Source organism: Spongiivirga sp. MCCC 1A20706 (assembly GCF_046524175.1).
Lineage (GTDB): Bacteria > Bacteroidota > Bacteroidia > Flavobacteriales > Flavobacteriaceae > Spongiivirga.
The window spans coordinates 403,701-461,371 of the sequence record NZ_JBEFZF010000001.1 but is presented as its reverse complement, the minus strand read 5'-3'; the positions used below and the strand labels follow the sequence as shown (position 1 = coordinate 461,371).

The 57,671-nt window shown below is 36.5% G+C and carries 54 protein-coding genes and 1 tRNA gene (2 of these 55 cut by a window edge); 34 read left to right on the top strand and 21 right to left on the bottom strand.

The genetic code is table 11. The features are described from left to right. Window positions 1-925, bottom strand: partial view of a M14 metallopeptidase family protein gene (locus ABN763_RS02100; RefSeq protein WP_410483753.1) — the 5' portion only. It extends 224 nt beyond the left edge of the window; 925 of the gene's 1,149 nt are visible here — the first part of the coding sequence; it begins with the start codon at window positions 923-925; the stop codon falls past the left edge of the window. Between the two features lie 304 nt (window positions 926-1,229). On the opposite strand from ABN763_RS02100, the gene ABN763_RS02095 reads away from it, so the two are divergent. The 4 genes from ABN763_RS02095 (at window position 1,230) to ABN763_RS02080 (ending at window position 4,213) form a co-directional block, all read left to right on the top strand. Continuing rightward, a complete protein-coding gene (locus ABN763_RS02095; RefSeq protein WP_410483752.1) occupies window positions 1,230-1,634 on the top strand; it encodes a helix-turn-helix domain-containing protein in 405 nt (134 codons plus the stop codon). A 38-nt stretch (window positions 1,635-1,672) separates the two neighbouring features. Beyond that, window positions 1,673-2,047, top strand: a complete 375-nt coding sequence (locus ABN763_RS02090; protein WP_410483751.1) for a DNA topoisomerase IV — start codon at window positions 1,673-1,675, stop codon at window positions 2,045-2,047. 2 nt (window positions 2,048-2,049) lie between these two features. Beyond that, window positions 2,050-2,862: a TerC family protein gene (locus tag ABN763_RS02085; protein WP_410483750.1), complete on the top strand. Its 813-nt coding sequence runs from the start codon at window positions 2,050-2,052 to the stop codon at window positions 2,860-2,862. A gap of 76 nt (window positions 2,863-2,938) precedes the next feature. After that, window positions 2,939-4,213, top strand: coding sequence for a hypothetical protein (locus ABN763_RS02080; protein WP_410483749.1), 1,275 nt, complete (start codon window positions 2,939-2,941; stop codon window positions 4,211-4,213). 37 nt (window positions 4,214-4,250) lie between these two features. Here the strand turns inward: ABN763_RS02080 and ABN763_RS02075 are convergent, their stop codons facing one another. From ABN763_RS02075 to ychF, 8 genes are all read right to left on the bottom strand, one after another. Continuing rightward, window positions 4,251-4,877, bottom strand: a complete 627-nt coding sequence (locus ABN763_RS02075; protein ID WP_410483748.1) for a L,D-transpeptidase family protein — start codon at window positions 4,875-4,877, stop codon at window positions 4,251-4,253. 92 nt (window positions 4,878-4,969) lie between these two features. Beyond that, a complete protein-coding gene (locus tag ABN763_RS02070; protein ID WP_410483747.1) occupies window positions 4,970-5,341 on the bottom strand; it encodes a hypothetical protein in 372 nt (123 codons plus the stop codon). Window positions 5,342-5,355: 14 nt separating this feature from the next. After that, window positions 5,356-5,691, bottom strand: a complete 336-nt coding sequence (locus tag ABN763_RS02065; RefSeq protein ID WP_410483746.1) for a hypothetical protein — start codon at window positions 5,689-5,691, stop codon at window positions 5,356-5,358. Between the two features lie 86 nt (window positions 5,692-5,777). Continuing rightward, window positions 5,778-8,426: a DNA gyrase/topoisomerase IV subunit A gene (locus tag ABN763_RS02060; RefSeq protein WP_410483745.1), complete on the bottom strand. Its 2,649-nt coding sequence runs from the start codon at window positions 8,424-8,426 to the stop codon at window positions 5,778-5,780. A gap of 40 nt (window positions 8,427-8,466) precedes the next feature. Beyond that, a complete protein-coding gene (locus tag ABN763_RS02055; RefSeq protein ID WP_410483744.1) occupies window positions 8,467-9,342 on the bottom strand; it encodes a M48 family metallopeptidase in 876 nt (291 codons plus the stop codon). A 177-nt stretch (window positions 9,343-9,519) separates the two neighbouring features. After that, complete coding sequence (locus ABN763_RS02050; protein WP_410483743.1) at window positions 9,520-11,379, bottom strand: DNA topoisomerase IV subunit B; 1,860 nt, start codon at window positions 11,377-11,379, stop codon at window positions 9,520-9,522. 117 nt (window positions 11,380-11,496) lie between these two features. Further along, on the bottom strand, window positions 11,497-12,393 hold the full coding sequence (locus tag ABN763_RS02045) for a DMT family transporter (RefSeq protein ID WP_410483742.1): 897 nt from the start codon (window positions 12,391-12,393) through the stop codon (window positions 11,497-11,499). 30 nt (window positions 12,394-12,423) lie between these two features. Next, window positions 12,424-13,518: a redox-regulated ATPase YchF gene (gene ychF / locus ABN763_RS02040; RefSeq protein ID WP_410483741.1), complete on the bottom strand. Its 1,095-nt coding sequence runs from the start codon at window positions 13,516-13,518 to the stop codon at window positions 12,424-12,426. Between the two features lie 149 nt (window positions 13,519-13,667). Here ychF and speB point away from each other — a divergent pair, with 149 nt between their 5' ends. Continuing rightward, on the top strand, window positions 13,668-14,447 hold the full coding sequence (gene speB, locus ABN763_RS02035; protein ID WP_410483740.1) for an agmatinase: 780 nt from the start codon (window positions 13,668-13,670) through the stop codon (window positions 14,445-14,447). 53 nt (window positions 14,448-14,500) lie between these two features. On the opposite strand, the gene ABN763_RS02030 is transcribed toward speB, so the two are convergent. Continuing rightward, window positions 14,501-14,851 (bottom strand): 4Fe-4S dicluster domain-containing protein, encoded by a 351-nt coding sequence (locus ABN763_RS02030; RefSeq protein ID WP_410483739.1) that lies wholly within the window; start codon window positions 14,849-14,851, stop codon window positions 14,501-14,503. Between the two features lie 68 nt (window positions 14,852-14,919). Between ABN763_RS02030 and ABN763_RS02025 the strand changes: the two genes are divergently transcribed. The 6 genes from ABN763_RS02025 to ABN763_RS02000 all read left to right on the top strand — a co-directional run bounded on the left by ABN763_RS02025 (window position 14,920) and on the right by ABN763_RS02000 (window position 19,755). Beyond that, window positions 14,920-15,984, top strand: coding sequence for an acyl-CoA reductase (locus tag ABN763_RS02025; protein ID WP_410483738.1), 1,065 nt, complete (start codon window positions 14,920-14,922; stop codon window positions 15,982-15,984). Window positions 15,985-16,068: 84 nt separating this feature from the next. Next, window positions 16,069-17,133: a 3-phosphoserine/phosphohydroxythreonine transaminase gene (gene serC, locus ABN763_RS02020; RefSeq protein ID WP_410483737.1), complete on the top strand. Its 1,065-nt coding sequence runs from the start codon at window positions 16,069-16,071 to the stop codon at window positions 17,131-17,133. An 80-nt stretch (window positions 17,134-17,213) separates the two neighbouring features. Then, window positions 17,214-18,167: a D-2-hydroxyacid dehydrogenase gene (locus tag ABN763_RS02015; RefSeq protein ID WP_410483736.1), complete on the top strand. Its 954-nt coding sequence runs from the start codon at window positions 17,214-17,216 to the stop codon at window positions 18,165-18,167. 97 nt (window positions 18,168-18,264) lie between these two features. Then, window positions 18,265-18,897 (top strand): DUF937 domain-containing protein, encoded by a 633-nt coding sequence (locus ABN763_RS02010; RefSeq protein ID WP_410483735.1) that lies wholly within the window; start codon window positions 18,265-18,267, stop codon window positions 18,895-18,897. A gap of 82 nt (window positions 18,898-18,979) precedes the next feature. After that, window positions 18,980-19,420: a DUF6146 family protein gene (locus ABN763_RS02005; RefSeq protein ID WP_410483734.1), complete on the top strand. Its 441-nt coding sequence runs from the start codon at window positions 18,980-18,982 to the stop codon at window positions 19,418-19,420. A gap of 29 nt (window positions 19,421-19,449) precedes the next feature. Next, window positions 19,450-19,755: a DUF6787 family protein gene (locus ABN763_RS02000; protein WP_410483733.1), complete on the top strand. Its 306-nt coding sequence runs from the start codon at window positions 19,450-19,452 to the stop codon at window positions 19,753-19,755. Window positions 19,756-19,866: 111 nt separating this feature from the next. On the opposite strand, the gene ABN763_RS01995 is transcribed toward ABN763_RS02000, so the two are convergent. Continuing rightward, a complete protein-coding gene (locus tag ABN763_RS01995; RefSeq protein ID WP_410483732.1) occupies window positions 19,867-20,751 on the bottom strand; it encodes a LysR family transcriptional regulator in 885 nt (294 codons plus the stop codon). A gap of 86 nt (window positions 20,752-20,837) precedes the next feature. Between ABN763_RS01995 and hutH the strand changes: the two genes are divergently transcribed. From hutH to hutG, 4 genes are read left to right on the top strand one after another with little or no spacing between them, the layout of a single operon-like run. Then, window positions 20,838-22,328 (top strand): histidine ammonia-lyase, encoded by a 1,491-nt coding sequence (hutH, locus tag ABN763_RS01990; protein ID WP_410483731.1) that lies wholly within the window; start codon window positions 20,838-20,840, stop codon window positions 22,326-22,328. Window positions 22,329-22,333: 5 nt separating this feature from the next. Beyond that, a complete protein-coding gene (locus ABN763_RS01985) occupies window positions 22,334-24,337 on the top strand; it encodes a urocanate hydratase (protein WP_410483730.1) in 2,004 nt (667 codons plus the stop codon). Between the two features lie 42 nt (window positions 24,338-24,379). Then, entirely contained in the window at window positions 24,380-25,612 is a 1,233-nt protein-coding gene (hutI, locus tag ABN763_RS01980) for an imidazolonepropionase (protein WP_410483729.1), read from the top strand. Next, the gene (gene hutG / locus ABN763_RS01975; protein WP_410483728.1) at window positions 25,612-26,601 is read left to right on the top strand and encodes a formimidoylglutamase; all 990 of its coding nucleotides are present in this window, start codon (window positions 25,612-25,614) and stop codon (window positions 26,599-26,601) included. Before hutI ends, hutG begins: the two co-directional genes overlap by 1 nt. Before the next feature lie 114 nt (window positions 26,602-26,715). On the opposite strand, the gene glmM is transcribed toward hutG, so the two are convergent. After that, on the bottom strand, window positions 26,716-28,104 hold the full coding sequence (gene glmM / locus ABN763_RS01970; protein WP_410483727.1) for a phosphoglucosamine mutase: 1,389 nt from the start codon (window positions 28,102-28,104) through the stop codon (window positions 26,716-26,718). Window positions 28,105-28,318: 214 nt separating this feature from the next. On the opposite strand from glmM, the gene ABN763_RS01965 reads away from it, so the two are divergent. Next, window positions 28,319-28,912: an ACP phosphodiesterase gene (locus tag ABN763_RS01965; protein ID WP_410484167.1), complete on the top strand. Its 594-nt coding sequence runs from the start codon at window positions 28,319-28,321 to the stop codon at window positions 28,910-28,912. Here the strand turns inward: ABN763_RS01965 and ABN763_RS01960 are convergent. Further along, window positions 28,909-30,408 carry an aminotransferase class V-fold PLP-dependent enzyme gene (locus ABN763_RS01960; RefSeq protein WP_410483726.1) on the bottom strand — a complete coding sequence of 500 codons (1,500 nt, stop codon included), beginning with the start codon at window positions 30,406-30,408 and terminating at the stop codon, window positions 28,909-28,911. The genes ABN763_RS01965 and ABN763_RS01960 overlap by 4 nt on opposite strands. A gap of 267 nt (window positions 30,409-30,675) precedes the next feature. Between ABN763_RS01960 and ggt the strand changes: the two genes are divergently transcribed. Further along, a complete protein-coding gene (gene ggt, locus ABN763_RS01955; protein ID WP_410483725.1) occupies window positions 30,676-32,367 on the top strand; it encodes a gamma-glutamyltransferase in 1,692 nt (563 codons plus the stop codon). Between the two features lie 19 nt (window positions 32,368-32,386). Next, window positions 32,387-33,097 carry a hypothetical protein gene (locus tag ABN763_RS01950; RefSeq protein WP_410483724.1) on the top strand — a complete coding sequence of 237 codons (711 nt, stop codon included), beginning with the start codon at window positions 32,387-32,389 and terminating at the stop codon, window positions 33,095-33,097. A gap of 48 nt (window positions 33,098-33,145) precedes the next feature. Here the strand turns inward: ABN763_RS01950 and ABN763_RS01945 are convergent, their stop codons facing one another. Then, a complete protein-coding gene (locus ABN763_RS01945) occupies window positions 33,146-35,458 on the bottom strand; it encodes an ATP-dependent helicase (RefSeq protein ID WP_410483723.1) in 2,313 nt (770 codons plus the stop codon). Between the two features lie 137 nt (window positions 35,459-35,595). Between ABN763_RS01945 and ABN763_RS01940 the strand changes: the two genes are divergently transcribed. From ABN763_RS01940 to ABN763_RS01930, 3 genes are read left to right on the top strand one after another with little or no spacing between them, the layout of a single operon-like run. Beyond that, a complete protein-coding gene (locus tag ABN763_RS01940; RefSeq protein WP_410483722.1) occupies window positions 35,596-36,126 on the top strand; it encodes a DsrE family protein in 531 nt (176 codons plus the stop codon). Between the two features lie 3 nt (window positions 36,127-36,129). After that, the gene (locus ABN763_RS01935; protein ID WP_410483721.1) at window positions 36,130-37,410 is read left to right on the top strand and encodes an amidohydrolase; all 1,281 of its coding nucleotides are present in this window, start codon (window positions 36,130-36,132) and stop codon (window positions 37,408-37,410) included. 37 nt (window positions 37,411-37,447) lie between these two features. Then, the gene (locus ABN763_RS01930; protein WP_410483720.1) at window positions 37,448-39,031 is read left to right on the top strand and encodes an FMN-binding glutamate synthase family protein; all 1,584 of its coding nucleotides are present in this window, start codon (window positions 37,448-37,450) and stop codon (window positions 39,029-39,031) included. Here ABN763_RS01930 and ABN763_RS01925 read toward each other — a convergent pair whose 3' ends face one another. Further along, a complete protein-coding gene (locus ABN763_RS01925; RefSeq protein WP_410483719.1) occupies window positions 39,032-39,262 on the bottom strand; it encodes a hypothetical protein in 231 nt (76 codons plus the stop codon). A gap of 303 nt (window positions 39,263-39,565) precedes the next feature. Here ABN763_RS01925 and tpx point away from each other — a divergent pair, with 303 nt between their 5' ends. From tpx to ribB, 6 genes are all read left to right on the top strand, one after another. Next, the gene (gene tpx, locus ABN763_RS01920) at window positions 39,566-40,072 is read left to right on the top strand and encodes a thiol peroxidase (protein WP_410483718.1); all 507 of its coding nucleotides are present in this window, start codon (window positions 39,566-39,568) and stop codon (window positions 40,070-40,072) included. Next, window positions 40,065-40,436: a diacylglycerol kinase family protein gene (locus tag ABN763_RS01915; RefSeq protein ID WP_410483717.1), complete on the top strand. Its 372-nt coding sequence runs from the start codon at window positions 40,065-40,067 to the stop codon at window positions 40,434-40,436. Before tpx ends, ABN763_RS01915 begins: the two co-directional genes overlap by 8 nt. Before the next feature lie 66 nt (window positions 40,437-40,502). Then, on the top strand, window positions 40,503-42,911 hold the full coding sequence (locus ABN763_RS01910; RefSeq protein WP_410483716.1) for a DNA translocase FtsK 4TM domain-containing protein: 2,409 nt from the start codon (window positions 40,503-40,505) through the stop codon (window positions 42,909-42,911). A gap of 11 nt (window positions 42,912-42,922) precedes the next feature. Then, window positions 42,923-43,561: a LolA family protein gene (locus ABN763_RS01905; protein WP_410483715.1), complete on the top strand. Its 639-nt coding sequence runs from the start codon at window positions 42,923-42,925 to the stop codon at window positions 43,559-43,561. A gap of 8 nt (window positions 43,562-43,569) precedes the next feature. Then, window positions 43,570-45,066 (top strand): LptF/LptG family permease, encoded by a 1,497-nt coding sequence (locus tag ABN763_RS01900; RefSeq protein WP_410483714.1) that lies wholly within the window; start codon window positions 43,570-43,572, stop codon window positions 45,064-45,066. Between the two features lie 38 nt (window positions 45,067-45,104). Further along, window positions 45,105-46,253 carry a 3,4-dihydroxy-2-butanone-4-phosphate synthase gene (gene ribB, locus ABN763_RS01895; protein ID WP_410483713.1) on the top strand — a complete coding sequence of 383 codons (1,149 nt, stop codon included), beginning with the start codon at window positions 45,105-45,107 and terminating at the stop codon, window positions 46,251-46,253. A gap of 174 nt (window positions 46,254-46,427) precedes the next feature. On the opposite strand, the gene ABN763_RS01890 is transcribed toward ribB, so the two are convergent. The 4 genes from ABN763_RS01890 to ABN763_RS01875 form a co-directional block, all read right to left on the bottom strand. Then, window positions 46,428-47,621 (bottom strand): DegT/DnrJ/EryC1/StrS family aminotransferase, encoded by a 1,194-nt coding sequence (locus tag ABN763_RS01890; protein ID WP_410483712.1) that lies wholly within the window; start codon window positions 47,619-47,621, stop codon window positions 46,428-46,430. 73 nt (window positions 47,622-47,694) lie between these two features. Continuing rightward, window positions 47,695-48,132 carry a thioredoxin family protein gene (locus ABN763_RS01885; RefSeq protein ID WP_410483711.1) on the bottom strand — a complete coding sequence of 146 codons (438 nt, stop codon included), beginning with the start codon at window positions 48,130-48,132 and terminating at the stop codon, window positions 47,695-47,697. Window positions 48,133-48,193: 61 nt separating this feature from the next. Continuing rightward, complete coding sequence (locus ABN763_RS01880) at window positions 48,194-48,826, bottom strand: NAD(P)H-dependent oxidoreductase (RefSeq protein WP_410483710.1); 633 nt, start codon at window positions 48,824-48,826, stop codon at window positions 48,194-48,196. 77 nt (window positions 48,827-48,903) lie between these two features. Further along, complete coding sequence (locus tag ABN763_RS01875) at window positions 48,904-49,656, bottom strand: sulfite exporter TauE/SafE family protein (protein WP_410483709.1); 753 nt, start codon at window positions 49,654-49,656, stop codon at window positions 48,904-48,906. Between the two features lie 161 nt (window positions 49,657-49,817). Between ABN763_RS01875 and ABN763_RS01870 the strand changes: the two genes are divergently transcribed. After that, a tRNA-Ser gene (locus ABN763_RS01870) sits at window positions 49,818-49,902 on the top strand. Window positions 49,903-50,225: 323 nt separating this feature from the next. Here ABN763_RS01870 and ABN763_RS01865 read toward each other — a convergent pair. Further along, complete coding sequence (locus tag ABN763_RS01865; protein WP_410483708.1) at window positions 50,226-50,900, bottom strand: FMN-binding protein; 675 nt, start codon at window positions 50,898-50,900, stop codon at window positions 50,226-50,228. A gap of 434 nt (window positions 50,901-51,334) precedes the next feature. Then, window positions 51,335-52,459 carry a DUF2911 domain-containing protein gene (locus ABN763_RS01860; protein ID WP_410483707.1) on the bottom strand — a complete coding sequence of 375 codons (1,125 nt, stop codon included), beginning with the start codon at window positions 52,457-52,459 and terminating at the stop codon, window positions 51,335-51,337. A 244-nt stretch (window positions 52,460-52,703) separates the two neighbouring features. Between ABN763_RS01860 and ABN763_RS01855 the strand changes: the two genes are divergently transcribed. The 6 genes from ABN763_RS01855 to ABN763_RS01830 all read left to right on the top strand — a co-directional run. Further along, window positions 52,704-53,081 (top strand): VOC family protein, encoded by a 378-nt coding sequence (locus tag ABN763_RS01855; protein ID WP_410483706.1) that lies wholly within the window; start codon window positions 52,704-52,706, stop codon window positions 53,079-53,081. 46 nt (window positions 53,082-53,127) lie between these two features. After that, window positions 53,128-53,823 carry a helix-turn-helix transcriptional regulator gene (locus tag ABN763_RS01850; RefSeq protein WP_410483705.1) on the top strand — a complete coding sequence of 232 codons (696 nt, stop codon included), beginning with the start codon at window positions 53,128-53,130 and terminating at the stop codon, window positions 53,821-53,823. A 155-nt stretch (window positions 53,824-53,978) separates the two neighbouring features. Then, window positions 53,979-54,647 (top strand): TetR/AcrR family transcriptional regulator, encoded by a 669-nt coding sequence (locus ABN763_RS01845; RefSeq protein ID WP_410483704.1) that lies wholly within the window; start codon window positions 53,979-53,981, stop codon window positions 54,645-54,647. A gap of 41 nt (window positions 54,648-54,688) precedes the next feature. Next, window positions 54,689-54,982, top strand: coding sequence for a hypothetical protein (locus tag ABN763_RS01840; protein ID WP_410483703.1), 294 nt, complete (start codon window positions 54,689-54,691; stop codon window positions 54,980-54,982). 78 nt (window positions 54,983-55,060) lie between these two features. Continuing rightward, window positions 55,061-56,719 (top strand): peptidase domain-containing ABC transporter, encoded by a 1,659-nt coding sequence (locus tag ABN763_RS01835; RefSeq protein ID WP_410483702.1) that lies wholly within the window; start codon window positions 55,061-55,063, stop codon window positions 56,717-56,719. Between the two features lies 1 nt (window position 56,720). Further along, window positions 56,721-57,671 carry the 5' portion of an HlyD family secretion protein gene (locus ABN763_RS01830; RefSeq protein ID WP_410483701.1) on the top strand. The gene runs 405 nt beyond the window's last position, so 951 of the gene's 1,356 nt are visible here — the first part of the coding sequence; the start codon lies at window positions 56,721-56,723; the stop codon falls past the right edge of the window.

The following is a 57,671-nucleotide window of genomic DNA, read 5'->3' as shown; positions in this document are numbered from 1 at the left end:
CAGCAGACTGTGTAATACCGTTTTTAATCACAACCACGTTTCGTAAGATGATATCATAAAACAGTTTTTCATTGTTAGGAATACTAAAGTACTCCTCTACTTTTTCAGTTTGATACAAGTTAGTCGCAATTAAATGCGAACATTTAAAAATAGCGTACGCAACTAATGTTCTTACTGTTTCTCGATCATAATCATTATCAATATGTCCAGCTTCAAAAAGTATAGTGGAAGCTCCTGATTGCTGAAAAGAATCACCTACACAATTTATATTAAAACCGTCATCATAGCGCCCAATTTGATTTGGTAATACAGTTTGTAAATCCGTATTCAAACAACTGATAATACGCATAGCCGCCTCCCGAGTGGCATTGACATCCCTGTTTTTATTATAAGCGGGCGCTAAAAATGATAAACTAGCCGATTTTGAATTATTTCCAGCGCTAAAAATGGTGCGCTGCCCGTGAAGATTAAAACAAAAATGTGGTTCAAACTCTTCAAAAACATTTCGTAACACTTTACTTTCGGGCTGTGAAAGGTCTTGGGCATCACGATTAAGGTCAATTTCGTTGGCATTTACTCGTGTGTAAACATTTGCACCATCAGGATTAAGCATTGGGATTATAACTAGTGTGCATCGCCTTAAAATTTCTTTTCCTAATGGATCATCAGAACTTAAAAAATTTAAAAAATCAAAAAGAGCTTTTGTAGTAGTACTTTCATTACCATGCATTTGAGACCACATTAATATTTTAGTCACTCCATTCCCGATTTGGATTTTATGAATAGGATTCTGCAGGACTGATTCTCCAACGACGATTGCGTTGTATTTAGTTATTAAAGGAGCGATATGTTTTGTAGAGATATATCGACCCATAAGAGATTCTTCTTTAATTCGTGGGTAGCTACTTATAAAATTTTGAATCATCAAGTATGAAATTGAGTTACAAATGTAAACAGCTTATTATTTACAAATGTAAACATCCACTTTTAAAGATTCGATTACACCTGTATACAATTTGAAAGCTGTTTTTAACAAATAGCCACTTGGGCTTTGAGGTAATTTAACATATAAATTAGTATTATATGTAAATTACATCTAATCATTGTTTTAAACTAATTTACTTAAAGTTTAAATTCAATATATTTTTATCGATTTATATATTATTTACTTATGTGAATTAGATATTGTTTATATTTGTGAACTACGTTTTCATATAAGTTAGTTTACAATGGTAAACAGTCAAGAATTTGGTCAAAGAATAAAAAAAATACAGGAATACTATCAACTTTCTGCTTCTGGTTTAGCAGATACATTGGGAATTCAACGCTCTACTATTTCACATATTCTGTCGGGAAGAAATAAGCCAAGTCTTGATTTTGTTTTAAAAATTATTGATACCTATCCTGAAGTCGAATTGTATTGGTTATTAAATGGCAAAGGAAATTTTCCAGTAGATACTACCCTATCTCCCGACCAACAAAGAGCAGCCATTTCTAAACCCGCCGTTCAGAAAACTATTTCATTTAAAGAAGCATCCTCTAAAACTCCCTTGCCGGAAAATTCTTCAGAAAAAAAAATCGAACGCATTGTTATCTTTTACACCGACGGTAGTTTTAAAAGTTTTTCAAACTAAGTCTTCGTTAGCATTAATATTCATTTTAACTTTATAAAATGAAACGACTGTTTGTAATTACCGCTGTTTTGCTGCTTCATGCTTGTTATGAAGCGCCTGAGCGCAAATGCGAAGATTTTAGGATCGGTACTTTTGAATTTGAGACTAAAATAGCTGGCGAAATTCAAAAAACCCGATTTGTGCGAAACGATAGTATTGAAATTGACTATTACAATAACAAGATTGACACTGCTTCAATACAATGGATTAACAATTGCGAATACATAGTCAAAAAGTTACACCCTAAAAGTATTGCGGAACAAAAAGCAGTACATATCAAGATTTTAACCACTAAAAAAAATAGCTATACATTTGAATATTCGCTTGTTGGTGATACGAACAAGCAAAAAGGGGAAGCCTTTAAAACTAATTAAGCATGCTAGAATTTTTATTATCATCTGATGCAATTTTCGCATTGATCACCCTTACGTTTCTCGAAATTATATTGGGTATTGACAATATTGTTTTTATTTCAATTGTTGCCAACAAACTACCAGAAAACAAGCGAAAAAGTGCAACCAACATTGGCCTCGTGTTGGCTATGGTACAACGGATCATATTGTTATTTCTAGTATCATTCTTAGTAAGTTTAAAAACACCCTTTTATACAATAGATAATAATTGGCTTAGTGTTTCTTTAAGTTGGCAAGCTTTAATTTTATTCGCTGGTGGCCTATTCCTTATATATAAAAGTACCTCAGAAATACGAGAAAAGATCGATGAACCTGAACACGATGTGGAGGGGGTAAAACAGAAAAAAGTAAGTTCATTTTCACAAGCAGTCGTTCAAATTGTAGTAATTGATTTTATTTTTTCAATCGATTCTATACTAACAGCCGTAGGAATGACCAATAACCTATCTCCGAATCCTGATCATGCGCTAATATTAATGATTATTGCTGTCGTTATTTCTATCATAATCATGATGGCATTCGCTAACGGAATAAGAAAGTTTATTGAAAACCACCCTTCAATTCAAATGTTAGGCCTTGCATTTTTAATTCTTATTGGTTTTATGCTAATCACCGAAAGTGCGCATTTGGCGCATACCAAGGTATTCAATAATGAAGTAGGTGCAATTCCAAAAGGCTATTTATACTTTGCAATTTCTTTCTCTTTACTAGTGGAGTTTTTAAATATGAAATTGGGTAGAAAGCAAGCTGCAAAAAAGGAGTTTCCTAAACAATAAATGTTTTTAGGATTTTTCCGATCACTATGTAACATATCAACACTAACTTCATTCAGTTCATTTACAGGAACATTTCATGACAAACATTACCCATACACAACAAAAAACTTTGTCGAAATATCTACTTCGTTTCGTTTTTCTCTATATAGTACTTTATATCTATCCTTACGGATTCGAGTACATTCAGGAGCTCACTACTAGTGACATCTCCTTTTGGCAGCCTATTACCATCTGGTTTGGTGAAACGTTTCTGGGCTGGGAGTTTAATGACAAGCGTTTACTTAATGGCTTCGATTCGAAGTACGACTTTAGTCGGTTCCTTTTAATTGCTTGTTTATCTGTAATTGGGGCATTTATTTGGATGTTAATTGACACGAAATTGAAAACTGATTACAGTAAAAAATTAAAAATTCTGCTTAAAACCATTTTACGCTATCACGTTGGCCTAACACTTATTATTTACGGCTTATCAAAAGTTTTTATGTTGCAATTTGGTACAATGGATCTCGATCGTCTCGAAAATACAGCTGGTAACCATACGGGAATGCGATTTTTATGGGATTTTATGAGCTATTCTGAGTTCTACACCCGCACCAGTGGATGGATTGAACTTATTGGCGGTATTTTATTGTTATTCAGAAAAACAACCTTTATTGGAGCCTTCATTTCTTTTATTGCAATGGCCAATGTTGTTTTGGTCGATATCGGTTATGACGTGCGGGTTAAAATGTTTGCGATACATCTTTTTTTGATGACCATTCTTATCCTTACTGAAGATATTGGACGAATGATTGATTTTTTCATCAGAAATAAACCAACGGTTCCAAAAACAAACGAGTCATTACTCACTGGAAAAACCTCGAAAAAAATTGGCTATGTTTTAAAGGGCGCTATACTTAGCTACTTTATTATTTCATGTTTTACAATTTATCCCGAAAGAATTTCGAGACAAAAAAATAATCGATTCGCATTTATGACGCAGTATCATACTGTGGATCTTTTTATTAAGAATGGTGATACACTTGATAATTCGGAAGGTACTAGGTGGAAAAATATATCGATCAATGGCATGTCATACTGGCCGGAAACCTTTAATCTTATTACCATAGATAAAAGCCAGCAGCGTTTTAATTTTGAGGTTGATACTATAAGTAAGGAGTTTAGGTTCAAACCCACCCGTGGTGAAGCTAAGGATGAATTTCTTTTTAAATTTCAAAACGGAAAAAACAAGACTACTACATTCAAAGGTATTTATTTAGGTGATACGCTAGAGGTCGAAACACACTACAAAACATTTGAAGATTATCCGCTTACTAAGAGTCGTTTTAAATGGATAACGGATTTAGAGTGAATTACACTTCATTTTGTAACTAAACTCCGAAGATTGGTTAAAGTGAAAACTCCCTTAGTTCGCTAGTAATTATTGCATAAAGCTCGTTTTCCCAACTTACACTATTTATCTCGGGGATATCGGATCTTTTGCGAAAATCGATCGGACTAATTATAACTTTTATACCCTTATTCATCGCTTTTGAAGCTAAAACAAATACCTCTTCAATAGCCTTATCTCCAATCGGAATACAACCAATGGTCACTGCTTTGCCATGAATAAAAATATCTCCGCCTAGTTTCGTTCGGTTTTCTTCAGCAGCCTTTTGTTTGTCGAAGGCGTTTGGATAATTTACTTTTAGCGACAAATGATAAGCGCTGTTAGGATTCAAGTACTCAATTTTATAAACACCCTCAGGAATTTGCTTGTCTCCTTCTTTAAGTTTAGGTCCTAACTTTCCACTAAAGGCAGTAAAAGGGTATTTTTTGATCAGTTTCCAGTTTGCGTCCGCTTCTCCCCATAGCTCAAGAATTCGTTCTTCTTTTAAGGCGATAAATAACATCTGCTCAGGGAGTTCTTCAAATCCGGCAGCTTTAAGTTCAGGCTTCAACCTCTTTAAAGCAGTGTCTTCATATTTTTCCTTAATGGAGACAACCGTTTCCTTCCCTTTTATTTTTGTGATCATAGGTTTCCATATAGATCTACCATAGGTCAAAAAAAGAAAAACCAGGACAACTAAAACAAGAGATGAAATAAGGTACTTGCGCATATATATAATCAATCAAAGTTGTTGCTTAGCAAGAGTTCAACAGAGGCATACTTTCCTTTAATATCTCTAATTGTATCTAAGGAATCATTGATTTGCTTCGTTTCGGCAGCAAGAAGGCCCAGAGAGCCAAATATGAAGTACAATATAACATAGAAGAAACCTTTTTTAGTTTCAGATTCAGAAATTTCCAGCTCAGGAATTTCTTTTATATAATTAAATATGAAATCATCCTTAATGGTTTTTATTAAAAACGATTTAAGCTCTTTGTTGTAGTCCGAAAACTGTTCAATTTCAGTTAGACCTGCAGAAGTATTTATCAAATGATCAGCACGTGCTTGAATATCTCGGACTTGACGAACTATATTTCTATTAGTATTCAATTATTGATTTATTGCTAATCCTGACGATAATCTCCTATTTTGTCAATTTCAACTTCAGCCTTATATCCCTCTTTTTTCCACAAATGTTGAAGTATATAATATAAACCGGCACACACGGCAAGACCAAAAGGAATAACAGCAAAGCCCAATGCCAGATTATTCGCTGGGTTTAAAACAAATTCCCACATAAAAATTGCTCCTAAAATACCTACTAGTAATCCGCCAACAAAAGTACCTACATAATAAGAGACTACACCTAATATGGCAAACCCCCACTTATGTTTGCTAAACTCGTCTGCTAAAGTGTAAAAACGTTTTCCAATAAAATAAATGAGCAATAATCCTAACATAGTTTATTTATTTATTTATTTATTTGCAACTAACATAGGAATTACTTTATTAAAGCCATATGTACATCCATCATAATCGTTGTCAACTAAAGTTCTAAGGTGATCTGTCCTTCCTCATCTCCCTTTTCTTTGTCATCAGTGTTAGGCGTAGGGTGGCCTTCACCCCCACCTTCCGACAACATTTCTTCGCCTACTACTTCTATTTCCTCCGGCGGGGTTTCCTCAGGTTCTTCATATGGCAACGGGTCCAAAAGATTAATTTGTTTTACCTTTTCTGTAGTTAATTGATTACCTAAAGCATTAATTCCCTTAATCGCTATAAATTGCTCAATATCAATTTTTTGATTTGGTTTTTGATCTTTACCTCGCAACTTATTAAATACAATTTCTGCAACCGGTCTATAATCTGTTGAAACAACTTCTAAATATGATTTTGAATGATCCGAAATGAAATTTTCTTCTTTATTTTCATTCTCGATCAGAAAACGTTTTACATAATAACGTTCTTTATCGCCGTCCCAGTAAATAGCAGAAATCGGTTTTTTAGGTTTCCATTTTTCCAAAATGATCATATCGTCATTAAAATGGGTCGTAACCTCCGGTATTATCGTCTTAGCATTTCCTTTCTGATCAACAATCAGTAATCGGTCCTCACCTCTAAATTCACCAATTAACTCGCCACGCCCGTCAACATTAATACGCTGAACCGTATCATCAAACCAAATTTTTCGCGGTTTGAGGGTAGAAACTCCCTTTTCTTTAAGTTCAATACGTTTTATACTATACTTAGTAACAATATTTCCTTTCACCCCTCGGCCTTTAATAGCCAAATCTGCAAAATCAACATCGAATTTTAATTTTTTGATACTACCGACTTGACGTAAGAATACGGATACCACCTCAGCCTCTCCATTAGGGTTCGCTGAAAAATACCACATTACAGAACCTTTTTTGCCCTGTGTCAAATCATATTCTTTATCTCTTGTAACTCCTGTGACTGCAAATCGTTTTATATAGGAAGCACCGCCTTTACCATCGCGATAGATCATATTGTAAATAGTGCGTTTGTCTTTCTTTTTAAAGATCGCCACATGCACGATATCTTTACCAACAAAGGTTTTCGAATCAACTTTAGTGACCATCATTTTTCCCTCTTTAGTAAAAACGATAATATCATCAATATCAGAGCAATCTGCGACATATTCATCTCTACGCAATGAGGTACCGACAAAACCTTCTTCTCTATTTACATATAACTTTGTATTACGTATAACCACTTTGGTGGCGTCCACATCACCAAAAACTCTAATCTCCGTCTGGCGTTCTTTATCCTTTCCGTATATCTTTTTTAGATTGGTGAAGTAATCAATGGCAAATTCAATAAGGTTTTCCAGGTGATGCTTAACCTCAGCAATATCAGCTTCCAATGCGTCAATGCGCTGTTGTGCCTTATCAATATCAAATTTGGAAATTCGCTTAATCCGTATTTCTGTTAGGCGTACAATATCTTCTTCTACAACGGGACGTTTTAGATGCTTAACGTGCGGCTGCAGGCCTTTATCGATAGCTGCAATAACGCCCTCCCAAGTTTCTTCTTCTTCAATATCACGATAAATACGGTTTTCAATAAAAATACGCTCGAGCGAAGCGAAATGCCACTGTTCTTCTAATTCATAAAGCTTTACTTCAAGCTCTTGCTTTAAAAGCGCCACCGTATTATCGGTTGAGCGCTTTAGCACTTCCGTTACCCCAATAAAGATCGGCTTGTTATCCTCAATGATACAGGATAAAGGTGAAATAGACATTTCGCAATTTGTAAATGCATATAAGGCATCAATTGTTTTATCAGGAGAAATTCCAGAAGGCAGATGAATCAATATCTCGACTTCGGCGGCCGTATTATCCTCAATCTTTTTTATCTTGATTTTACCTTTATCGTTCGCTTTTAAAATAGAATCAATTAATGATGATGTATTCGTCCCAAATGGGATTTCTGTAATGACTAACGAATTTTTATCTCGTTGATTAATACGTGCCCTGATTCTAATTTTTCCGCCTCGTAACCCATCATTGTAATTGGTGGCATCCATAATTCCGCCAGTAGGAAAGTCAGGCACGATGCTAAATCTTTTTCCTTTAAGACACTTAATAGAAGCATCAATGAGCTCATTAAAGTTATGTGGTAACAGTTTGGTTGAGAGTCCTACTGCGATACCTTCTGCCCCTTGCGCTAGTAGTAATGGGAATTTTACCGGAAGATTTACAGGTTCCTTTTTACGACCATCATACGAAAGTTGCCACTCCGTCACCTTTGGGCTAAAAACAACATCTAACGCAAATTTAGATAGTCGCGCTTCTATATACCGTGATGCTGCAGCGCTATCACCAGTAAGAATATTACCCCAGTTACCTTGGGTATCGATTAATAAATTCTTCTGACCTATTTGTACCATGGCATCTGCAATACTAGCATCTCCATGAGGGTGATACTGCATGGTATGACCTACAATATTCGCTACCTTGTTGTAGCGTCCATCATCCAATTCCTTTAATGCGTGCATAATGCGACGTTGCACGGGTTTGAATCCATCCTCCATCGCAGGTACTGCGCGCTCCAGAATTACATAAGAAGCATAGTCTAAAAACCAATCAGCATACATTCCAGTTACCTTGGTAATCGTATCTGTTTGTTCTTGAGGTTGTTCGTTGTATAGCTCTTCTTCGTTTTCCTCCATATTAATAATCAATTCAGAATCTAAAATTTAGAATTCAGAATTATTTAGGTAAATACTTATTGTGATCATCCGACTGGTAATCATCAGGCTTCGCAGCTTTTTTGATGTCGTCAATTGATTCTTTAGTTGAACTTATTGTTTTAGGTTTTTCTTTTTCTTCAAAATAGGTGTTCTTTCCAGATGCCGTCGCTATAAAATCAGCTTTGAGCATTTCAGGAGTAATCCTTTTTGATAAATGCGGATGTGTTGATAGTTTTTCTGAAATCCAAGTCCAAAATCCGGCTTCTCCTTGCTGCGTCTGTTCCGCATACGCTTTTACATTTAGTTTTCTGGCAAGTTTTTTTCCAGCTGCAAGCATTTTAATTCCAGCAACCGCACCAGTCGGACTCAACTTCGTACCAATACGATCGCAGGTGTATTCACATGCTCTTGAATATGCTTGTGGCAAAAAGGGAACGAATAGCGAAGGATATACTAGCAACTTCTTTGTAATGTGGTTGCGTTTAATATGCCCCAGCTCATGGGCAACTACAAAGTCAACAACATCTTTCTCTACATCTTCACTTAGAATTAATTCCGCTAATTCAGAAAACAGTATCATATAGTTAGATCCAGCAAAGCGGGTTGCAAATGCGTTTAGAATTGCAGACTCAATAATATACGTTTTGGGTATATTTTTAATACCAAGTGCCTGGCATTGCTTTATAATTACTTTATGCAAATCAGGAAATTGCTTTTCTGATACTCGCACTCCTGCTCCTTTAATCAACCCTATTAATAGGCCCTGAGACACAAGAATAATAAGACCTATCAGCAAAATTATCCCTGCAATGGGAAGAATAATCGTAAGGAATAACGGTTCAATAACTGGCAGTACAATCAACGGGCTAATGATCAACAGGGTAATGATGACCATAAGGGTATAATATAACTTCTCTTTGGGGTGTACTTTGTAGTTAATCAATTTTTGTTTGTTATTTAAATGAGGATAATATTTGGTTTTTATACCTCCCTAAATCCCTCCTCAAGGAGGGAAGACTATTTTATTTTCACATTTAATACTCTAAACTCATAACTCTAAACTCTGAACTAGTTAGACATCTTCTTCAACTACATCCAACTCCACTTTCAAGTTGTTAATAATAAACTCTTGTCTATTGGGTGTGTTTTTACCCATATAGAAGCTTAACAACTCTTCTATGGATGTTGCCTTATCTAACATTACAGGGTCTAAACGAATATCATCTCCTATAAAATGCTTGAATTCATCAGGAGAAATTTCACCCAACCCTTTAAATCGAGTTATTTCCGGCTTGCCTCTTAGTTTATCAATAGCGTTTCTTCGTTCCTCGTCACTGTAACAATAAATGGTTTCTTTTTTATCCCGAACCCGGAATAAGGGTGTTTGCAAGATGTACAAATGCCCTTCTTTTATAAGCTCTGGGAAAAATTGTAAAAAGAACGTAATGAGCAACAACCGAATATGCATACCATCAACATCAGCATCAGTTGCGATAACAATATTGTTATATCGCAAATCTTCGAGACTTTCCTCAATATTTAATGCAGCCTGTAGTAAATTAAACTCTTCATTTTCATAAACAATCTTTTTAGACATACCATACGAATTCAACGGCTTTCCTTTTAGACTGAATACAGCTTGAGTATTGACATCTCGACTCTTAGTAATCGATCCACTAGCAGAGTCTCCTTCCGTTATAAACAAGGTGGTTTCTAAACGACGATCATTTTTTAAATCGCCTAAGTGCACTCTACAATCTCGTAGTTTTTTATTGTGAAGGTTTGCTTTTTTAGCACGCTCTTTAGCCAGCTTTCGAATACCTGACAACTCCTTGCGCTCACGTTCTGCCTGCAAAATCTTGCGTTGGATAGCTTCAGCAACATCCGCATTTTTATGAAGAAAGTTGTCCAAGTATTTTCCAAGAAAATCATTCACATATGTGCGAACCGTAGGTAAATCTCCACCCATATCTGTAGAACCTAGTTTTGTTTTTGTTTGTGATTCAAAAACAGGCTCCATTACCTTAATAGAAATTGCGGCTATAATCGACTTTCGTATATCAGCAGCATCATAACTCTTTCCGTAGAAATCCCGGATTGTTTTTACAATACCTTCTCTAAATGCGGAAAGATGTGTCCCCCCTTGAGTTGTATTTTGCCCGTTTACGAACGAATGATATTCCTCGCTATACTGCGTTTTACTGTGTGTTATAGCCACCTCAATATCATTACCGCGCAAATGAATGATTGGATATAGCATGTCATCCGTATTCGTGCTATCTTCAAGTAGGTCTTTCAACCCATTTTCTGAAAAATATTTTTCGCCATTAAAAATCATTGTCAATCCCGGGTTGAGATAAACATAATTTTTAATCATTTTTACAATGTACTCATGACGAAACTTATATTTTTTGAAGATACTATCATCGGGAATAAAAGTCACCTTGGTCCCTCGTCTTCTTGAGGTCTCTTCTAGCAACTCTTCGTTAACCAGATTTCCTATTTCAAATTCAGCTGATTTTGATTTTCCATCTCTTGTTGACTCCACTCTAAAAAAAGTAGAAAGGGCATTCACCGCTTTTGTACCCACCCCATTTAATCCTACTGATTTTTTAAATGCTCTAGTATCATACTTACCACCAGTATTCATTTTAGATACCACATCGACCACTTTTCCCAACGGAATACCGCGCCCGTAATCACGAACAATAACGCGATTATCCTGAACAGAAACTTCAATTGTTTTGCCAGCGCCCATCACGAATTCGTCAATACAATTATCGAGCACTTCCTTGATAAGAATGTATATTCCATCATCAGCACTAGAACCATCCCCTAACTTACCAATGTACATACCGGGACGCATACGAATATGCTCTTTCCAATCGAGTGAACGTATATTATCTTCAGTATATGCGGACTGTTGTGCCATAGATCGATAAAACAAAGTGAATGTTTGCTAATATAAAGGTTCATTACAAAAAAAGAAATGCTGCACCAGTAAAGTAATTAACAAACGAAACAGCAGGATTGTTAAGAAAAAAAAGACTTACTTTTTTCGCACCTTAATCAACAATATGCCTGCGATAACAACAAACGAACCTAAAAATTGAATAGCTGTTAGGGTTTCTTTTAAGAAGAAATACGCCATTATAATGGTAGATATTGGACCAATGCCAGCCACAATTGAAAAATTAGAACTAGTGATCAATTTTATGGATGCCGAAACCAAAAATGAAGGAATTACTGTGGCGATTAATGCTATTGCCCCACCAAGTACATACACTTGCCATTGAAAACTAAAAAGGCTTGTTGTATTTGTAAAAAGATAATGTACAAATACACAAATACATGAAACGATCATAACATAAGCCGTAAAACTCATCACCCCAAACTTCGGAATCAACCAACCGCTACCAGCAATATAAGATGCATAGGTTAATGCACTTAATAAAATAAGGAAACTACCGAGATAGACGTTTTCTCCTTCTAGATTCACCTCTTCCCAAAAAACAAAAATGACACCTAAATAAGTCAAAAAAATGGCCAATGCCTGTAGTTTTGTAATCGGTATTTTTAGAAATAACTTATTTAAGATCAATACAATCGTGGGGTATAAAAACAAAATAATGCGTTCAAGACCTGCTTTTATGTATTGTAAGCCCTCAAAATCAAAGAAACTTGCTAGATAATAGCCTAAAATACCACAAGCAATTAACCACAGATAATGTTTGTTATGTAATGTTCCTTCTCTTTTTTCTTTAGAATATATAATAGCAATAATCACATAAAAAGGAAATGAAAACAACATACGAAGCAGTAATAGGCTAACAGAATCTACCTCATAGTTATAAGCGAGTTTCACCATAACCGCTTTAGAAGAGAACATAACAACGCCAACAATTCCTAGTAGGATCCCTAAACTGAAGTTTTTAGAAGTGTTCATTAGGGAATTGTATTTGTATTGATCTGGTAACTAAACGTTAAATCTAAAATGCATTACATCCCCATCTTTCACAACATACTCCTTACCCTCAACACGCATTTTTCCAGCCTCTTTCACTTTGGTTTCACTACCATATTGTGCATAATCATTATATGCAATTACTTCAGCACGAATAAACCCTTTTTCAAAATCAGTGTGAATTACTCCTGCTGCTTGTGGTGCAGTTGAACCTACTTTTACGGTCCAGGCGCGCACTTCTTTTTCGCCTGCAGTGAAATAGGTTTGAAGATCTAACAAGGCATAAGCCGATCTGATTAACTTCGAAACACCAGGCTCATCAAGTCCGATATCCTCTAAGAACATTTGGCGTTCTTCATAACTTTCAAGTTCTGTAATATCAGCTTCGGTACCTACCGCTAGAACCAAAACTTGGGCATTTTCGTTCTTTACAGCCTCTTTTACTTTTTCAACGTAATCGTTGCCACTAACCGCACTGCCTTCGTCAACATTACACACATATAAAACCGGTTTATCAGTAATAAACTGCAAAGGTTTAACAAATTCTGTACGATCATCATCGGAAAAGTCAATAGCTCTGACCGAAGCTCCAGCTTCTAAACCTTCTTTTATCCGGATTAAAACTCCTTGCTCCTTTAACGCTTCTTTATTTCCAGTTCGTGAAGCTCGCGTAACTTTTTCTAACTTTTTCTCAACGGTTTCTAGATCTTTTAACTGCAGTTCCATATCGATGGTCTCCTTATCTCTTATGGGATCTACAGAGCCATCAACATGTACTATATTATCATTATCAAAACAACGCAAAACATGTAAAATTGCATCTGTTTCACGAATGTTTCCTAAAAATTGATTTCCTAAACCCTCACCTTTACTAGCACCTTTAACCAAACCAGCGATATCAACAATCTCAACAGTAGCAGGTATTACTTTTTCAGGGTTTACAAGCTCCTCTAGTTTCTCTAATCGAGTATCTGGTACATTCACAACACCAATGTTAGGTTCGATGGTGCAAAAAGGAAAATTCGCGCTTTGCGCTTTTGCATTTGACAGGCAATTAAACAAGGTAGATTTACCAACATTTGGGAGTCCGACAATACCGGCTTTCATAGTATGAATTTTAAGAGCGCAAAGATAGTATTATCAAGGAAGAAATAACATTTTAATGACTGTCTTTTTATAAGTGATATGTCATTTAGAATAATAAGATGATTCAATCGATCTTTTCTTATTTTAGTAACTACTATCGATTTCATTTAATGAAAAACAAAATTGCATTACAGGGTATTTTATATGACGAGAAATCTTCATTCGCAAAAGGGGTGGCTTTAGCACCACCTTTAATAAGAGAGGCATACAATTCCGATTCAGCAAACTACTTCGCTGAAGAAGATATTGAAATAAAGCCTTCTATTTTTGATGATAAAGGTGATTTTCGGATTGAAAGTTATTTTGATATAGAAGGGATCACTGCCAATAATTTGCATAAAAACAATTCCTTAATCACCTTGGGAGGAGATCACTCGATCACCTATCCAATTATTAAAGCTTTTTATGAAGAGTATGGTCAATTAAATATCCTACATATTGATGCACATGGAGACCTATATCATGAATTCGAGGGCGATCAATACTCCCATGCATGTCCGTTTGCCCGAATTATGGAAGATGGATTAGCAAAACAACTGGTTCAGGTTGGAATTAGGACCTTTAATACACATCAGAGAGAACAAGTGAAGAAGTACGGAGTGGCTTCAATAGAAATGAAAGATTTTGCGTTAGACCGAATTCCTCAACTTCAAGACCCTCTATATATATCGGTAGATATTGATGCGCTCGACCCTGCATTTGCACCAGGTATTTCGCATTATGAACCGGGAGGTCTTACTACACGGGAGTTACTAAGTATTATTCAGCAAGTAGAAGGTCCAATAATTGGTGCCGATATTGTTGAGTACAATCCGACAAGAGATTACAATAAGATGACTGCCATGGTTTGTGCTAAAATTTTAAAAGAACTTGCTGTAAAATGTAGATAAACAAAAAATCCTGAGTTTTCACTCAGGATTTTAGAAATTATCGTACATCTTACTTATTCAGGATGCATAAAACGCTGCTTACCTAAAAGGACCTCTTCTGTCTCAACGTTATCTTCATCAGGTACGCAACAGTCTACAGGACACACTGCCGCACATTGTGGTTCTTCATGAAAACCTTTACATTCTGTACACTTGTCTGGAACTATATAGTAAATCTCATCAGAAACAGGTTCTTGAGCTTCATCAGCATTCACAGATTTACCATCTGGTAATACCACATCTCCAACAAGACTTGTTCCATCAGAATAGCGCCAATCATCTGCCCCTTCATAAATTGCGGTATTAGGACATTCAGTCTCACAGGCACCACAATTTATACATTCATCTGTTATGATTATAGCCATTTTCTTTTTCTTATTTGCTTAATTTTGCTGCAAAAATAAAGCCTGTACGGTTTATATACAACCTTTGTATGGATTTAACATCTAGAATTGAAGCCTTTGCAAAATTGGGTAAGTTTTTATCTCAATTCAACAGATCATCAATTTCAAAAAAAGATTCAATTCCCTTTAACGAGTTGTTCTTTGATGGGTTTTTGCACCAAATAAAATTAGCTGAAGAGGATAATGCATGGTTTACCAAAGACAACATTTTATATGCTCTTGAAGGTTGGAGCCAACAACTTACATCACAAAAATTAACGAATTGGTTAGAAAAATATACTATTCAAAATGTTTCTACTCCTAGCAAAATAGGAATTGTAATGGCAGGGAATATTCCCCTAGTAGGATTTCATGATTTCTTGTGTGTCTTAATTAGCGGGCATAAGGTGATAGTGAAGCAGTCATCAAACGATAAGCACCTACTGCCCTTTCTTTCAAAGTACCTAGAATATATTGACTCTTCATTTAAAGGTAAAATCGAATTTACAGAAGGAAAACTGGAAGATTTTGATGCAGTTATCGCCACTGGGAGCAATAATACTGCCCGATATTTTGAATATTATTTTAAAGATGTACCTGCGATCATTAGAAAGAATCGCAATTCGGTGGCGGTGCTAACGGGAACCGAAACCGAAGAAGAGATGCGAAATTTGAGCGAAGATATTTTCAGATATTACGGTCTTGGATGCCGCAGTGTTTCGAAAGTCTTTGTCCCAAAAGGATATGATTTTGACAACATATTTAAAGGAGTTTACCATCAATCTGCGATTATTGAAACCGCAAAATATGCCAACAACTACGACTACAATAAAGCCGTTTATATTATGAGCCAATTCGATATGTTAGAAAACGGTTTTTTAATGATTAAAGAAGATAAAAGTTATAGTTCTCCAATCGCTACGTTATTTTATGAAACTTATGAAGATAAAAGTGAGCTAAAACAACGCCTTAAAAAAGATGAAGACCAAATTCAATGTATTGTATCTAAAGGTTTTATAGACAACGAAATAAGTTTTGGTCAAACACAATGCCCAGCCCTACATGATTATGCAGATGGCGAAGACACCGTTGCATTTTTGTTAAAAACATCTTGAATAAAATGCGATTTTGATATCTGCTTTTCGTCATTAAATTAGCACCTTTGCAACGTTTTATATCAATAATAATAATTATCGAAAATGAAGAAACATAATTTTAGTGCAGGACCGTGTGTATTGCCTAAGGAAGTAATGCAAAAAGCCGCTGAAGCCGTTGTGGAATTAAATGGCTCCGGACTTTCACTTATAGAGATTTCTCATAGAAGTAAAGATTTTGTTGATATCATGGAAAAAGCGCGAAGTCTGGCGCTTGAACTTTTAAACCTTCAAGGCAAAGGCTATAAAGCACTGTTTTTACAAGGTGGGGCTAGCATGGAATTTCTGATGGTAGCGTATAACCTATTGAGTAAAAAGGCAGGTTATGTGAATACAGGTACGTGGAGTTCTAAAGCTATTAAAGAAGCAAAATTGTTTGGAGACATCGTCGAAGTGGCTTCATCAAAAGACAAAAACTTTAATTACATCCCTAAGAATTTTAGTGTGCCTGAAGATTTAGACTATTTACATCTTACTAGTAATAATACCATATTTGGCACACAGATAAAAGAATTTCCTACTACCAACGTACCATTGGTATGTGATATGAGTAGTGATATTTTTTCTAGACAATTAGACTTTACCAAATTTGATTTGATCTATGCTGGTGCTCAGAAGAATATGGGACCTGCCGGAACAACTTTGGTAATTATCAAAGAAGATATTTTGGGCAAGGTAGAGCGCCAAATACCTTCTATGTTAGATTATCAAGTACAACTAAGTAAGGGCAGTATGTTTAATACCCCGCCTGTTTTTGCCGTTTACACTTCGATGCTAACCATGGAATGGCTTAAAACCAATGGCGGTGTCGCTGCTATTGAAGAGATTAACGAGAAAAAAGCAAACCTGATTTATTCCGAAATAGAGTTAAATCCACTGTTCGATGGCTTCGCAGCGAAAGAAGATCGTTCGAATATGAATGCGACTTTTAGCCTCACCCGCGATGACCTTACTGAAACTTTTAATGCTATGTGGAAGGAAGCCGGAGTAAACGGTTTAAACGGACATCGATCGGTTGGCGGATACAGAGCATCAATGTACAACGCCTTATCATTAGAAAGTGTTGGCGTATTGGTAGATGTTATGAGTGAATTAGAGCGTAAAGCCTAAATTCAAGTAAATGTAAAATCAATTACGGGGTTTAAAAAAAGATAAACACTCTTTAAACTTTAGACTTTAAACTTATAAAAATGAAAGTATTAGCAAACGATGGTGTTTCACAAAGCGGAATTGAAGCTTTAGAAGCCGCAGGGTTTGAAGTAAATACCACAACGGTAGCGCAAGAACAGTTAATTAATTATATCAACGAAGAAAAAATTGATGTGCTTTTGGTGCGCTCTGCAACAAAAGTGAGAAAAGATATCATTGACGCTTGCCCTAGCTTAAAGATTATTGGTCGTGGTGGTGTTGGTATGGATAATATTGATGTAGCTTATGCTCGTGAAAAAGGCCTTAAGGTTATAAACACGCCAGCAGCTTCATCAAGCTCGGTGGCAGAATTAGTTTTTGCCCATCTGTATGGCGGCGTTCGTTTTTTATATGACGCCAATAGAAATATGCCTTTAGATGGTGATTCTAAGTTCAAAGATCTAAAAAAAGCATATGCCAAAGGTGTTGAATTAAGAGGGAAAACTATTGGTATTATAGGTTTCGGGCGTATCGGTCAAGAAGTAGCTAAAATTGCTTTAGGTATTGGTATGCGTGTGTTGGCTGCAGATAAATTTATCGATAAGGCCGATATTACATTAGATTTCTTCGATGGCCAAAGTACCACATTTCAGATCGAAACACAGCCAATGGAGGCTGTACTAAATCAATCAGATTTCATAACGTTACATGTTCCTGCGCAAAAAGAATATGTAATTGGCAAAAAAGAATTTAATCAAATGAAGTCTGGGGCCTGCATTATCAATGCAGCGAGAGGTGGTGTAATTGATGAAGTTGCACTTTTAGACGCATTAAATGAAAATAAACTATCCTTTGCAGGATTGGATACGTTTGAAGAAGAACCAAAACCGGCTATACAGGTATTAATGCACCCAAAAGTTTCGCTAACTCCACATATTGGAGCTGCTACCGGTGAAGCTCAAGACCGCATTGGCACCGAGTTAGCAACACAGATTATCGATATTTTTGCCGGTTAAACGATTGTGTAAAAAACCATCGAAGAAAGTCCGGCTATTTCAGCGGGACTTTTTTGTATCTTACCGATGATATTAATTTACTAAAATACAGAATACAATGTCAGGAATATTAGATCTTTTAAATAGCGATATGGGTCGCCAAATGATTAGTGGTGTAAGTAATCAAACAGGTACCTCCGCATCAGACACATCCAATGTGCTGAGTATGGCTTTACCCGTTTTAATGGGCGCCATGAAAAAAAACGTGCAAACTGAGCAAGGTGCTGCCGGATTAATGAATGCGCTTTCTGGAAAGCACAATGGTAGTATTCTTGACAATTTAGGCGGTTTGTTTGACGGTGGTGTTGATGATTCAGTTATGAACGATGGCGCCGGTATTCTAGGCCATGTACTTGGAGGTAATCAAGCAAATGTTCAAAATGCTTTAAGCAGCCAGTCTGGTGTTGATGCTGGATCAATAGGGCAAATATTGCAGGTCGCGGCACCTTTATTGATGGGCTTTCTGGGAAAACAAAAACAACAATCGAATGTAAATGACGCCAGTGGAATGAACGCATTATTAGGAGGCATGCTTGGTGGCCAACCAAAACAAAATCAAAGCTTAATTGCCTCGTTGATTGACGCCGATGGGGACGGAAGCGTTCTTGATGATGTTGCTGGAATGGTTCTTGGCGGAAGCAAGAAAAAAGGAGGCCTTGGAGGCTTGCTTGGAGGTTTATTCGGCAAATAACTAGGTTAACTCTTTTATAAAATATTTACAAAAGCAATGTATTATTTGTACATTGCTTTTGTTGTTTTAAAGGACTAGTATTATGAAGCAGTTATTGATTATTTGTGGGATTCTGTGTTTTATTGTAGCATGTTCATCAACTAGTAATATCAATACCTCTCCTACTAATAAAAACGAATTTACCAACAAGGGAAATGATACTGTTACAATATCCAGCGATAAAACCGAATATGAAATTATCATTATCGAACCTGGATTTAATTATTGGCTTCAAAGTATAGCCCGACCTGCGGGATACTATTCGCAGCAATTTTTAGAAAGTAGAAATCAAATTTACGTAACCGAATGGAATTTACGAGTGCTACAACCACAACGATTTAATCCTAATTTGTATGAGCTGCGCATTAACTACGACCCTAATATTGATTACGGCTACGAGGTGAACTATAAACTCTACAATTATTTCATCTTCTTCCAAAGGCGTTATAACCAAAGACTATCTGGCTTCTTACCTAGAGTATAAATAATTATATTTGCAGCGTTTTTAGCGCTATGGAAAAATTAAAACAACGTTGGGGTATTAACTCTAACTGGCAAATAGTCATCATATTTATTGTTTTTGCGATAACTGGTTCTACTGCAGCGAAACTTGCTGAGCCTCTTACATCGTTCATAGGTTTAGAAAGGGAAACTACCAACGGCTTTTTGTATTGGACTGTAAGAATTTTACTAATATTCCCAATATATCAAGTATTATTGGTTTTCTTCGGATGGCTATTTGGACAATTCCAGTTTTTTTGGGGCTTTGAAAAAAAAATGCTAAAACGTCTAGGTTTGGGATTTCTTTTTGGAGACTAGCTTTATTGTTTAATAACTAAGTTTTGGTACTAAATTCTAAGTTTTCTAGTTAAAATCTTTTTTTATCTATCTGTATAGTTTCTAATTTTCATGCCTCCTTCCAAATAAATGTCATACTAGTCCAATAGTAGTATTGAGCACAGGGTTATTATTTTTTTTGTTCCAAACCATCTGTAAAGTTGTTCGATGCTTGATGTTGGTCAATGGGATAAATTTAATATCCATTTTATATCCTTTTTGAAGGGCGCTGGGTACAATAGATAGTCCAAACTTGCGCTCTACCAGGCGATATATGGTTGTGGCATGAACAGTATTATGCGCTATTTTGGGGTTAAACCCACTATCCTCAAAAATTTTCATCACCTTTTGATAATAGGATCCGCTGTAGGAAGCATCAAATAAAACAAATGGTTCATTTATAAGTTGGGTTAAACTTTTAAAATTATCCTTATTAATACGATGACCTTTTGGTAAAACAAGCGAAAATGTATCTTCAAAAACGGGTTTCATATGCAGTCCCACTGGGACTTTATCCAACCTAACAAAACCAATATCTATATCCTGACTTAGTAACCGATCTATTTGTTGCTTATTATCCATTTCCTTTAGGTCATACTGAACATTTGGATATTCATTTCTAACGTTAGTTAAAAAATCAGGAATTACATTTTGCATTGCTGAGCCTATAAAGCCAAGACGCAAATGACCTTCTATGCCTTTTTCTAATAACTGAGCATGGTGTACCGCAGCTTCGATATCTTTAAAAATACTTTCGAATTCCCCCTTTAAATACTGTCCAGTTGTTGTAAGTACCACTTTTCTATTATGCCGCTCAAATAAATGAATACCTAAGGTTTCTTCTAATTGCCTTATTTGCCTGCTTAACCCTGGCTGAGAAATATATAGTTTTTCTGCGGCATTTCTGAAATGCAGTTCTTCCGCAACACTAAGAAAATAACGAATATGTCGAAGTTCTAATTGATTACTTAAACGCATCAAAAATAATATTAATTGATATTATTACGCATCAAAAGTAATTGTAACTTTATACATATCAAACTTATTCAAGCCAGTTCATTCTTATGTTTAAGTACGGAATAGATAAACTAACCTTAGAAAAGGTAATTCAGCTAGCCAATGGTGAGCTTCAGGGTCAATTAACTTCTGATGCTGTTTCTAAAATAAATAAGTGCCGTGCGCTGGTTGAAGATATGGCGAATGGCGACAAGGCAGTTTATGGCATCAATACAGGTTTCGGACCACTATGCGACACGCAGATTTCACCTGAGGATACTAATCAACTTCAACAAAATCTCCTAATAAGTCATGCTGTTGGTGTGGGGCAACCCATCGATCCTTTTATTTCTAAATTAATGATGATCTGCAAAGTCCACGCATTAAGTATTGGGCATTCGGGTGTTAGAAAAGAAGTGATTGATCGCATTTTATTTTTTATTGAAAAAGATTGGATTCCGGTCGTCCCTGAACAGGGGTCTGTTGGTGCATCCGGTGACCTTGCCCCTCTTTCCCATTTATTTTTGCCCCTAATAGGTGAAGGTAATTTCTGGATAGGTCAAGAAATAAAATCGGTGAGTGATGTTCTCAAAGAAAATGAAATTAGTCCGTTAGCACTCAAAGCAAAAGAAGGCTTAGGCTTAATTAACGGTACCCAGTTTATATTAGCTCATGCCATTGTTGGTCTTCATAAGATGAGCTACTTGCTTGATTTAGCTGATATCTCGGGAACAATGAGTCTAGAGGGCTATCAAGGCAGCAGCTCTCCCTTTAAAGCTGAATTACATAAACTAAGACCATATGATGGTTCCATATTAGTGGCAAGTCGAATTAGAAGTCTTCTGGACGGATCAGAAAATTTGGAATCACATGCAAACTGTGGTCGTGTACAAGACCCATATTCTTTACGCTGTATGCCACAGGTTCATGGTGCATCAAGAAATGCATATATGCACTTAAAAGAATTGGCAGAAATAGAGATGAACTCAGTGACCGACAATCCGATTGTTATCAGCAAAAATGAAGCTATTTCCGGCGGTAATTTTCATGGTCAACCATTAGCTATGGCGCTTGACTATGCAACTATTGCAGCCGCAGAATTAGGCAATATATCCGATCGAAGGTGCTATTTACTCTTAGAAGGGCATCATGGCTTACCAAGGTTACTAGTTACAAGTGGTGGATTGAATTCCGGTTTAATGATCCCGCAATATACTACAGCCGCTTTGGTAACTGAAAACAAATCACTTTGCTTCCCTCCATCAGCGGATAGTGTGCCTACTTCTATGGGTCAGGAAGATCATGTATCGATGGGAAGCATATCTGGAAGAAAATTTAATCAAGTGCTAAACAATCTTGAAAAAATATTGGCTATTGAGTTGTTATACGCAGCGCAAGCAATGGAATTTAGACGTCCTCTTAAGTTTTCAACCCTATTAGAGAAAAATTTTGATTTAATACGCGAGCATGTTGCCAAACTTGAAGATGATCGATATCTTAATCCAGATATTCAAGTGTTAATACAACTGGTTCGGGATAAAAAAATATTCGTAGCGTAGAAAATATGACTTTCAGAGAACATATATTACAGGGTATTCCACAAGAATTACCTTCAAAAAAACCACTTAACCCTAACAGCAATCATGCTCCTAAAAGGAAAGATATTCTTTCTAAACAAGAAAAAGAGCTAGCCATTAGAAATGCCTTGCGATATTTCCCAAAATCTTGGCATCATGATCTGGCAAAAGAATTTGCTGAAGAATTAAGTGTTTATGGTCGTATTTACATGTATCGGTTTCAACCGGAATATAAAATGTATGCTAGACCCATTGAAGAATATCCGGCCAAATCAGAACAAGCTGCGGCGATCATGTTAATGATTCAAAATAATCTAAATCCTACGGTAGCGCAACATCCTGATGAATTGATAACGTATGGGGGTAACGGCGCCGTTTTTCAAAACTGGGCGCAATATCTGTTGTCGATGCAGTATTTAGCAACAATGACCAATGATCAAACATTGCATATATATTCAGGGCATCCAATGGGTTTATTTCCTTCCTCTAAAGACGCACCAAGGGTTGTCGTTACTAACGGAATGATGATTCCCAACTATTCCACTCCAGATGATTGGGAACGGTATAATGCATTAGGTGTAACACAATACGGCCAAATGACCGCGGGATCCTATATGTATATCGGTCCGCAAGGCATTGTACACGGTACTACCATTACTGTAATGAATGCATTTAGAAATATTTTAGATAAAAACGAATCCCCGGCTGGTAAAATATTCTTAACCGCCGGACTAGGCGGCATGAGCGGTGCACAACCTAAAGCGGGCAATATTGTAGGCTGTGTTACCGTCTGTGCCGAAATTAACCCGGATGCTGCTAATAAACGATTTGATCAAGGCTGGGTTGATGTGTTAATAAAAGATATTGATCAACTGGTTAAAGAGGTGCGCCAAGCGCAACGTGAACAGAAAACCATATCGATAGCCTTTATTGGTAACATTGTTGATGTCTGGGAGCGATTTGATACTGAAGACCTTTTTGTTCATGTAGGTTCTGATCAGACATCGCTTCACAACCCTTGGTCAGGAGGCTATTACCCGGTTGACATGAGCTATGAAGAAGGGAATTCATTACTACGATCAAATCCTGAACTTTTCAAGCAAAAGGTTCAGCAAACCATTAGAAGACATGCTGCTTCCATTAATAAGCATACTGAAAAAGGAACATATTTTTTTGATTACGGAAACGCATTTTTGTTGGAAAGTGCCCGTGCAGGAGCTGATATAATAGCAGAGAACGGAATTGATTTTAAATATCCCTCATATGTTCAAGATATATTAGGACCTATGTGTTTTGATTATGGTTTTGGTCCCTTTAGATGGGTTTGCACTTCTGGAAAAAGTGAAGACCTCGATAAAACTGATAGCATTGCAGCAAGCGTACTTTCTGAAATTATGCAGGAAAGTCCTGATGAGATTAAACTCCAAATGAGGGACAATATTAAATGGATCAAGGAAGCAAAAGAGAATAAACTGGTAGTGGGTTCACAAGCTAGAATTTTATATGCCGATGCAGAAGGAAGAGCTAAAATCGCAAAGGCATTTAATGATGCCGTTGCAAGCAAAGAGATCGGTCCGATAGTTTTGGGAAGAGATCACCATGATGTAAGTGGTACTGATTCTCCTTATAGAGAAACCTCTAACATTTATGACGGAAGCAAATTTACTGCTGATATGGCCATTCATAATGTGATAGGTGATAGTTTTAGAGGTGCTACCTGGGTTTCCATACATAATGGAGGTGGCGTTGGCTGGGGCGAAGTCATGAATGGCGGCTTTGGAATGTTACTTGATGGCACCAAAGAAGCGGAGTCAAGGTTAAAAAGTATGCTCTTTTATGACGTAAATAACGGTATTGCGCGCCGCAGTTGGGCCAGAAATGAAGAAGCCTTATTCGCTATCAAACGAGAAATGAAACGGACTAAAAATCTAAAAGTAACCTTGCCAAATTTAGTTGATGATGAATTATTGGAAGGGCTTTTCGAAGCATAATCACGTAATTCCTAAAAAAATGAAAACGCACTCAGATAAACAATGAAGAAGCTCTTCAAAAACATAAAAGAACTGATTCAAACTCGAGAAACAAGTATCCCCTATGTTTCCGGTAGTGAGATGAACATACTTCCTACTCTTAAAAATGCGTTTCTAGTAGTGGAAGATGGGCTAATCTCAGATTTTGGTTCGATGGAAAACGTACCCAATGATCTGGCCGGAGAAGTTGTTGATTGTGAAGGAAAAATGATTTTACCTAGTTGGTGTGATTCACATACACATCTCGTATATGCGGGAAACCGTGAGGGCGAATTTGTTGATCGCATTAATGGACTATCTTATGAAGAAATAGCAAACAAAGGCGGTGGCATTTTAAATTCTGCAAGCAAATTACAGCAAACGTCTGAAGAAGATTTATATAACCAGAGTTGTAAAAGGCTTGAAGAAATTATCAAGCTTGGCACAGGTGCCATTGAAATTAAATCAGGATATGGTTTAAGTAAAGAAGCTGAAATTAAAATGCTTCGGGTGATCAAAAAGCTAAGAGACAACTACCCGGTTCCAGTTAAAGCTACTTTTTTAGGAGCTCATGCCTTACCAAAAACCCATAAAAATGCCAGTACCTATATTGATTATTTGATTAATGACGTATTACCAGAAATTTCGAAAAATGGATTAGCTGATTATATTGATATTTTCTGCGAGAAAGGGTATTTTGATATTGTAGATACCGAAAAATTGCTAAAAGCAGGAAAACAGTACGGATTAATTCCAAAAATACACGTAAATCAATTTAATGCGATCGGAGGTGTTGAAGTTGGAGTGAATAATAATGCGCTTTCTGTTGATCATCTTGAGGTACTTACTGAAGAAGATGTTATGTGGCTTAAAGGCAGCGGCACCATGCCAGTCGCATTACCCGGCTGCTCGTTTTTTTTAAGCATTCCGTACACCCCAGCTAGAAAACTAATAGATTCAGGTCTCCCGCTTGCATTGGCTACAGACTTTAACCCTGGATCAGCCCCATCGGGAAATATGAATTTTGTGATATCTGCTGCCTGTATAAAAATGAATATGACTCCTGAAGAAGCCATAAATGCAGCTACCATTAACGGTGCATACGCGATGGGATTAGAAAATGATGTTGGAAGCATTACCAAAGGAAAAAAGGCAAATTTGATCGTAACGAAACCCATCAGTTCATACGACTATATACCCTATTCCTTTGGCTCTAATTTGATTGATAAAGTGTTTTTAAACGGAATTGAACAATAATGTCTCCATTAGATTTACATATTCAATATCAATCAGGTGAAAACGAAAACTGGTCCGGGAGGAATACGGACCCGAAAAGTGGAGTTCAATATTGGTATCAAGCAATCAGCCCAGCTTCACTTACCAATACATTATCAAATGCAGACATAGGACTTATTGGATATGCCTGTGATGAAGGTGTACAACGAAATTTAGGCCGAATTGGCGCGGTCAATGGACCAACTGTTATCAAAGAGCGATTAGCAAAATTAGCATATCACCATTTTGATAAAACAATAACCAATTTTGGCGATGTAGCGTGTATAGACCATAATCTGGAAGCTTGCCAAGATGCATTTGCAATGATCATTAGCAAACTGCTTTCGAATAAGATTTTTCCCATAGGTATTGGTGGCGGTCATGACATTGCTTATGCTCATTTCAAAGGAATTCATGAATTTGTAAAAAATCAACCTAAAAATAGGATAGGGATTATCAACTTTGATGCTCATTTTGATCTTCGGCCAGTAAGGAAAAATGGGAATTCAGGTACCCCTTTTAATCAAATTCTAAATGAATTTGATAAGGTATCCTATTTTGCATTGGGAATTCAGAAAGCATCGAATACAAAAGAATTATTTGACATTGCCAATACATACAACGTACAATATGCAGTGAGCAGTGAATGTACCGTTGAAAATATTACACAAATTAAGCAGCGACTTGAAAACTTTTTATCAACTATTGATTACCTATATATCACCATCGATCTCGATGGCTTTTCATCTGCTTATGCTCCTGGTGTTAGCGCTCCTTCTCCATTAGGTTTTGATCCAAACTTTGTAAATTCAATATTAAAGTATTTATTTAAATCAAAAAAGGTAATTAGTTGTGATTTAGCTGAAATGAATGCAGAGTATGATTTAGATAGTTCAACTGCAAATTTAGCAGCAAGGTTAATTGATGGTATTGTAGGATTTGTTAATAAAGTTCGATTTCATCAACACTGAATATATCAAAATCATCAACTTAAATTTATCTCATTCTTGTTATTGAATAACAAACTAAAAACTTAATGCGATTCTAAAGTAGATTAAGAGTGTTGCAGATTTTCAATAAATAATTTACAGCCCAGCTACATCAGCAATTTCACCCATTATTTTTTGCGCAAGGTCATCTGCTTTTTCCTGAGTCGAAGCTTCTGTATAAATTCTGATAATAGGTTCAGTATTTGATTTACGCAAGTGTACCCAATTTTCAGGAAAATCAATCTTCACACCATCAATCGTAGAAATGTCCTGGTCCTTGTACTTGGCTGCTATCGATGCTAAAATACCATCAACGTCAAGTTCTGGAGTAAGCTGAATCTTATTTTTACTCATAAAATAAGGAGGATAAGAAGCTCTTATTTCACTTACTTTCTGTTTCTTTTCTGCAAGCAACATTAAGAATAAGGCAGTACCTACAAGCGAATCACGACCATAATGAGATTCTGGATAAATGATCCCGCCATTACCTTCTCCCCCTATAACCGCGTTGTTCTTCTTCATTAAGGTGACTACATTGACCTCTCCAACCGCGCTAGCTTCATAACTACCGCCATGCTGGTTACTAATATCTCGTAAGGCTCTTGATGATGACAGATTCGATACGGTATTACCGGGTGTTTTACTTAATACATAGTCGGCACAGGCAACCAAAGTGTATTCTTCACCAAACATTTCACCATTATCACTAATGAAAGCTAGACGGTCTACATCGGGATCAACAACGATACCAAAATCTGCTTTTTCCCTCACCACAAGTTCACAAATATCTTGTAAATGTTCTTTTAGAGGTTCGGGATTATGAGGGAAATGCCCATTAGGTTCGCAGTACAGCTCTATCACCTCAACTCCCAAACGTCTTAGTAGCTTAGGAATAGCTATACCCCCGGTAGAATTCACGCCGTCAACAACTACTTTTAGCTTGTTTTCCTTTATTACATTTTCATCAACCAGCGATAGTTTTAGCACCTCATCAATATGAATATCAATATATTGATCATTTACAGTAACACTACCTAAATCATCTACATCAGCAAAATCAAATGCTTCGTTAGCAGCTATGTCCAATACCTTGGCTCCTTCAGCACCATCGATAAACTCTCCTTTTTCATTAAGAAGTTTTAGTGCATTCCATTGCTTCGGATTGTGACTAGCTGTTAGAATGATACCTCCGTCGGCATGCTCCATAGGCACAGCAATTTCTACTGTTGGTGTGGTAGAAAGTCCTAGATCAACAACATCAATTCCGAGCCCTATTAGTGTATTTACAACTAAACTTTGAATCATTTCTCCCGAAATTCGCGCATCACGACCGATTACAACTTTCGGATTGTCTTTTTTACAATAATCTTTTAACCATGTACCATAGGCAGCTGCAAATTTCACAGTATCAACCGGGGTTAAATTATCATTTACCTTTCCTCCAATAGTACCTCGTATTCCCGAGATCGATTTGATTAGTGTCATATTGTAATTTTATAAAAAACGTGTCAAAGATAATGCTTTGAATACTAACGAAAAGGCATTTTATCGTGTTGTTCAGCTTTCTGCCGAAGGTTAAAAAGTTATGATCAAATCATTAAAACAATTTAAGCTGATCCCTTGGTACTTTAATTAGTAAAAATCTTCATTTCGCATGAAACCACGCCATAATTTCAACTTAAAGCGGTACTTTAGAGCAATGAATTTTCTTGCTCATATCTATCTTTCCGGAAATGATGATCACATAAAAATTGGGAATTTCATTGCTGATAGTATTCGAGGAAAGAAATACAAGGAATTTCCTAAATCCATTCAAAACGGAATCTTACTGCATAGGCAAATTGATACTTATACCGATAAGCATCCAATTGTACGGCAAAGCACTAAACGATTACATAAAAATTACGGTCACTACAGCGGTGTTATCGTAGATATTTTATACGATCATTTTCTAGCTAAAAATTGGAAAAAATACTGCGATATAGCATTAGAAGATTATGTAAATGATTTTTATGACTTGCTGGAAAATAATTTTGATATGCTACCAGAGCGAATTCAGCACATGATGCCTTATATGATCGCTGATAATTGGTTAAAAAGCTATGCCACGGTAAAAGGGATTGGCAAGATTCTACATCAAATGAATCGGCGCACTAAAAACAAATCCAAAATGAATTTTGCAGTAATTGAATTGGAAGAGTTTTACACAGAATTCGAAACTGAATTCACTAATTTTTTTGAAGAATTGATAGTGTTTGCAAAAAAAACGTTGGCCGCATTACAAGCAAGTTAATCTAAATTAAACCAGCTATTTACTTTTTCTAACGTTCCACTTTTAAAGTCTATGTGTTCAAATTCGTTATTACTTGGATTATACTTATAATCTTTTGCCCATTCTTCATGATTTTCTGCGAGAGTTTTGATGCTTTTGCATACATACTTTATCTCTTCGCAAGTCATGGTTGGATGAATAGACATACGGATCCATCCCGGTTTTTTTATAAGGTCACCTATCAAAATTTGATCTACGATAGATTGTGAAGTTTCCTGATCTACATGCAATAAATAATGTCCGTAAGTACCTGCGCAACTACAACCTCCCCTAGTTTGAATACCAAAACGGTCATTTAGAATTTTAACTCCCAAATTATAGTGAAGTTCATCTATATAAAATGAAAAAACCCCCAGACGATCTTTCTGGTTAGGTGCCAATATTTGTAGATTCGGTATTTCGCCTAAAATATCAAATAAACGATCCAATATCTCGTGTTCTCGTTCTATAATATTGTGTATTCCCATTTGCTCCTTCAACTTAATGGCTAAAGCGGTTTTTATTGTCTGAAGGAACCCCGGTGTACCACCATCTTCTCGGTCTTCTATACTATCTATATATTTATGTTCTCCCCAAGGGTTGGTCCAACTAACGGTTCCACCACCAGGGCAGTCAGGAACCATATTTTTATACAACTTTTTATTAAAGATTAAAACTCCTGAAGAACCCGGCCCTCCCAGAAATTTATGTGGTGAAAAGAAAATTGCATCTAAATAGGCGTCTTGATCATCAGGATGCATATTCATTTCTACGTATGGTGCGGAACACGCAAAATCAGCAAAACAAACACCCCCGTGCTGATGCATTAACTTAGCAACTTCATGGTACGGTGTTTGAATACCAGTAACATTGCTACAAGCAGTAATTGATGCTATTTTCAAAGGTCGATCTTTGTATTCCTCGAGTAATTCTTGAAGGTTTTCAAGTGAAAACAACCCATTTTCATCACCAGGAATTACCACTACCCGAGCAATTGTTTCTAACCAGGAAGTTTGATTAGAATGATGCTCCATATGACTTACAAAAACGATTGGTCTTATTTCATCTGGAACGCTGGTAAACTTGCGCATATTTTCGGGTAGCTTTAATCCTAATATGCGCTGAAACTTGTTGATTACTCCTGTCATACCGTTGCCTGCAACAATTAAAACGTCATCTTCATTGGCATTTACATGTTGTTTAATAAACCTGCGTGCTTCCTTATAAGCAAGTGTCATTGCCGTACCAGATACGGTAGTTTCAGTATGCGTGTTCGCTACAAAAGGTCCAAATTTGTTAAGCATCTTCTCTTCTATAGTCTTATACAAACGACCAGAAGCGGTCCAATCGGTATATACTATCTTTTGAGTACCATAGGGCGATTCAAATTCCTGATTGACCCCTATAATATTTTTACGAAATTTCTCGAAATATTTTTCAAGTTTTGAAGCAGATTCTTTTGTTTGTGCCGGTACCATAAAACAAGATTTAAACCAAAACTAACGTTATTTGAAATAGACATATGTAACAAATGTTACCCTTACAAAAATAGGTAGTTATCGCTTTACATTCACAACAAAATTAAGGCTTTATATTAAATTAATTAACATAGTTAACTAATTTAATGTATAGAAATAATCTATAGAATAAGTAGATCTTTGTTACTGATAACTAAGGCTATTTTGCCTTGAGAATCTTTATATTTGAATCTGACAATTACAAACTATCACTTTTAACCAAGCAGCATGAGAAAAAATTTGATTCTTTATCTACTATTATTTGTTGTAGCCTTCACAACGAGTTGTAAGCGAAAAGTTCAACGCGGTTTAATTACCGAAAAAGCCATGGTGGTATCAGCAAGGGAAGAAGCCTCTAAAATCGGACAAGCTATCTTAGAAAATGGCGGAAATGCTTTTGATGCTATGCTAGGTGTTGATCTGGCATTAAATGTAGCATACCCGTTCGCAGGTAGTATAGGAGGTGGTGGTTTTATGGTTTACAGAATGAATGATGGTAGTTACGGAAGCCTTGATTATCGAGAAAAAGCACCATTGGCGGCCTCTAGAGATATGTATCTGGATTCATTAGGTAATGTAATACCTGATAAAAGTACATTAGGAGCCATGGCTGTTGGTGTTCCCGGAGGAATTGCAGGTATTTTTGAGGCTCACAAAAAATTTGGTAAACTACCAATTGCTGATATCATTCAACCCGTAATCGATCTTGCCAATAAGGGAGTATTCGTAACAGAAAATCAGGCCAAGCGTTTAAAAGCACAGCAAGAAAAGTTCTTAATTGTCAACGACTCGAATTTCTTCTTAGCAAAGGACTTTAAAAAGGGAGATGTAATAAAATACCCAAAACTAGCGCAAACATTGACTTTACTAAAAGATAAGGGACCTCAGGAGTTTTACACAGGGGAAACCGGGAAAAAACTGGCAGCCTTTATGCAGCAAGCGGGAGGCATAATTACAGAAGAGGATCTAGTGAACTATAAGCCTGAATGGCGAGAACCGGTTGTTTTTGATTATGATGACATGAAAGTAATCTCAATGAGTCCGCCTTCAAGTGGTGGTGTTTGTATTGCGCAAATCATGAAAATGATCGAGCCTTATGACTTAGACGATTACGGCCATAATTCTGCTAAATCGATTCAAGTAATTACAGAAGCTGAAAGAAGAGCTTATGCCGATAGATCATTCTTTTTAGGCGATCCAGATTTTAGCGATATCCCTATCGAAGCATTGATTTCTAAAAGCTATCTAACAGAACGAATGGATTCTTTTTCATTTGATACAGCTACTACCTCAGAATCTGTCAGTCATGGTACGATCAATATGACAGCAGAAAGCATGGAAACCACCCACTACTCTATTGTTGATCAATACGGAAATGCGATTTCTGTAACAACTACCTTAAACGGAGCCTATGGGTCAAAACTATACTGTGAAGAATTAGGTTTCTTTTTAAACAATGAAATGGATGATTTTAGCTCGAAACCGGGTGTGCCTAATATGTTTGGGCTTATTGGAGCTGAAGCAAATAGTATTGCTCCCGGAAAACGCATGTTAAGCTCCATGACTCCCACTATTGTTGAAAAAGATGGGAAGTTATGGATGGTAGTTGGTACTCCAGGGGGATCAACCATTATTACATCGGTAGTACAAACTATTTTAAATGTTCACGAATTTGATATGGGAATGCAAGAGGCCGTAAACGCTCCTCGCTTTCACCATCAATGGTTACCCGATGTTATCACTTTTGAACCAGATGCGTTCTCAACGGAATTACTTAGTGAATTAAAAGATAAAAAGTATCTAATCAACGAAAACCGTACCCCTATAATAGGGAAAGTAGATGCTATTTTAATACTGGAAGATGGTAAACTAGAAGGTGGTGCTGATCCTCGAGGTGATGATGCTGCAGCCGGGTTTTAAAAAACAGGTATCACAATAAATGAAAAAAATACTGAAAGTTTTCTTGAAGATATTGGGCGTTTTTGTAGGGCTATTAATCCTTGCATCTTTAATTATCTATTTCATCTACCATGAACCGTTACCGGAAGGAAAACAAGGTGCAGAAGCAGATGCACTTGCGGAAAAAATGCTTAAAGCTGTCGATCAAACATCTTATAGAAGTACACGCTATCTAGAATGGACCTTCAAAGGGTTACACACGTATAAATGGGACAAAGACCTTGGACTTGTTGATGTTTCTTGGAATGATATTGAAGCAAAAGTGAATTTAAACCACCCAAAAAAAAGTGTTGTTTACAAAAGTGGAACCAAGTTAATTGCTGAAGAAGCTGAACAAAAAATCCAAAAAGCAATTGACTATTTTAATAACGATTCCTTTTGGTTAGTGGCTCCGTTTAAGGTCTTCGATTCTGGTACAACCAGAAGTATTGTACACAACGAAGACGGATCTAAGGGGTTATTAGTAACCTATGCCACCGGCGGTACAACACCAGGGGATTCTTACTTATGGAAATTAAATGACAATGGTTTTCCTGAATCGTATAAAATGTGGGTCAAAATTATTCCTATTGGAGGTATCGAAGCCAGTTGGGATGATTGGAAGATTGTTCAATCAGGTGCACGTTTGCCCGCCTCACATCAATTATTATTTTTAGAACTAGATATGGGGAATTTGAAAGGGTATAACTAGTTGGCAGTTGGCAGTTGGCAGTTGGCAGTTGGCAGTTGGCAAAAAAAATTACAAAACTTCTAACTTTGCAAAACGAAGCAACAACTTCTTAATCCCGCCACTTTCGAATTGAATCTCAGCTTTTTTATCTTGACCGGCACCTTCTAATTTGATAACCTCTCCCCGACCAAAACGGGTATGATTTACCTTGGTACCGGGAACTAAGTCGCTATCAAATAAGTTTCCTGTAGGGGCACCATCAGAAACTGGTTTAAGTTTTCTTAATTTTCGCAGCTGCTCTTCAGTAGGCCCTTTTGGGGCTCTCCCAGCAATTGGTTTTTTAAGCCGCAGTTTACTTTTGTCAACTTCCCCAAAAATATCAGCATCAATCATTGGTTGATACCTTCTATCGTCTAACTTAATCATATATTCAAGATACTGATCATCTATTTCTTCAATAAAACGACTTGGTTCAGCATCAATCAATTTTCCCCAACGATAGCGCGATAAAGTATAGGTTAAATAGGCTTGCTTTTCTGCTCTTGTCAATGCCACGTAGAACAACCTGCGCTCCTCTTCTAATTCACTTCGGGTATTCATACTCATTGCCGAAGGAAAAAGGTCTTCTTCCATACCTACGATATAGACATACGGAAATTCTAACCCCTTAGCTAAATGAATAGTCATTAAAGCAACGCGATCATCATCACCGGTATCTTGATCTAAGTCTGTCGCTAAGGCAACATCTTCTAAAAACTCAGTCAAGACTCCCGTAGCATCAGCTATTTCTTGTTGGCCTTCTACAAAGTCTTTTATACCATTTAATAGCTCTTCGATATTTTCCATTCTGGCAATACCTTCTGGCGTACCATCTTTTTTAAACTCTTGTATAAGCCCTGTTTTCTTAGATACATGCTCAGCTACCTGAAACGCATCGGCATTTGCATTCATTACCTGAAAACTTTGTATCATGGTCACGAAATCCTGAAGTTTTTGCTTTGTTCCTGCGTTGATTTTCAATTCAACTTTGTCCAAGTGCATCATCACCTCGAAGATCGAACGGTTGTAATGATTAGCTGCAACTACCAAACGTTCCACAGTGGTCTGCCCTATACCACGTGCTGGGTAATTAATGACTCGTTTTAGTGCTTCTTCATCTGCGGGATTCACTATTAACCTCAAATAAGCCAATACATCTTTAATCTCCTTGCGCTGATAAAAGGACAAGCCACCATAAATACGGTACGGAATATCGCGCTTGCGAAGCGCATCTTCAATTGATCTAGACTGGGCATTGGTGCGATATAGTACCGCAAACTCGCCATTACCCAACTGTTGGTTCATTTTATTATCCCAAATAGAAGAAGCTACATAGCGACCTTCTTCCGCATCAGTTGATAATCTGTTAACGATAATTTTTGGCCCATCATCGTTCGCCGTCCAAACAACTTTGTCAAGTTTGGTTTTGTTTTTATCAATGATCGAGTTGGCTGCGTTAACGATATTTTTCGTAGAGCGGTAATTCTGCTCGAGGCGATAGGTTTTTACTCCATCATAGTCCTTCTGGAAATTTAGAATATTGTTAATATTTGCTCCTCGAAACGCATAAATACTCTGTGCATCGTCACCTACTACACAAATATTTTGAAAACGATCCGACAATGCTCTAACAATTAAGTATTGTGAGTGATTGGTATCCTGATACTCATCTACCAAGATATACCTAAATCTATTTTGATATTTAAGTAAAACTTCTGGAAAGCGAGTCAGTAATTCGTTTGTTTTCAAAAGTAGATCATCAAAATCCATCGCCCCTGCCTTAAAACAACGATCTACATAATTCTGATAAATTTCTCCAAGTCTCGGCCTCTTAGCCATTGCATCACTTTCTTGCAGTTCAGGGTTTTGAAAATAAGCTTTAACTGTGATTAGACTATTCTTATAAGACGATATCCTTGAATACACTTGCTTGTATTTGTAGATATCCTTATCAAGTCCCATTTCCTTTATAATACTAGAAACTAAACGCTGAGAATCTTGAGTATCATAAATGGTAAAGTTGGAAGGATATCCTAGTTTATCAGCCTCAAACCGAAGGATTTTTGCAAAAACTGAATGGAAGGTCCCCATCCATAAATTTTTTGCTTCACTATTTCCAACAATCTGCGCAATACGCTTTTTCATTTCGCGTGCTGCTTTATTGGTAAATGTTAAGGCCAAGATATTAAAGGGGTCGACCCCTTGATGCATTAAATATGCTATGCGATAGGTCAATACTCTAGTTTTTCCCGATCCGGCGCCAGCAATAACAATCATCGGTCCATCTTTTTGTAAAGTTGGAGCTAATTGTGCTTCATTAAGTTGACTTAGATATTCTTCCAAAAAAAAGCAATTTTATAGGTTGTGAATTTAAATAAAATGAAAGCAACCGGAAAGCACTGTAGTCATTAGTTATAAACATGAAAAATGAAATAAATGTCTCTTTTTTTAAATATCTTTAACGTCTAACCAACTAGTAAATGATCATCCGAAATTTGTTCCTTCTCCTGCTTTTAACTTCGCTTTCAACACTTGCGCAAAAGAAAGGCCCGATTATAAAAGCCTACGGGGCAGTAAAAAAAATTGAAAACCCAGATTATAAAACAGATACTGCTGCAACCTTCAAAGTAGTTTTTGACGTAATGGATACACCGAATGACCTGAATGCTATCAATAAAAAAATTGAAACCGCTGCGCGTTTTCTTAACATGCATGCTCAAGCGGGTGTACCAAAAGAACAACTAAAAGTTGCTTTGGTTGTACACAACAAAGCGTCCAAAGATATCATTACCGACAAGGCATATAAAAAACGATACCAGACTAAGAATCCAAATAGTAAATTATTGGAATCCCTTTTAAATGAAGGAGTACAAGTGATTTTTTGTGGACAATCATCTAAATCCAGGGGGTTCCCTAAAGAAGACTTAATTCCAGGAACTCAGATTTCACTTTCGGCTATGACGGCCCTAATTCAGCTACAGAATCAAAATTATAGACTAATCAAATTTTAAATAATGAAACATTTTTTATTGGGATTTTCCTTGCTAATTGCTGGAGTTTCTTTTTCCCAAAATAAGATCGACAAGCAAATAGATAATATTGAACAAAAAGTTATTGAATGGCGACGTGATATTCATCAAAACCCTGAGCTTTCTAATCGAGAATTTGAAACTGCCAAAAAGGTAGCCGCTCATTTAGAATCATTGGGAATAAAAGTGCAAACCGGAGTTGCCCATACAGGAGTTGTTGGTATTTTAAAGGGCAAAAAACCAGGCAAAGTAGTAGCATTACGGGCAGATATGGATGCACTACCGGTAGATGAACGCGTTGATCTACCGTTTAAATCGACCGTCAAGGCTACATACAATGGTAAAGAAACAGGAGTTATGCATGCCTGCGGTCACGATACTCATGTAGCAATTTTAATGGGAGTTGCTGAAATACTTGCAAAAAACACTGACAAAATAAAAGGTACAGTAAAATTTATTTTTCAGCCTGCTGAAGAAGGAGCTCCCAAAGGTGAGGAAGGCGGGGCCAAATTAATGGTAAAAGAAGGTGTTTTAAAAAATCCAGATGTTGATGCTATTTTCGGCTTACATATTAGTTCCGGTACACCAATTGGTCAGATTAATTACAAGCCTGGTGGGATCATGGCTGCGGCCCAGCGTTTTGAGATTAACGTAAAAGGAAAACAAGCACACGGTTCTAGACCATGGCAAAGTATTGATCCGGTAGTAGCATCAGCGCAAATTATCATGGGGTTACAGACCATTGTCAGTCGGGAAACAGAGCTTACCAAAGAAGCTGCTGTCATTTCAGTAGGAATGGTTAATACAGGTATTAGAAATAATATTATTCCGGAATCCGCCACAATTATTGGTACCATAAGAACTTTGGATTACAATATGCAAAAGAAATTGAACGACCGCATGAAAGAAATGGTTCCTGCTATTGCAAAAGCATATAAAGCCGAAGCGACAATTGATATAGCAGAAGGTACAGCGATTACCTATAATAATGAGGCATTAGTTACTCAAATGCTACCTACATTACAGCGATCGGCCGGAAAAGAAAATGTAAATCTAATCAGTGCTATTACAGGGGCAGAAGATTTCTCATTTTTTCAAGAAAAAGTCCCTGGATTTTATTTCTTTTTAGGAGGTACTCCACTGGACATGAATCCGGCAGATGCACCATCACACCACACTCCTGATTTCTTTATCGATGAAGCTGGTATGAAGTTAGGTGTTAAGGCATTGACCAATTTAACGTTTGATTATTTAAATAGTAAATAAGTACTTATGCTCCCCTCATTCTGTAAACCCGGATGATATGCAAGAAATTCTAAATTTTTTAGGTAGTATTCCCTGGTGGGGTTGGATTATTGTTGCAATCGCCTTGGTGGCTATACGCGATATTTTCTTTCAAAAAAAACACACCATTAGCCACAACTTTCCGGTGATTGGCCATTTTCGCTATATGTTAGAAAGCATTGGTCCTGAGCTTAGGCAATACTTGGTAGCAAATAACCGAGAAGAGCTTCCTTTTAATCGTATTGAAAGAGGCTGGATTTATGCATCGGCCAAGCAAGAAAATAACTACGAGGGTTTCGGAACCGATAGAGATATCTATACTCATCAATACATCTTTATTAATAATGCAATGATACCCTACAAGGTAAAAAAAGAGCATCCTAACAAAGATGACAAAACATTTTTACCATGTGCAAAAGTGATGGGGTTACCTAAGAATAGAAAACGCCCATTCCGACCGCGATCTGTTGTAAATGTTTCTGCGATGAGTTTTGGTTCCTTATCTGCAAAAGCCATTGAGTCGTTAAATAAGGGGTGTGGGCTATCAGGTGCATATCACAACACTGGTGAAGGTGGGCTCTCCCCTTATCACAGTAATGGTGCGGATGTAGTCTTTCATTTTGGTACCGGATATTTTGGTGTAAGAGATGCGCAAGGAAATTTCTCGATGGAAAAGATGAAAACACTAGTCAATGATAACCCATTTATTAGAGCTATAGAGGTAAAACTATCTCAAGGGGCTAAACCTGGTAAAGGTGGTGTGTTACCAGGTAAGAAGATTACTCCTGAAATTGCAAAAATTCGTGGTGTTGAAGTTGGAAAAGATGTGTTATCACCATCAACGCATACTGCTTTTAATAACGTACCGGAATTGGTAGATTTTGTTGAGGACATTGCGAATGAAACAGGACTACCTGTGGGTATAAAAGCTGCCATTGGAAAATTGGACCAATGGGAGGAACTAGCTAAAATCATGAAAAACACTGGTAAAGGACCGGATTTTATTACCATAGATGGTGGTGAAGGCGGAACTGGTGCTGCCCCACCAGCATTTGCCGATCATGTTTCGTTGCCATGGGTTTATGGTTTTAGCGATGTTTATAAACTATTTCAAAAACATGGCCTTTGTGATCAAGTCGTATTTATTGCAAGTGGTAAATTAGGTTTTCCTGCTAAAGCAGCAATGGCATTTGCTATGGGAGCAGATTGTATTAATGTTGCCCGTGAGGCGATGATGAGTATTGGTTGCATTCAGGCACAAATATGTCATACAAATAAATGCCCCGCCGGAGTCGCTACCCAGAAAAAATGGTTACAAAACGGGATCAATATCCCTCTAAAGTCTGAACGTTTAAATCAATACTTCAGAACCTTTAGAAAAGAACTTTTGGATATAACACATGCCGCTGGTTACGAACATCCTTCCCAGTTCAATATGGACGATGTCGATATAAGTTTAGGTGATAAAAACCTTACCCAAACATTAGCTGATACATATATGTATCACAAGGAAAAAGTCGATTTTGATTCAATGCAGGTTTTAAAAGATTGCGAACATATTGGGAGCATTGATAATGGAAAGTTGAATACAAATAATGATTAATTAAATCACATCAATTACATTTTCTAAAATATAGTGAGTACCACCTACCAAAAAAGCAATTAATAATACCATTATCAATCGGAAAATGTTTCTTTTGGCATTAGTTAATTTCTGTTTTTTAAGATAAAAGTAATCTACTATGATAAAGAAGATTGCTATAATAATTCCGATAATTGCACCTACCTGAAATAATGCAACCTCATAGCCCCAATCAAATATTTTTAAAACCACTTAAAAGGTTTAGGTGAAGACCTTAGCACAATGCTCATATTATATTATACCATACCACTTAAAACAGATAACAGTAACCAAAAAATACTAGAAAACAGCTGTTTAGTAAAAATCATTACCTAATGTTAATTTCGATTCTGTGAAATCTTAAAACTCACAATACTGCAAATAATGTTAAACAAATATAAAACGATCTTTAATGTTTGTTAATCAAAATAATAGTTATCAACATACGCTAATGGTCTTCGAGAAGTTTTCTATTTTTAAGTCTTTAATCGTAAATAGTATTAAATCATAAAATTTATGGCAACCGTTACACTTAAAGGTAATGCAATTCATACATCAGGAGATCTACCCGCTGTTGGTAGTGAAGCTCCTAACTTCAAATTAGTTTTAAACGACTTATCCTCGATCTCATTAGGTGATTTTAAAGGTTCAAATCTCATATTAAATGTTTTCCCAAGTATCGATACTGACACTTGTGCGGCATCGGTAAGGAAATTTAATGAACAAGCTGCTGCTTTGGAAAACACCAAGGTATTGTGTATTTCCCGTGACCTCCCTTTTGCCCAAGCTCGTTTTTGTGGTGCTGAAGGCATTAAAAACGTGATCAACTTATCAGACTTTAGAGATCGGGAATTTGGAAGATTATATGGTCAGGCTTTTATAGATGGACCTTTAGAAGGTTTACTAGCCCGATCTATTGTCGTGATTGATGGTGAAGGCAATGTAGCACATACTGAGCAAGTTGCCGAGATTGTAGACGAGCCGAATTATCAGGCTGCGCTCGATGCACTTACAAATGAGTAAAAGCAACCCATCAAAATACAGTAAACGCTTTTTAGGCATGCAGTATGCGCTAAAGGGCGTTTTTCTTTTACTAAAAACCGAGCGTAATTTTCAAATTCAATGCATAGCAGCGATTATGGTGACTGCTTTCGGATTTTATTTTGAGATTTCGAATGAAGAATGGATGTTTCAAATAATTGCCATTGCACTTGTTCTTGGAGCAGAAGCAATGAATACCGCCTTTGAAAAATTGGCGGATTATGTAATGCCAAATCATAATGAAAAGATTGGTATTGCCAAAGATATTTCAGCTTCAGCTGTGCTCATTTGTGCTTTATTTGCAGCCATCATAGGTTTATTTATTTACCTTCCTAAAGTGCTATAACGCCATACTATTTTATTAGGAAAAGCGTTAAACATTCGTATTTTTGTTTCATCCGAAAACCGATAAATGGCCGTAAAAAAGAAAACGAAAAAAAGCACAACCACCTCTAAGAAAAAAGTAAGTTTTCAACTTTCAAAACAAAATAAAATAGTTCTTGGAAGTCTTCTCATGCTTGTGAGTATCGCGTTATTCATTGCTTTTATCTCCTTCTTTTTTAATTGGCAAGAAGACCACAGCACGATCGATCGATTTACGGATCGTACAGTTGTAACTAAAAACTGGATGAGTAAATTTGGTGCTAACATTAGCTACTATGTTATTTATAAAGGATTCGGAGTAGCTTCGTTTATTCTTGTAGGGCTTCTATTCACTACAGGTTTATACCTTTTTTCAAGCATCCCATTAAAACGATTGAATAAAAATTGGTTCTGGGGACTAATGGTGATGATCTGGTTAGCGGTTTTGCTTGGGTTTTTAGCAAAAACTGAACCGCTATTAGGAGGTGTTTTTGGTTATGAGATGAATTCTTTCTTAAAAGATTATATCGGCACACCCGGCATAGCACTTCTGTTAACTTTTGGATTCGTAAGTTACCTGGTTATTCGTTTTGGAATTACGCCCGAAAGCATTGTCAGCTTCTTTCAAAAAACAAAGAAAGAGATTACACATGATTTTGAGTCAGAAACACATGAAAAGGTTATAGAAACTCCAAAATCTAAGACATCAACACAAGAAATAAAAACAGATGAAGCCACTAAAGAAGTAGTTTTCGATGCTACCAACGATGCTCAAGTTTATGGTTCATTCAAAGAGAAAGAAAAGAAAAATGTTGAAATACCAACAACTGCCAATCTAACGAAAAAGGAAGAAGCAGAAGTTACCATTGAGGTTGAAAAGGTAGTGGAAGAAGAAACTGTAAGTAAAAATCAGGCTAACAAATTAGTTAAAGAGTTTGGAGAGTTTGATCCTACACTTGAACTTAGTAATTACAAGTTCCCTACCCTAGAGTTACTTAAAGATTACAATGCTGGTGGTGGGATTACCATTAATCAGGAAGAATTAGAGGAAAATAAGAATAGAATTGTAGAGACCTTAAAGAACTACAAGATTGGGATTTCTCAAATTAAAGCAACAATTGGACCTACAGTGACACTGTATGAAATTGTTCCTGAGGCGGGTATTAGAATTTCTAAGATTAAGAATCTTGAAGATGATATTGCCTTATCGTTATCTGCCTTAGGCATTAGGATCATTGCCCCTATTCCTGGGAAAGGGACCATTGGAATTGAAGTTCCTAACAAGAAATCGACTATTGTTTCAATGCGATCTGTGATAGCATCGCCAAAATTTCAAGGAGCAGAAATGGAATTACCTGTTGCCTTGGGTAAAACCATTAGCAATGAAACATTGGTTGTCGATCTTGCAAAAATGCCTCACCTGCTAATGGCTGGAGCAACTGGCCAAGGAAAATCAGTCGGGTTGAACGCAGTATTGACTTCTCTTTTATACAAAAAGCATCCGGCTGAAGTAAAATTTGTGTTAGTAGATCCTAAAAAAGTAGAGCTTACTTTATTTAATAAAATCGAACGGCACTATCTCGCAAAGTTACCAGATTCTGAAGAGGCGATCATCACTGATAACACTAAGGTGATCAATACCTTGAATTCTCTATGCATTGAGATGGATAATCGATATGAATTGCTAAAAACGGCTTTATGTAGAAACATTAAAGAGTACAATCAGAAGTTTAAGGCACGTAAACTAAATCCTAATGATGGGCATCAATTTTTACCATATATCGTATTAGTAGTGGATGAATTTGCTGATTTAATAATGACTGCCGGAAAAGAGGTGGAAACACCAATTGCAAGATTAGCACAATTAGCCCGTGCAATTGGTATCCATTTGATTATTGCAACGCAAAGACCATCTGTTAATGTGATTACAGGTATTATCAAAGCAAATTTCCCTGCGAGAATTGCATTTAGAGTAACCTCTAAAATAGATTCACGTACTATTTTAGACAGTGGTGGTGCCGACCAACTTATCGGTCGTGGTGATATGCTCTACACACAAGGAAATGACCTAACTCGTATTCAGTGTGCATTTGTTGACACCCCGGAAGTAGAACGTATTTGTGATTTTATAGGGGCACAACGGGCGTATCCTGATGCGCACTTACTCCCGGAATATGTTGGCGAAGAAAGTGGCACAAGTCTTGATATAGACATAAGAGATCGAGATGCGCTGTTTCGTGAAGCAGCTGAAGTAATAGTTACCGCTCAGCAAGGTTCCGCCTCGTTGTTACAACGAAAATTAAAATTGGGATACAACCGCGCAGGTCGTATAATTGATCAATTAGAAGCGGCTGGTGTAGTAGGTCCATTTGAGGGAAGTAAGGCCAGACAGGTATTAGTACCCGATTTTGTTGCGCTCGATCAGTTGTTAAATAGTGAAAGTGATTTAAATTTGTAAAAACACCAAAAATGAAAAGATTAGGAGCCCTACTTATATGTTTATGTATTGCTGGTTACGCACTAGGGCAAGATGCTGCAAAAGCAAAACAATTGTTAGATGACGTTTCTAAAAAAGTGAAAAGTTATGACAATATAACATTGGACTTTCAATACGTTCTAAATAATAAGGAAGAAAACATAAAACAAGAAACCTCAGGGAATGTTACACTGAAAGGTGAAAAGTATTTACTAAACTTTATGGGTATTACTAAGCTTTATGACCTTAAAAAAGAATATACCATTGTACCCGAAAACGAAGAAATTACGATAGCAACGCCTGATGATAGTGAAGCTGGAGTCATTACACCTTCTAAAATGTTGACCTTTTATGAAGATGGTTACAATTACAGTTGGGATACTGCAAAAAACATCAAAGGGAGAAAAATTCAATTTATCAAGCTCACCCCGATTGATTCGAGCGCTGAGATTTCGCAAATCATGCTGGGTGTTGATGTACAAACAAAACACATTTATAATCTGATACAAAGCGATGGCAGTGGTACTACCACAACGCTGACTGTTAATTCTTTTAAAACCAATCAGCCTTTATCAAAAAGCTTGTTTACCTTTGACGCGAGCAAGTACAAAGATTACTACATTAATAATTAGATAGCAATTTGAAAATACTCGACAGGTATATTCTGTTTAGTTTTATAAAGATATTCGTGAGCACCTTGACGTTGCTCATGTTTATTTTTGTACTACAATCGCTATGGCTTTATATTAATGAACTTGCAGGTAAAGGACTTGGAATAAATATTATTTTAAAGTTTTTATTTTTTGTATCACCGAAGCTTATTCCTTTAGTTTTGCCTTTGTCGGTGTTGTTAGCATCAATAATGACCTTTGGTAATTTTGCCGAGAACTACGAATTTGCAGCGATGAAAAGTAGCGGAATATCCTTACAACGCGCGATGGGAAGTTTGATTATTTTCATTTTCTTTACGGGTATCGGGGCATTCTATTTTTCAAACACCGTAATTCCAAAGGCGGAGCTTAAATTTTTCAATCTTAGAAGAAACTTGGCTAAGTTACAACCTGCACTGGCTATTGAGGAAGGCATATTCAATGATATCGGCGAAAAAATCAATATTAAAGTGGATGATAAATATGGTGATAATGATGAGTTTTTAACCAATATTACTATTCATGAAAAGTCACCCGACGGTACCAATCGCATTGTTCTAAGAGCGAAAAGTGGTGAACTAAAAAGCAGCAAGAAATCAGATGTTTTACAACTGGTGTTGTTTGAAGGCAATCGTTATGAAGATGTGAATCCTAAAAAAAGAAAAGAGCGGGAAAAATTGCCACATGCCAAGGTTAATTTCGATCAATACATCATGAATATTGATATCTCAAATTTTAATGATGTTGATCTTGAACAGCAAGACTACAAGACCTTTTATAGAATGTTAAGTGTAAGTGACCTCAGCGCAAAAAAAGATACATTAACGGAGGAATATACTAAAAAGGTAGAGCTGTTTGGGGATAATATTTTAAAGCGTACTGGCATTGTATCTCTAAAGGATAATGTTGTTAAAACTGATGACGAGGGAAATACGAAAGTCAGCAAAGACAAAAAAATCATTGCCAATCCGCAAACCCCCGACCTTGATAGCGTCGTTCATAGTTTGAAGGATTACAAAACGGTTATGATTTTAGACCAAGCGATAAACAACACCAAAAACTCATTAAGCATCGTTCAGGGAAAGGAAAAAGAGCTTTTTAATAGCGATAAACTTATTAACCTTCACATTACCCAATACCATAACAAGTTTGCCTTGGGTGTTTCTTGTATTATCCTGTTTTTTGTCGGTGCCCCCTTGGGAGCGATTATAAGAAAAGGTGGGATGGGGTTACCAATGGTTTTAGCGATTATCATTTTCCTTGCCTATCACTTTATTGGGATTTTTGGAAATAAAAGTGCCGAAGATGGTACATTGCACCCTATTATCGGTTCATGGTTATCCACTATGATCATGCTACCGTTTAGTATTATTCTTACCAGAAAAGCTACCGCCGACCGAGGACTCTTCAATCCGGATAGTATTACCCTCCCAATTAAAAATTTCTTTGAAAAAATAGCTGGTATAAAGAAGAAAAAAACTCAATAACAGTACCTTTGCAATTATCATCATAAATAAATCGAGTTATGATTTCATCAGATACGAAAACTTCAATACAGTTAAATACTATTGCCGAAGCTATTGAGGATATACGCCAAGGTAAGGTAATAATCGTAGTTGATGATGAAAATAGAGAAAATGAAGGCGATTTTATTGCCGCTGCTGATAAAGTGAATCCCGATATGATCAACTTTATGGCAACGCACGGTCGTGGGTTAATCTGCACGCCACTTACCGAAACGCGTTGTAAAGAACTAAAGTTAGATATGATGGTAAGTAACAATACTGACCCGATGGAAACTGCCTTTACTGTATCAGTCGATTTGAAAGGCAACGGGGTAACCACGGGAATATCTGCTTCTGATAGAGCAAAAACCATCAATGCTTTAGTAAACAAAGAAACCACCTATTATGATTTAAGCAAACCTGGACACGTATTTCCGTTGATTGCCAAAGATGGCGGTGTTTTACGTAGAACCGGACATACGGAAGCTGCGATCGATTTCGCACGCTTAGCAGGCTTAAATCCCGCTGGTGTGATTGTTGAAATCATGAATGAAGATGGTACCATGGCACGCCTACCTCAACTCATAGACGTCGCACAAAAGTTCAACCTTAAAATTGTCTCTATTGAAGATTTAGTTGCATATAGAATGCAACATGATTCGTTAATAGATAAAAAAGAAGATTTCGATATAGAAACCCGCTTTGGTCGGTTTAGACTGCGCGCCTACCAACAAACAACGAACGATCAGGTTCATCTTGCGCTTACAAAAGGAAGTTGGAACAATGGAGAAGCTGTGTTAACAAGAATAAATGCTAGTTTGGTTAATCACGACCCTTTGAGTATGTTGACTAACAATACAGACAAAAAACTAGATGAAATGTTTGCCTTGTTAAACGCGCATGAGAAAGGAGCTATTATTTTTATCAACCAGCAAAGCGATTCGCTTAATTTACTTAATCGTTTGAGTATTCTGAAAAATGCGCAGCAAGAGAATGAAGTAATCAAAGCTCCGCGAATTGAAATGGATGCTAAAGATTTTGGTATCGGTGCCCAAATTCTGCATGATCTAAACATCCACAAAATGAAGCTAATGTCTAATACGAAACAAACAAAGCGTGTTGGGATGATTGGTTATGGTCTTGAAATAACTGAATATGTTAGTTACTAAATCAAAGATTACACTTTATATACTAAGGAAATATTGTAAAATTCCGTTTTAAGTAAGTGGCATGAGAGGTTGCAACAGTTCTCGACTCCGCTAGAACTGACATTGAAAATTAATCTAGACGTATCTGCAGCCTATATTAACCGATTTATCTCCTCAAACCATTAATAAATACAATTAAACAAAATGAGAAACTACCTCGGCCATTTTATTAGCCCGGGCGGTAACTTCTTCTTCAGTCCAAGATAATTTAATCAAAGAAGAAATGGTACGACCCATCCAATGATCGGACTTTGAAAAATCTTGTTTATGATAATCTGGTAATTGAGTTTTGATTTCCTGTGGTAGCCGGCCTAGTGATTTTAAATTCTTTAAATGATCCCATTTTTTAATATAGTGCCAGTTATTATCATACCAGTAAAAACAAGCATCTACACCATTTTCTCCTAAGGCTTTATGTGCATTTCTAGCAGCATTTTCATTTGGTAAGAAAAAGTTTAAAAAACCGTAATTAGGCACTCCCGCTTCCGGAATTCGTCTGAAGGTTACGCCATCCACCTTCGCTAGTTCGTTTTTTAGAATGAGATAATGTTGTTTCTGAAGTTCAAGAAAACGAGGCAGTTTTTCAATCTGAGCTAAGCCGACCGCAGCATTCAACTCAGATATTCTGTAATTATAACCAAGAAACGGATGCGACTCTGCTCCCCTATCATTTCCAACGTGATCATGACCATGGTCGGTATAATGATCGCTATTTAGATAATACTCTTTATTATTAGTTATAACCGCTCCTCCTTCACCACAGGTAATTGTTTTTACAAAATCAAAAGAAAAACAACCCAAATGACCATAAGATCCTAGTGGTTTATCATCATAAGTGCCTCCAATTGCCTGGCAGGCATCTTCAAGTAAAATAAGATTGTGATCATTGCAAATTTGCTTTAGTTCTTTTAACTGTGCCATGCTACCGCACATATGTACAGGCATGATCACCCTGGTTTTTGCAGTAATTGCATTTTTAACTGCTTGCGGGTCTAACGTTAAGGTATCGTCAATATCCACCAAAACGGGAACAGCACCAATTGCTATAATCGATTCAAAGCTCGCTACAAAAGTAAAGGTCGGCATAATCACTTCGTCTCCTGCCCCAACCCCGGCTGCTGCCAAGGCCACCGTTAAAGCCGATGTGCCACTTGAAGTCAGTTGTGCATGCTGCACTTTCATGACGTTACGAAGGGAAGCTTCCAATTCTTTGGCTTTCCAGTGACCATTTCGCATTCCGTCGAAACCATATCGCATTAAAACACCATTATCAAGAACATCATTCACTTGTTTACGTTCTTCTTCACCAAAAAACTCAAATCCGGGCATTCGCTATCGTTTTCAATTATTAGTCAAAAATATTGAAAATAGATAAGGTATAAGAAAGATTGATGAGTTAAGACTACAACATCTTATCAACAAAATCGAAGTACAATTCTGGCGAACCTGAGTATGAATTAATACTGTTTTTTACTTTTCCTTTTGCATCCAGTTGAAGAACCGTGGGAAAAAGCCCTCTTTTATTATACTCCCCCATTAACTTCATATTCTTTTGCCTTTGTTCTGGGGTAAGCATATCGCGTCTACGAGGAATATCAACAACTACCAAAACCAATTTTTCAGCCTTTTCAGCAAATTTATCGCTATTAAAAAAGTCTCGTTTTAGCATTTTACATGGTCCGCACCAATCGCTACCTGTAAAATACATCAAGATAGGTTTATCTTCTGTTTTGGCTACCTTCTTTGCTTTTTCAAAATCAGTATGCCATTTCAGTGTCGTTTCTTGCGCCTGTGTAAATGAGAAAACACATATTGTTAGCACCAAAAATAATGTCTTCATAAGTTTAGTTTAGTTGAACATGATATGAATCACTGAGCTTTAAACAAGTATCTTGCCAAATTTATTGTATGGTAATAACGGAATCTTCTATATCCTTGCGTACTTTCTTGAAATTAGAAAACATATCATCTTTTGCCCTGTAGCCCACTGGCATTACTAAAACAGCACTTAAACCCTGCTTATCCAGCTCTAAAACTCGATTATATTCCTCAGGAATAAATCCTTCCATAGGACACGCGTCAATCTTTTCAACAGCACATACCGTTAGTAAATTTCCCATGACCAAATAGGCCTGTCTTGTCGCCCAATTCATTATTTCATTTTTTGACTTCTCTTCAAAACTATTAATAAGAGACTCCTTGAAAGGATCCAATACTGAATCCGGAGTTTTTCTGATCTCTTTAACTCGATTAAAATATGTGTTAATATATTGATTATCAATGCTATTTTCAATTGCAAAAATCAGCAAATGAGAGGCGTCTGCAACTTGTCTTTGATCCCAAGAATGTGGTACAAGTTCTTCCTTTAATTTTTTATCATTTATGATAATAAGTTTAACAGGCTGAAGGCCGTAAGAGGTAGCAGTTAGATTGAAGGCATTTTTAAGCACCGTTATTTTTTCATCTGTTAACGCCCTTGAAGCATCAAATTTTTTTACTGCATAGCGCCATTTCAAACTTTCAATGATATTCATTTCATTCTTTTTTACAAAATTAGTAAATAAGAATTGTGAGGCTAATGCTTCTTCTATTAGTTCAATCTATGGCGCTATCAGAAGAACCATAGCTTAATTGAAATTGCAATGACCATAATAAGCAAAAATACCTTTATAACCCCATCGCCTTTTTTTACTGACCAGCGACTTGCTACCCACGCGCCAGACGAGTTACCAAAGGCCATAATAATGCCAACTACATATTCTATTTTCTCATTAATAGCAAAAACGACCACAGCTGCTAAGGTGTAAATAAAAGCTACGGTTACCTTAGTTGCATTACTTTTCACCAATGACAGTTTATTGAAACGCGATAACAGTAACATCATAAAAAAACCAATACCCACATTAATAAAGCCTCCATATATTCCAATAAAAAAAAACACCAACATTGAAATGTATAGGTGTTTACCCGTAAGTCTTTCTAAAGCGTCAACAGATGCCATTTTTGGTTTAAAAACAACAATAAGAACCACCATTACCATGATGATTGCAAGAATTCTATCAAAAAGTTCTCCTCTTATATCGGTTGCTAGTTGTGCTCCTAAAATGGCCCCAACTAAAGCGGTCACTCCGAAATAAATACTATACGGAAACGTGCTCACTCCTTTTGATTTAAATCCAGCAACAGCGGTTGCGGTTTGAAACATAATTGCTATTCTATTCGTACCGTTCGCAATATCCGCAGGCAAACCGATAAATATTAAGGTAGAAAGAGTAATGAGAGAACCCCCACCCGCCATGGTATTAATAAATCCTGCTGCAAAACCTGCGGCAATAAGTAGTGGAATCTCCCAGCTAAGTTCCATTAATTTGTTTGTTAGTAACTGAAATTAAAAGTGACACGAAGGTATGTTTAAAAGCCGAAACAAAAGCACTAAAAAAAGTTAGATATTTCTTTTATTAACCGTAAAAAGGATGTTATATTTGCACCCGCCTACGCAAGCTGAGCTTGTTAAGCATTAGACCAGGAGAAGTGGCAGAGTGGTCGAATGCACCGGTCTTGAAAACCGGCGAGGGTCACACCTCCGGGGGTTCGAATCCCTCCTTCTCCGCTTAGAGCAAAGCCCGATTTTCAAATGAAAATCGGGCTTTTGTTTTTTAAGAGCATCAAAACATAAGTTTTGGTAAGCGAATAAAACACGAAAGTCCTGGTGCTACATAGTAGCATCGAACTTTATTTTCAGATACGTGAGATAAAGGGATATGTAATCCCTCCTTCTCCACAAAAGAAACCCGTAACTTGAGTTGCGGGTTTTGTGTTTTCTGAAATGGATCAAACTTATTCAGATGAAGTGAAAGAAAATGAAAAACCTAACAAGCAAAGTTTGAATTAGCTTTTTATAATATCACTATTGTTTTGGTCAAAAAACCATTATCAACCTTTAAGGTAGTTTTTATATCTACGTAATCCGTAGTTAACCATTTCAAGTGCGGCTTCACTGGTCATCGTCGCACCCGATATAACATCAATTATAACACCATCATCAATTCTTTTCTCCACATTCCTATTTAGAATGAAGGTGTTTTTTTCAAAATCTACCTTAGCCCCCTTAAATTTTTCTTCAAATACTGATTGTGTAATTGCCGCACCATAACCCTCAGATTCGGCTTGATGATTGAATTCTATTTTGTTAATTTCCAAAGTATTTCTATCTACAAGAACCTTAGCCCAAATAACGCCTCCATATCCAATACCTTTGATTGGAAGTATGGCCATATTCGTGTTTTTAATTTCAAAAATTGGCCAAGAATCTTGCCGCTCTGGCTGCATCATCTTTTTATAAATGCTTAATGCTTGATTCATCTCAATAGCGCTAATTACACCATCTTGGGTAATCTTTTTGAACGCAATAATTTGATCTATATCGGTCGAATCAGTAATGATAACACCAGCAAATTCTCCAAATTCTTTTAATGTCTTGGGCAAAATTTTGACAATTCGTTCTTTTTCAACCTTCGCTGACTCTTCTTGTTCTGTTCTATTTGTTCTTTGCTTACATGATGATAATAATAGTACCAACAGCACTACAATGATTCTTGCAGAAAGCATATCTATATTTTATAATTTGTTAAGTGGAATAAGTTAAATCAAAGCCCCAGTAGATTAAATGACTTAGATCATATATATTTTAATCTAAACAGTTTGGAATAAATACTTATAGTATGAAAGAAAAAGCGGTTCTGCCGCCAATTAAATGGGATAAGTACCTTATTAACAGCTACTTTTTAGCAGCCATAAGAAGTATTGTGGCTTTAAAACTACTCCTCTGGTACGGACATTGAAAAAATCGACGTTTACTTTTTTCTAGCCATTTTTTAGTCTTACAGTAAGTTATGTTACCTATTTTGTATTTCTCCTTTCTCATCGGATCTTTAGGGATAAATGCACATATAATCCATCCTATAAGCAAAAAAACCCGCAACGTAAGCTGCGGGTTTTATATATTAATTTATATGTAATTGAAAATAAACTTCGGACTTTTATTAATTAGCTGGTGTATTAATGTCCTCACCTTTGCTTAAACGATCTAAATTTTGCTGTAATCTTGGCTTAAAGTTATCAGGTGCAGTCGCTATTGCTTTTTTCAAAGATTTGATTGCATTCTTAAAATCTTTTTTAGCAGAGTAAGCCCTTGCCAAACCAAAATTACTTGGGAAAGCACCTTGGCTATTTTTTACATTTTTTTTCATTATTGCCAAAGCTTTATCGGTATTCCCTTCTCTTAATAATCGGTCACCAACACCATATACCTCCCTAGAGGTCCCCAAAGAAACAGCTTTATCCAGCAGTTGCGAAGCTTCAGCATTTTTTCTTTGCTTGCTTAAAATACGGGATTTTAAATCTAGATTGCTGAATGTTTCTTTACTAAAAAATTGACCACTAATGGATTTGTTGACCCATTCTAAAGCAAGATCAAGTCGCTCTGCATTAAACGCATAATTGGCTGCCTGATCCCAACTAGATTGCTGAAAACCATTAGGATTACGCAAATCATTCGCTATACCTTCTAGCACAATATCCGTTACGGCTACCGATATCTTAAACGGAATTTCCTTCTTTTCCCATTTTAGCGAAGCAGTTGCGGTTGTTGCATCAACCTCATTAAATTCATAAGTCAACATTTCGGTGCTTGTCTCTAAATCAACCGATTTTACTTTAAAGCGCAGTGCATCCTCACTTTCATCATAAAAATAACTTCCCCATGAAGTCGTATTATTAGATAAAATAATCATGACATCTCCATTCTCTTCAGGAGCCATAAACAACGCATATTTACCAGCCTTCACATCGTTTCCTTCAAGCTTTACATCATGAGTGAACTCGATAGTGGTATTGTAATCTGCACCTGCTCGCCAAGGTGCGGCTGTTGCCGTACCAAACCCTAGATTGTTAAACCCATACTGTACCAGTCCTCCCCAAATTTTTCTTCCTCGAACATAAGGTCTGTTATAATGAATGGTAATATCAGTGATGCCAACACGTTGTGTTATTTCTGCTTCCGGGCTGGTCGCGGGTACGGTTAACTGACCAAATAGATCATTTGATGTTACTAGCGCAATGCATATTAAAGCAATACTACTAACATGTTTAAAGTTCATTTTTTTCATTGGAATTGATTTTAATTGATTAGAATACTGTACTTAATCTATTAAATAAATAGACTAAGTATAATAATTGGTTGTAGCTGTAAAAATAACCCCCTACTCTAAATATGGAAGTTAGGGTATTGTTAAAGTATTCCACTTTTTAACCTTGAATTCAATAAATATGATATAAATAAAACACCCCTGACATATTTTGTCATGATCGCAAATAATTTTGCGCTTATTAATCATAAATAAATAATTTACAATGACAAACGCAGTAAGTTGGTTCGAAATTCCGGTTAGTGACTATGACCGTGCCAAAAAATTCTATTCTGAAATATTAGGGAAAACAATCATCGATCATGATATGGGCGATCAAAATATGAAATACGGCATTTTTCCTTACGATATGGAAAACAATAAAGTAGGAGGAGCCATTTTACAAATGGACGGTATGAATCCGTCAGCTGATGGTTCTACAGTGTATTTAAACGGCGGTGACGACTTAAGTGAAGCACTTTCAAAAGTTGAAGCAGCAGGTGGTAAAATAGTGATGCCAAAGACTGATATTAATGAAAACGGATTTATAGCTCAATTTCTGGATACAGAAGGAAATAGAGTTGCTCTTCATTCCATGCAATAAAATGTAAACATAGCGAATCTCTATAGGGGTTCGCTATATTTGTTTTATGTCACAGCTATCCAGACTTATTTCAATACTAACATTACTAAAATCAAAAAGGTTATTAACCGCAACAGAGTTGGCTAAAAAATATGAGGTTAGTGTTCGTACGGTTTATAGAGATATCAAAAAGCTTGAAAACGCGGGTATTCCAGTATATTCAATTGAAGGAAGAGGCTATAGCTTAGTTGATAACTACACGGTCCCCCCCGTTCAGTTTACAGAAAAACAAGCAAACGCTCTTGTTACCGCCGAGCATATTATTAACCAATCTAAAGACAGTTCTTTTGTTAATGACTTTAACGAGGCACTCACCAAGATTAAGTCTGTTTTTAAAACTTCTATCCAGGAAAAAAGCGAGCTATTAAGTGGTAAAATTCATGTTTTTAATTGGGAATATGAAGAATTATCTAGCAATGCATTATCCGAAATCCAGCTTGCTATTACCAATTTTAATGTGGTTGAGATTAATTATCAAAAAGCGAATGACTCCAGTATTTCGTTCAGGGAGATTGAACCGTGTGCCATGTACTCTACTAATAATAAATGGATTTTGATTGCTTGGTGCCATTTAAGAAATGATTATAGAGCCTTCAGAATAGATAGAATCCAACATTATAAAATTCTCGCCACTACCTTTCAAGATCGAAAATTTAGCATTCAAGAGTACTTCTTGTCCTCTCCTTACAGAGAACATCAATAGCTAAACTAGCTACCAATTCAAGTCTTATCTTAATTCATTCTGAGTTTTTATTCAATAAAACTCGTTCAGATTGATTGGGATTTTTTTGTGTATAAATCATAAATAATAGTTAAACTATCATATATTAATAGTATTACTATTAAATTTGCGAGTGTATGAAAAGTTTAGCAATTAATATTACCATCAATCCAGAGCTGTATAGCAAGAATCCCGAATCATCTGAATTAGGAAAAAAAATTATCCAGCATAGCATCGTAATGATTAATGAATTGGGTTTTGAATCATTTACATTTCGGAAGCTAGGTATTGCTATTGGTTCCAACGAGAGCTCCATTTATCGTTATTTCGATAGTAAGCACGCACTACTCGTATATCTCATTAATTGGTATTGGTGCTGGATAGAGTATACACTTGTTTTTATTAATGCGAACATCACCGACCCTAATGAGCGACTTGAAAATGCCATTAAATTGCTTACTGAGGATGTAAAAGAAGACAACTCCGTAACCTTTATTAATGAGGTATTGCTGCATAAAATAATTATAGCAGAGTCATTTAAGGCATATCATACAAAAGATGTTGATGCTGAAAATGAAAAAGGTTTTTACAAAACATATAAGAAAGTAGTGAAGCGCATTAGTGACATTGTTTTGGAAATCAATTCTGATTTTGAGTTTCCACATATGCTCATTTCAACTGTTATTGAAGGTGCTCATCATCAACGTTTTTTTTCAAAGCATTTACCCTCGCTTACTGATTTTGAAGAAGGAAAAAACAATATTGTTCGATTCTATACAAATCTTGTCAAAAGCGCAATTAGCTAATGTTTTTCCAGCGTGATAACATATCGTCTTTATTGAAAAATATGGTCATAACAGTGGTTTTCTTGGCCGCACTTTTACAGCCGATTACTCAAACATTGGCAATTTTTTGTGAAGAGCATCTAGAATTGATCGAAGTTGATCAGGCTGAAGATTCTGATAATCCAGAGGAAAAAGAAGAGTCTGCAAAAGATAAAAAACTGAAATATCATCATGCTCAATTTTACGCAAATGCAGCTACCGTGGTCGACACATCATCAAATTATCCCACATCTGTTAGTTACGAAGGGATTCTTATTGAAATCCCTATACCACCACCAGATTCCACGGTGCTATAACTTCAACCGATTTTATTTAAAGTTCATTGATTCATCGTCAAATGAATCCTTTTTTAATGTTATATAATATAACCAATTATGGAAAAAATTCTGTCGCCATGGCAGCGCTTTATAGGTTTGCTTCAGCTAGATAAAAAAGATATCAAACAGATATTTTTCTATGCTGTTTTCACGGGTTTAGTAGCCTTATCACTACCATTGGGTATACAAGCCATTATTAATTTAATCCAAGGAGCACAAATTTCAACTTCATGGATTGTACTTGTAGTTCTAGTAACCTTGGGAGTTGCTTTTCAAGGTGGACTTCAGCTAATGCAAATTCGAATATTAGAGAATATACAACAAAAGATTTTTACCCGATCATCATTTGAGTTTGCTTATCGTTTTCCCAAAATAAAGACTAGCGAGTTACGAAATTATTACCCGCCAGAATTGGCAAATAGGTTCTTTGATACGCTTACCGTACAAAAAGGATTATCAAAAATTTTAATTGATTTCCCAGCAGCAGTGCTTCAGATTATTTTTGGAATTGCCCTTTTGTCGTTCTATCATCCGTTTTTTATTATCTACGGGTTATTACTGGTACTTTTAATATACTTTGTTTTCAAGTTTACCGCTAAAAAAGGATTAATTACCAGTTTAGAGGAATCAAAAAATAAGTATAAGGTAGCACATTGGATTCAGGAAATTGCGCGCGCTTTAATAAGTTTTAAACTTTCCGGTAACACGCAATTGGCAATGAAGCGAAATGATGCACTGACGACGGAGTATCTTGAATCTAGAGAAAATCACTTCAAAATTCTTATTCTTCAGTTCATTCAGATGGTTGGTTTCAAAATTTTGGTAACCGGTGGTTTATTAATTATTGGTGGATTATTGGTGCTTAATCAGCAAATGAACATAGGGCAATTTGTAGCCGCCGAAATTATCATTCTATTAGTCATCGCTTCAGTTGAAAAACTGATATCGGGCTTAGAAACTTTTTACGATGTACTTACCTCACTAGAAAAAATTGGACAAGTAGTCGATAAAGAGATCGAAGCGCAAGAGGGAATTGATCCTTTTGCCGGTAATCAGTCTTTAAAAATAGAATTAGATGCAGTCGAGTATAAAACTCCTAATGGTAAAATCATTCTTGAAGACATCAATCTTTCAATCAAAGAAAATGATCGCTTACTGCTTGATGGGGCTGCAGGTTCCGGTAAAACTACACTCTTAAAATTACTGTCTGGGTTGATCGAGCCGACATTGGGAACCATATACGTCAATGATTCTTCTTTAAAAGGAGTGTTTCCAAATCGCTATCGCAACAAAGTGGGGCAACTCCTACCTGAACAACAACCTTTTGAGGGCACTATTTTAGAAAATATAACCTTTGGAGATCCGTCCATCCCCTTAGAAAGAGTAAATGAAGTTTTGAACAATCTAGGTTTGTTACCATTTATAAAGCAGCAGGAAAACGGTCTTCAATCAATGCTATATCCTGAAGGGCAGCAAATACCTTTTACAGTTTCTAAAAGAATTGTTTTAGCCAGAGCAATTGTGCACCAGCCGCAGTTATTGCTACTAAAAGATCCTCTGGAGCATTTTGAGGCAAGCGAGGCTGAACGTATTATTAACTATTTAATAGATGACAAGCAACCATGGGCTCTAGTGGTTTCATCTAGAAATGATTTGTGGAAAAAAGTAACCAAGAATACCATCCGATTAGAGGATAAAACTATTAAAGAATCATAAGATGCTAAATATTTCAAATAATCAGTTGAATAAAAAGGTAACTCTTAAGGGATATAAGGCACATGAAAAGGCCTTTAAAAACCAGCATTTTAAAATGTTTAACAGGTTTCTGTACACTTTTGCGGGTATTGCGATCATCATTTTGTTCCTACCCTGGACACAAAATGTAACCGGTAATGGCTATGTGACCACCTTAACACCCGATCAAAGACCACAGACCATTCAATCACCCATACCAGGTCGAATTGAAAAATGGTATGTAAAAGAAGGAGATTTTGTACAAAAAGGAGATACCATTTTGTATATATCAGAAATTAAAAATGAGTATCAAGATCCGCAGTTAGTGGAGCGCACTAATCAGCAGCGAGATGCAAAAAGTCGGTCGGTTACTTCGTATCAAGAAAAAGTGAAGGCCCTAAAAAATCAAATGCAAGCACTCACTAAAGAACGCATTTTAAAACGTACACAAGCCGAAAATAAGCTAAGACAAGCAAGGTTTAAAGTAGAAAGTGATAGTATTGATCTAATTGCCGCTAAAACAAATCTAACTATTGCGCAACGACAGTTTGATCGTACTACTACCCTACAAGCGGAAGGCTTAAAAGCTGTAACTGATGTAGAAGCCAAACGGTTAAAACTGCAAGAGACGCAGGCCAAGTTAATATCTCAGGAAAATAAGTTACTTGCTAGTAAAAATGAAGTTATTAACGCTCAACTTGAGATCAACCGTATTGATGCTAGCTATGCTGATAAGATTGCAAAATCTCGAAGTGATCGATTCACAGCAGAATCAAATCAATTTGAAGCAGAGGCACAAGTAACCAAGTTAGAAAATCAGACAGCTAATTACAAAATACGCAATGAGTTGTATTACATAACTGCACCGCAAAACGGTTATATTAACAAAGCCATAAAAGGTGGTATCGGAGAAACTTTCAAAGAAGGTGAACAG

Excerpts from the sequence above, each read along its gene's own strand:
- ribB (WP_410483713.1), top strand. The coding sequence starts at position 45,105 with ATGATTTCATCAGATACGAAAACTTCAATACAGTTAAATACTATTGCC.
- ABN763_RS02055 (WP_410483744.1), bottom strand. The coding sequence starts at position 9,342 with ATGGTCATCATTACCCTGTTGATCATTAGCCCGTTGATTGTACTGCCA.
- ABN763_RS02030 (WP_410483739.1), bottom strand. The coding sequence starts at position 14,851 with ATGGCTATAATCATAACAGATGAATGTATAAATTGTGGTGCCTGTGAG.
- ABN763_RS01860 (WP_410483707.1), bottom strand. The coding sequence starts at position 52,459 with ATGAAAAAAATGAACTTTAAACATGTTAGTAGTATTGCTTTAATATGC.
- ABN763_RS02000 (WP_410483733.1), top strand. The coding sequence starts at position 19,450 with ATGGAAAAATTAAAACAACGTTGGGGTATTAACTCTAACTGGCAAATA.
- ABN763_RS01835 (WP_410483702.1), top strand. The coding sequence starts at position 55,061 with ATGGAAAAAATTCTGTCGCCATGGCAGCGCTTTATAGGTTTGCTTCAG.
- ABN763_RS02060 (WP_410483745.1), bottom strand. The coding sequence starts at position 8,426 with ATGGAGGAAAACGAAGAAGAGCTATACAACGAACAACCTCAAGAACAA.
- ABN763_RS02090 (WP_410483751.1), top strand. The coding sequence starts at position 1,673 with ATGAAACGACTGTTTGTAATTACCGCTGTTTTGCTGCTTCATGCTTGT.
- hutI (WP_410483729.1), top strand. The coding sequence starts at position 24,380 with ATGAAGAAGCTCTTCAAAAACATAAAAGAACTGATTCAAACTCGAGAA.
- hutH (WP_410483731.1), top strand. The coding sequence starts at position 20,838 with ATGTTTAAGTACGGAATAGATAAACTAACCTTAGAAAAGGTAATTCAG.
- ABN763_RS01935 (WP_410483721.1), top strand. The coding sequence starts at position 36,130 with ATGAAACATTTTTTATTGGGATTTTCCTTGCTAATTGCTGGAGTTTCT.
- ABN763_RS01910 (WP_410483716.1), top strand. The coding sequence starts at position 40,503 with ATGGCCGTAAAAAAGAAAACGAAAAAAAGCACAACCACCTCTAAGAAA.
- ABN763_RS02005 (WP_410483734.1), top strand. The coding sequence starts at position 18,980 with ATGAAGCAGTTATTGATTATTTGTGGGATTCTGTGTTTTATTGTAGCA.
- ABN763_RS01985 (WP_410483730.1), top strand. The coding sequence starts at position 22,334 with ATGACTTTCAGAGAACATATATTACAGGGTATTCCACAAGAATTACCT.
- ABN763_RS01850 (WP_410483705.1), top strand. The coding sequence starts at position 53,128 with ATGTCACAGCTATCCAGACTTATTTCAATACTAACATTACTAAAATCA.
- ABN763_RS01965 (WP_410484167.1), top strand. The coding sequence starts at position 28,319 with ATGAATTTTCTTGCTCATATCTATCTTTCCGGAAATGATGATCACATA.
- ABN763_RS01960 (WP_410483726.1), bottom strand. The coding sequence starts at position 30,408 with ATGGTACCGGCACAAACAAAAGAATCTGCTTCAAAACTTGAAAAATAT.
- ABN763_RS02075 (WP_410483748.1), bottom strand. The coding sequence starts at position 4,877 with ATGATCACAAAAATAAAAGGGAAGGAAACGGTTGTCTCCATTAAGGAA.
- ggt (WP_410483725.1), top strand. The coding sequence starts at position 30,676 with ATGAGAAAAAATTTGATTCTTTATCTACTATTATTTGTTGTAGCCTTC.
- ABN763_RS01940 (WP_410483722.1), top strand. The coding sequence starts at position 35,596 with ATGATCATCCGAAATTTGTTCCTTCTCCTGCTTTTAACTTCGCTTTCA.
- ABN763_RS02080 (WP_410483749.1), top strand. The coding sequence starts at position 2,939 with ATGACAAACATTACCCATACACAACAAAAAACTTTGTCGAAATATCTA.
- hutG (WP_410483728.1), top strand. The coding sequence starts at position 25,612 with ATGTCTCCATTAGATTTACATATTCAATATCAATCAGGTGAAAACGAA.
- ABN763_RS02050 (WP_410483743.1), bottom strand. The coding sequence starts at position 11,379 with ATGGCACAACAGTCCGCATATACTGAAGATAATATACGTTCACTCGAT.
- ABN763_RS02095 (WP_410483752.1), top strand. The coding sequence starts at position 1,230 with ATGGTAAACAGTCAAGAATTTGGTCAAAGAATAAAAAAAATACAGGAA.
- speB (WP_410483740.1), top strand. The coding sequence starts at position 13,668 with ATGAAAAACAAAATTGCATTACAGGGTATTTTATATGACGAGAAATCT.
- ABN763_RS01840 (WP_410483703.1), top strand. The coding sequence starts at position 54,689 with ATGGTCATAACAGTGGTTTTCTTGGCCGCACTTTTACAGCCGATTACT.
- ABN763_RS01930 (WP_410483720.1), top strand. The coding sequence starts at position 37,448 with ATGCAAGAAATTCTAAATTTTTTAGGTAGTATTCCCTGGTGGGGTTGG.
- ABN763_RS01995 (WP_410483732.1), bottom strand. The coding sequence starts at position 20,751 with ATGCGTTTAAGTAATCAATTAGAACTTCGACATATTCGTTATTTTCTT.
- ABN763_RS01880 (WP_410483710.1), bottom strand. The coding sequence starts at position 48,826 with ATGAATATCATTGAAAGTTTGAAATGGCGCTATGCAGTAAAAAAATTT.
- ychF (WP_410483741.1), bottom strand. The coding sequence starts at position 13,518 with ATGAAAGCCGGTATTGTCGGACTCCCAAATGTTGGTAAATCTACCTTG.
- ABN763_RS01915 (WP_410483717.1), top strand. The coding sequence starts at position 40,065 with ATGAGTAAAAGCAACCCATCAAAATACAGTAAACGCTTTTTAGGCATG.
- ABN763_RS02015 (WP_410483736.1), top strand. The coding sequence starts at position 17,214 with ATGAAAGTATTAGCAAACGATGGTGTTTCACAAAGCGGAATTGAAGCT.
- ABN763_RS01855 (WP_410483706.1), top strand. The coding sequence starts at position 52,704 with ATGACAAACGCAGTAAGTTGGTTCGAAATTCCGGTTAGTGACTATGAC.
- ABN763_RS02085 (WP_410483750.1), top strand. The coding sequence starts at position 2,050 with ATGCTAGAATTTTTATTATCATCTGATGCAATTTTCGCATTGATCACC.
- ABN763_RS01865 (WP_410483708.1), bottom strand. The coding sequence starts at position 50,900 with ATGCTTTCTGCAAGAATCATTGTAGTGCTGTTGGTACTATTATTATCA.
- ABN763_RS02025 (WP_410483738.1), top strand. The coding sequence starts at position 14,920 with ATGGATTTAACATCTAGAATTGAAGCCTTTGCAAAATTGGGTAAGTTT.
- ABN763_RS01950 (WP_410483724.1), top strand. The coding sequence starts at position 32,387 with ATGAAAAAAATACTGAAAGTTTTCTTGAAGATATTGGGCGTTTTTGTA.
- ABN763_RS01875 (WP_410483709.1), bottom strand. The coding sequence starts at position 49,656 with ATGGAACTTAGCTGGGAGATTCCACTACTTATTGCCGCAGGTTTTGCA.
- ABN763_RS01885 (WP_410483711.1), bottom strand. The coding sequence starts at position 48,132 with ATGAAGACATTATTTTTGGTGCTAACAATATGTGTTTTCTCATTTACA.
- ABN763_RS02010 (WP_410483735.1), top strand. The coding sequence starts at position 18,265 with ATGTCAGGAATATTAGATCTTTTAAATAGCGATATGGGTCGCCAAATG.
- ABN763_RS01890 (WP_410483712.1), bottom strand. The coding sequence starts at position 47,621 with ATGCCCGGATTTGAGTTTTTTGGTGAAGAAGAACGTAAACAAGTGAAT.
- tpx (WP_410483718.1), top strand. The coding sequence starts at position 39,566 with ATGGCAACCGTTACACTTAAAGGTAATGCAATTCATACATCAGGAGAT.
- ABN763_RS01845 (WP_410483704.1), top strand. The coding sequence starts at position 53,979 with ATGAAAAGTTTAGCAATTAATATTACCATCAATCCAGAGCTGTATAGC.
- ABN763_RS02065 (WP_410483746.1), bottom strand. The coding sequence starts at position 5,691 with ATGTTAGGATTATTGCTCATTTATTTTATTGGAAAACGTTTTTACACT.
- glmM (WP_410483727.1), bottom strand. The coding sequence starts at position 28,104 with ATGACACTAATCAAATCGATCTCGGGAATACGAGGTACTATTGGAGGA.
- serC (WP_410483737.1), top strand. The coding sequence starts at position 16,069 with ATGAAGAAACATAATTTTAGTGCAGGACCGTGTGTATTGCCTAAGGAA.
- ABN763_RS01905 (WP_410483715.1), top strand. The coding sequence starts at position 42,923 with ATGAAAAGATTAGGAGCCCTACTTATATGTTTATGTATTGCTGGTTAC.
- ABN763_RS02045 (WP_410483742.1), bottom strand. The coding sequence starts at position 12,393 with ATGAACACTTCTAAAAACTTCAGTTTAGGGATCCTACTAGGAATTGTT.